The organism is Succinimonas amylolytica DSM 2873, assembly GCF_000378405.1.
Taxonomy (GTDB): Bacteria; Pseudomonadota; Gammaproteobacteria; order Enterobacterales; family Succinivibrionaceae; genus Succinimonas; species Succinimonas amylolytica.
The window spans coordinates 447,261-490,564 of sequence record NZ_KB899637.1 but is presented as its reverse complement, the minus strand read 5'-3'; the positions used below and the strand labels follow the sequence as shown (position 1 = coordinate 490,564).

Annotated in this window: 28 protein-coding genes; 9 read left to right on the top strand and 19 right to left on the bottom strand. The window is 52.1% G+C overall.

Annotated features, from left to right (window positions below; genetic code table 11):
- The first annotated feature begins 173 nt into the window (after nucleotides 1-173).
- Entirely contained in the window at nucleotides 174-3,860 is a 3,687-nt protein-coding gene (locus tag F557_RS0111700; RefSeq protein WP_342664075.1) for a PKD domain-containing protein, read from the top strand.
- 52 nt (nucleotides 3,861-3,912) lie between these two features.
- Here F557_RS0111700 and istB read toward each other — a convergent pair whose 3' ends face one another.
- The 4 genes from istB to glgX all read right to left on the bottom strand — a co-directional run bounded on the left by istB (nucleotide 3,913) and on the right by glgX (nucleotide 9,073).
- Nucleotides 3,913-4,683, bottom strand: coding sequence for an IS21-like element helper ATPase IstB (gene istB, locus F557_RS0111695; RefSeq protein WP_019002407.1), 771 nt, complete (start codon nucleotides 4,681-4,683; stop codon nucleotides 3,913-3,915).
- Nucleotides 4,683-5,984 carry an IS21 family transposase gene (gene istA / locus F557_RS0111690; RefSeq protein WP_245539382.1) on the bottom strand — a complete coding sequence of 434 codons (1,302 nt, stop codon included), beginning with the start codon at nucleotides 5,982-5,984 and terminating at the stop codon, nucleotides 4,683-4,685. Before istA ends, istB begins: the two co-directional genes overlap by 1 nt.
- A 466-nt stretch (nucleotides 5,985-6,450) precedes the next feature.
- The gene (locus F557_RS0111685; RefSeq protein WP_019002406.1) at nucleotides 6,451-6,774 is read right to left on the bottom strand and encodes a coiled-coil domain-containing protein; all 324 of its coding nucleotides are present in this window, start codon (nucleotides 6,772-6,774) and stop codon (nucleotides 6,451-6,453) included.
- Between the two features lie 208 nt (nucleotides 6,775-6,982).
- Nucleotides 6,983-9,073, bottom strand: a complete 2,091-nt coding sequence (gene glgX, locus F557_RS0111680; RefSeq protein WP_019002405.1) for a glycogen debranching protein GlgX — start codon at nucleotides 9,071-9,073, stop codon at nucleotides 6,983-6,985.
- 505 nt (nucleotides 9,074-9,578) lie between these two features.
- Here glgX and F557_RS0111665 point away from each other — a divergent pair.
- Nucleotides 9,579-10,583 (top strand): HD-GYP domain-containing protein, encoded by a 1,005-nt coding sequence (locus tag F557_RS0111665; RefSeq protein WP_019002402.1) that lies wholly within the window; start codon nucleotides 9,579-9,581, stop codon nucleotides 10,581-10,583.
- Between the two features lie 234 nt (nucleotides 10,584-10,817).
- On the opposite strand, the gene F557_RS21345 is transcribed toward F557_RS0111665, so the two are convergent.
- The 7 genes from F557_RS21345 to F557_RS0111600 form a co-directional block, all read right to left on the bottom strand.
- Nucleotides 10,818-11,894, bottom strand: coding sequence for a porin (locus F557_RS21345; RefSeq protein ID WP_019002400.1), 1,077 nt, complete (start codon nucleotides 11,892-11,894; stop codon nucleotides 10,818-10,820).
- Nucleotides 11,895-12,290: 396 nt separating this feature from the next.
- On the bottom strand, nucleotides 12,291-14,519 hold the full coding sequence (locus tag F557_RS0111650; protein ID WP_019002399.1) for a S8 family serine peptidase: 2,229 nt from the start codon (nucleotides 14,517-14,519) through the stop codon (nucleotides 12,291-12,293).
- A 54-nt stretch (nucleotides 14,520-14,573) separates the two neighbouring features.
- Nucleotides 14,574-15,056, bottom strand: coding sequence for a hypothetical protein (locus tag F557_RS0111645; protein ID WP_157617863.1), 483 nt, complete (start codon nucleotides 15,054-15,056; stop codon nucleotides 14,574-14,576).
- A 2,360-nt stretch (nucleotides 15,057-17,416) separates the two neighbouring features.
- A complete protein-coding gene (locus F557_RS0111620; RefSeq protein WP_019002393.1) occupies nucleotides 17,417-18,343 on the bottom strand; it encodes a hypothetical protein in 927 nt (308 codons plus the stop codon).
- Nucleotides 18,343-20,403 carry an NAD(+) synthase gene (gene nadE, locus F557_RS0111615; RefSeq protein ID WP_019002392.1) on the bottom strand — a complete coding sequence of 687 codons (2,061 nt, stop codon included), beginning with the start codon at nucleotides 20,401-20,403 and terminating at the stop codon, nucleotides 18,343-18,345. Before nadE ends, F557_RS0111620 begins: the two co-directional genes overlap by 1 nt.
- A 138-nt stretch (nucleotides 20,404-20,541) precedes the next feature.
- Nucleotides 20,542-21,837: a glucose-1-phosphate adenylyltransferase gene (gene glgC / locus F557_RS0111610; protein WP_019002391.1), complete on the bottom strand. Its 1,296-nt coding sequence runs from the start codon at nucleotides 21,835-21,837 to the stop codon at nucleotides 20,542-20,544.
- A gap of 267 nt (nucleotides 21,838-22,104) precedes the next feature.
- A complete protein-coding gene (locus F557_RS0111600) occupies nucleotides 22,105-22,491 on the bottom strand; it encodes a hypothetical protein (RefSeq protein ID WP_019002389.1) in 387 nt (128 codons plus the stop codon).
- 404 nt (nucleotides 22,492-22,895) lie between these two features.
- Here F557_RS0111600 and F557_RS19785 point away from each other — a divergent pair, with 404 nt between their 5' ends.
- The 4 genes from F557_RS19785 (at nucleotide 22,896) to F557_RS0111565 (ending at nucleotide 29,207) form a co-directional block, all read left to right on the top strand.
- On the top strand, nucleotides 22,896-23,660 hold the full coding sequence (locus tag F557_RS19785) for an RluA family pseudouridine synthase (RefSeq protein ID WP_019002386.1): 765 nt from the start codon (nucleotides 22,896-22,898) through the stop codon (nucleotides 23,658-23,660).
- Nucleotides 23,661-23,899: 239 nt separating this feature from the next.
- Nucleotides 23,900-24,505 (top strand): hypothetical protein, encoded by a 606-nt coding sequence (locus F557_RS0111580; RefSeq protein WP_157617862.1) that lies wholly within the window; start codon nucleotides 23,900-23,902, stop codon nucleotides 24,503-24,505.
- Between the two features lie 67 nt (nucleotides 24,506-24,572).
- On the top strand, nucleotides 24,573-26,279 hold the full coding sequence (locus F557_RS19780) for an FAD-dependent oxidoreductase (RefSeq protein ID WP_019002384.1): 1,707 nt from the start codon (nucleotides 24,573-24,575) through the stop codon (nucleotides 26,277-26,279).
- A gap of 213 nt (nucleotides 26,280-26,492) precedes the next feature.
- A complete protein-coding gene (locus F557_RS0111565) occupies nucleotides 26,493-29,207 on the top strand; it encodes a calcium-translocating P-type ATPase, PMCA-type (protein WP_019002382.1) in 2,715 nt (904 codons plus the stop codon).
- A 69-nt stretch (nucleotides 29,208-29,276) separates the two neighbouring features.
- Here the strand turns inward: F557_RS0111565 and F557_RS0111560 are convergent, their stop codons facing one another.
- The 4 genes from F557_RS0111560 to F557_RS19770 form a co-directional block, all read right to left on the bottom strand.
- Nucleotides 29,277-29,825 (bottom strand): nitroreductase family protein, encoded by a 549-nt coding sequence (locus F557_RS0111560; RefSeq protein WP_019002381.1) that lies wholly within the window; start codon nucleotides 29,823-29,825, stop codon nucleotides 29,277-29,279.
- Nucleotides 29,826-30,074: 249 nt separating this feature from the next.
- Nucleotides 30,075-30,386 carry an ArsR/SmtB family transcription factor gene (locus F557_RS19775; protein WP_019002379.1) on the bottom strand — a complete coding sequence of 104 codons (312 nt, stop codon included), beginning with the start codon at nucleotides 30,384-30,386 and terminating at the stop codon, nucleotides 30,075-30,077.
- 207 nt (nucleotides 30,387-30,593) lie between these two features.
- Entirely contained in the window at nucleotides 30,594-31,349 is a 756-nt protein-coding gene (locus F557_RS0111545) for an SIMPL domain-containing protein (RefSeq protein ID WP_019002378.1), read from the bottom strand.
- 177 nt (nucleotides 31,350-31,526) lie between these two features.
- Nucleotides 31,527-32,924: a conjugal transfer protein TraH gene (locus F557_RS19770; protein WP_019002376.1), complete on the bottom strand. Its 1,398-nt coding sequence runs from the start codon at nucleotides 32,922-32,924 to the stop codon at nucleotides 31,527-31,529.
- Nucleotides 32,925-33,439: 515 nt separating this feature from the next.
- Between F557_RS19770 and F557_RS23295 the strand changes: the two genes are divergently transcribed.
- A complete protein-coding gene (locus F557_RS23295) occupies nucleotides 33,440-34,177 on the top strand; it encodes a tetratricopeptide repeat protein (RefSeq protein ID WP_019002374.1) in 738 nt (245 codons plus the stop codon).
- A 413-nt stretch (nucleotides 34,178-34,590) separates the two neighbouring features.
- Here F557_RS23295 and F557_RS0111515 read toward each other — a convergent pair whose 3' ends face one another.
- The 3 genes from F557_RS0111515 to F557_RS0111505 all read right to left on the bottom strand — a co-directional run bounded on the left by F557_RS0111515 (nucleotide 34,591) and on the right by F557_RS0111505 (nucleotide 37,519).
- Nucleotides 34,591-35,283 (bottom strand): hypothetical protein, encoded by a 693-nt coding sequence (locus tag F557_RS0111515; RefSeq protein WP_019002372.1) that lies wholly within the window; start codon nucleotides 35,281-35,283, stop codon nucleotides 34,591-34,593.
- Nucleotides 35,284-35,701: 418 nt separating this feature from the next.
- Nucleotides 35,702-36,127 carry an EamA family transporter gene (locus tag F557_RS0111510; RefSeq protein WP_019002371.1) on the bottom strand — a complete coding sequence of 142 codons (426 nt, stop codon included), beginning with the start codon at nucleotides 36,125-36,127 and terminating at the stop codon, nucleotides 35,702-35,704.
- 288 nt (nucleotides 36,128-36,415) lie between these two features.
- Entirely contained in the window at nucleotides 36,416-37,519 is a 1,104-nt protein-coding gene (locus F557_RS0111505) for a cation diffusion facilitator family transporter (RefSeq protein ID WP_211209536.1), read from the bottom strand.
- Nucleotides 37,520-38,461: 942 nt separating this feature from the next.
- Between F557_RS0111505 and F557_RS0111495 the strand changes: the two genes are divergently transcribed.
- Nucleotides 38,462-38,902, top strand: a complete 441-nt coding sequence (locus tag F557_RS0111495) for a hypothetical protein (RefSeq protein WP_019002367.1) — start codon at nucleotides 38,462-38,464, stop codon at nucleotides 38,900-38,902.
- A gap of 316 nt (nucleotides 38,903-39,218) precedes the next feature.
- Nucleotides 39,219-42,434: a DNA topoisomerase 3 gene (locus F557_RS21340; RefSeq protein WP_019002365.1), complete on the top strand. Its 3,216-nt coding sequence runs from the start codon at nucleotides 39,219-39,221 to the stop codon at nucleotides 42,432-42,434.
- Between the two features lie 151 nt (nucleotides 42,435-42,585).
- On the opposite strand, the gene F557_RS0111475 is transcribed toward F557_RS21340, so the two are convergent.
- The coding region (locus tag F557_RS0111475) for a PD-(D/E)XK nuclease domain-containing protein (RefSeq protein WP_019002363.1) at nucleotides 42,586-43,304 on the bottom strand (719 nt) is incomplete at its 5' end.

Sequence of the window (43,304 nt, the reverse complement as noted above, 5' to 3'; positions counted from 1 at the left end):
TCTCAAATGCATGGGCAGGCTCTAAGGCCTTATAGGTTTCAAGAGCGAAAACTTATGTACCGGACCATGAACTTACAACGGTCTAGTACTTTCTTTCATGGGGTATGTCAGGGATAAAACGGCCATACCCTGGGTGATTTGTTCATACTTTTCCTTCCCATGGAGAATACTCAATATCATTAATAGTCAAAGATAAGAATGGCAGAATATCTAATAAATTTACCAAGAATGTAGTAATTTCTGAAAATGCTAATATTAACCATAAACCTAAAGCTTCCTTCACGATTTCTAAGAATTTCCTTAAAGTAACTGCTACCAATACCAGCACGGATCAGGACGGACCTGCAGACATTGTGTCCTATGCATGGACATCCAGCGACGGCGGTTCTGCAACTACAAAGGATTATGCTCATACCTTCGCGTCCCCCGGCACCTATACCATAAGTCTGGTGGTGACGGATTCCAAGGGAGCAACCTCCGCAACTGCAACAAAGACCGTTACTGTCGAAGCTGCCAACAACGTGCCGGTTGCTTCCTTCACCGTAGCTAGCAATTATCTGGACATCGCAGCCACCAATACCAGTATTGACCAGGACGGACCGGCAGACATTGTGTCCTATGCGTGGACGTCCAGCGACGGCGGTTCGGCTACAACAAAGGATTATGTCCATACCTTTGCAGCTCCCGGCACCTATACCATAAGTCTGGTGGTAACAGATTCCAAGGGAGCAAGCTCCGCGGCAGCTACAAAAATTATTACTGTTGAAGCGAACAACAACGTCCCGGTTGCATCCTTCACCGTAGCTAGCAATTATCTGGACATCGTAGCCACCAATACCAGTATTGACCAGGACGGACCGGCAGACATTGTGTCCTATGCATGGACTTCCAGCGACGGCGGTTCAGCTGCAACAAAGGATTATGTCCATACCTTTACAACTCCCGGTACCTACACTGTCAGCTTAGTCGTAACAGATTCCAAGGGTGCAAGATCTGAGGTAGCTACAAAGACGGTTACTGTTGAAGCGTCAAACAATGTCCCGGTTGCCTCCTTTACCGTGACCAGCAATTATCTGAATGTTACAGCCACCAATACCAGCACTGATCAGGACGGCCCCGAGGACATAGTATCCTATGCATGGACTTCCAGCGACGGCGGTTCGGCCGCGACAAAGGATTATGTTCATACCTTTGCAGCTCCGGGTACCTACACTATCAGCCTAGTAGTAACAGATTCCAAGGGAGCAAGCTCAGTAGTGGCAACAAATATTGTTACGGTTGAAGCAGCCAACAATGTTCCGGTTGCATCATTCACTGTAGCCAGCAATTATCTGGATATCACAGCAACCAGTACCAGCACGGATCAGGACGGTCCCGCTGACATAGTATCCTATGCCTGGACTTCCAGCGACGGCGGTTCGGCCACGACAAAGGATTATGTTCATACCTTTGTAGCTCCCGGTACCTACACTATCAGCCTAGTAGTAACAGATTCCAAGGGAGCAAGCTCTGTGGCAGCTATAAAGACGGTTACTGTTGAAGCGTCCAACAACGTTCCGGTTGCATCATTCACTATAGCCAGCAATTACCTGGATATCACAGCTACCAATACCAGCTCGGATCAGGACGGCCCCTCTGACATAGTATCCTATGCGTGGACTTCAAGCGACGGCGATTCGGCAACAACAAAGAATTATGCTCATACTTTCGCGGCGCCCGGCACCTATACCATCAGCCTGGTGGTGACTGATTCCAAGGGAGCGGTATCCGTAGCGGCGACTAAGACCGTTACCGTCGAAAAAGCCAACAATGTTCCGGTTGCATCATTCACTGTAGCTAGCAATTACCTGGATATCACAGCTACCAGTACCAGCTCTGATCAGGACGGCCCCTCTGACATAGTATCCTATTCATGGACTTCCAGTGACGGCGGTTCGGCAACAACAAGGAATTATGCTCATACTTTCGCGGCGCCCGGAACCTATACCATTAGCCTGGTGGTAACGGATTCCAAGGGGGCGAGTTCGGCAGTAGCATCACAAAATGTTACAGTTGAATCAGAACCAATAATTCCTACGGCATTATTTAGTTGTGGCTCACAAACTCTGGACTTGATCGAAATTGATGATAATAATTCCTATTATGCGGAAAGTATTATTTGTTCAATTGATGGAGAGTTGCAATCATCTTTGAATTATTCTTGGAATGTTGTTGGAGATGGGGTAACCTGCGAGTCGCCAAATAGTGATATCAGTACTTATATATGCACGTTTAGTAAAAATACAGAGGTAAGTATTGGGTTAACTGTTTCCGATTCTCTCGGTAATTCAAATAACAGCAACATTAGTTATACATCATCAGATGTATTCAAAGCAGATTTTTATGACCGTAATCAATCTATTGACGAACAATTATCACCAAAAGATGGATTCGTATCTAATCCATCGTTAAATGCTGAATTTGTTTCAAATTCAGTTGTAAAAACAGGAGGTAATTATACATTTACTTGGAATTTTGGTGACGGTTCAAACAAATCAATAAATACTAATACCAATATTTCTAATACATTACATTCATATATATCACCTACCGTTTATGAACCTGTGCTAACAATTAAAGATAACACAAATGGTATTGAAACAAAAGTTTCAAATAAATATTATTACTTTAATAGTAAATATTGTTCAGGTTCTGTATTTGGTCCCTATCACAAAATGAGCTACATGTATTTTAATAATGACAATAACCAAAAGGAATACGTGTTTATTAGTAATGCAAAAGAAAGATGTGCCGATACTAATGCTGATCAGTGTCCTTCGTCATTGAGTTTTTACTATGACAATATCTTAAGTACTGATGTATCTGAAATAGTTTATGGGGGGCATTCTTATACTGTTGGTAAAGGCGTATACGGAACTTTAAAATCTTACACTTCGTCAGATTTGTTTGGATATAATGGTAATCATCAATTAAAAGTTACAGCTGTGAATAATTTATCTGATTCTGAAGATTGTTCTTTTGATATACGCATTGGTAAGTCAGCTGACTCTTCAACATATTCATCTATCAATGTTGGTGATTTAGTTCAGTTTGGAACATTATCTTCATTGGAAGGCTCTGTATACAGAGTAAAAGATCGTCCTATAATCTGGGAAGTTATTAGAAAATCCAGTGGAAAAATTATGCTTTTGCAGGTTTTTGAAGAAGAATTGTATAATAAATCTACAATGACATTCTCTTCTGCATCAAGTGCAACAATTTGGCCCAATAGTAATGTTCGCTCTATATTAAATAGCAATTTTTTGAATAAACAATATATATCATTACCTAAATATAATTCTAATACTCAAACTAGGCTGAGTTTTTCAGATTTCGAAAAAAGCAAAATTGTGCCTATAAGTAATTACTCCGATTTGTGGAATTATGCAGCACATGGGGGTAATGTTAATGCTGATTGTATACAAAATCCATCATGCCTTTGGGAAGGTGTGCGAGTAGATGCATATACAGTTCCAAACAATTATTATTACAAGCATAATACTACAAGTACATCATCAACTGATTATTTGTTTTTATTAAATGTTTATGATGTAAAAAACAATTATGCAAAGAATCATTGGCCTAGTACAAAAATGTTCCAATTACGAGATTTATTTGCCATAGGTGGTTCTGGAGGAAGATGTACTGCTAATGAAAATGGTTTTAATTGTTCATTAGGGGATGCTGATAATGCAACAAAAATAACGTACGGTGCTGCAGTTGGCGGTATTTCATATGAGTTTGCAAGGAAAAGCGGATTCAAGATTACACTACCTTTAACTGACAATTATTTTAGATTGGCAACATGGATAGAATTGTAGAACGATCGAAAAAGTTGACCACTAAAACGATCGGAAGTTGACCACTCCGATTTTAACTTAAACTTTCATTTTTTGCCAATAAATTTGCCTTCTTGGCAGCGAGCAATCTGTAACTGTCGCCATTGATTGTAAGCACACTACAATGATGAAGCAGTCTGTCTAAAATAGCAGTGGCGGCAGTTGTATCACCAAGTATCAGTCCCCAATCACTGACAGGTCTGTTGCTGGTTATAACAGTACTTTTGGATTCATATCTTCTGCTTATCAGCTGAAACAAAAGATGTGAGCCATTTGCACTGAAGGGACAGTATCCTAATTCATCAATGATGAGGACTTTAACCTTAGCAAGTTTCTGCATTTTTTGTTCAAGCTTTCCCATTTCATGGGCTTCGGAGAGTTCTTTGATAAGAGCTTCTGCCGTTTTAAAAAGTACTGAGTATCCTTGTTTTACGGCTAGCAGACCGAATCCTATGGCCAGGTGTGTTTTGCCTACTCCTGGAGGTCCAAGAAAGAGAATATTAGAGCCACTGCCAGCCCAGGACAGCGTTTTAAGTTCTCTGATGACAGCCGTATCGATACAAGGCTGCACCGAGAAGTCAAACTCCTCAAGAGTGCATTTGCGAGGGAAGTGGGCTGCCATAATCCCAATCCTTATTCTGTTTTCCTCTCGACGACTAATTTCACGACTAAAGACAAACTGCAATATTTCTCTGGGATTCATTCTGCTGTTTGTAGTTTCACTGATAATTTCCTCAATGTGATCTCTGCAGAAAGTCAGATTCAGCCTGTCAGCCATAGCAACAAGATTGTTATCAGATGCCATTACCATGCGCCTCCAGTAACTTTTGCATACTCATCGAGTGAACGTGACAGGCTGTTCTGCCCCCACGTTTCATAATCGGGACTAACGTCATTAAAAATTTTAATGGTTGATTTTTCCTGCAATTTTGCAGTATAAAAGGAAGTGGCCTTATCTATTCTGATAACTTTATTATCATCATCGTGGAAGATGATTTCTGTGTCTGTTATCTGAATAAATACGCTTTGATTGGAGTACTGCTCCGGTAGTTTATACAATCTGTTCTCGACGCGGATAAGGCCACACTTGTCTGCCTTTCTGGTTTCCTCACGTATGTTTGTAAAAAATACTCTGTCAACAGTCCTGAGTTCAGATCGTTCCTTTTGTGTAAATCTTTCTGCCGGGGTTTCAGCTTGTATGCCGGAGGTATGAACCAGTGAAAGTTTCCTTACGTCTGAGTATTTCACCAACCATAAATCTATCCACTTCTGTAAGTCCTCAAGAGAATCAAAGTTTCTGCCTGGTAGTGCATTTTCCTTGAAATACCTTACCATACGTTCACATTTACCTTTAGAGCGTGGTTTATATGGCGTACATGCGACAGGCTTAACATTCCAATAATGGCAGAATGCCGTATACCTTTCATTAAATTTGAGCTCACTGCCGTTATGTACTGTAACCAGACATTTTGTATTATCTGAGACTATTGCCAGAGGAACTCCTCCAAAATGTCTAAAAGCATTCTCAATACCATTAAGCCATGCTTCAGTATTTTCTGCCGTAAACGCCTTTACGTAAATTCTTCTCGAATAACCGAGAACACTAACAAAAAAGTGAATCCTGACATTACTCCCGCCTATCATCACATCCTGTTCTCCAAAATCTATCTGCAGGTGATCACCAGGTTGGGTTTCATAGCGACAGGGGATTGATTCGCCACGATTCTTCAGTTCCTTTCTGAACTGCTTGCAGAAAATCTGTAACCCTCGTAAATTCGCACTGCCATCATACGATTCCTTAAGTTTTCTCAGCAGAGGTACACAGTGTCCATTCATCTCGAGAAACAGCTCTTTAATTGTTTCTCTGTTGATCTTCAGATAGTTATTAAAACTGTCCTGCACACGTACCTTTGGTTTTTGAATACCATTCATGTATTTACGAACAGATTGCCTTGAAATTCCCAATTTTCTGGCTATATCCCTGATAGACTTTCCTTGTTTAGAAAGTTCATGGATCTGATTTTGAAATATTGAATCAAACATTCTGGAATACCCATTTTCTTTTATACGATATTCCGATATTTTATGTTTTTTAGATCTTTTCATGACCACTCCATTATCTATTTGTTTCATAATTTATAGGTGGTCAACTTTTATTCGTTTAGGTGGTCAACTTTTGCGATCGTTTAACAAGAATTATCAAACTAATGATTTTCTTATGTTTCTGAGTTATATCTAATAACATACATAATGTGCAAAATCATTCAAAGTAATGTGTTAATTTTGAGATAATAGGCGTATGAGTTCAGTTAAAGATCGGATATTGCATATCCGATCTTTATTTTGTGAAGTCAGTATAAACACAACCTTCAAGATAGCTATAGCCCCCCACACACTTTTGCAGGTACTGTTTTTCTTGCAGTCCGGAAATTGCCTCTGACATCTGAAAATAACGGCCGGAAAAAGTCTCCCCGCCTTTTTCTGACGGGTTTTCTGAAGGTGGGAATGTGGGAATGCGTGAATTACAGAAAGCAACCGGCCCCCTCCGGAGGAAGGAAACGGCTGCCGGAAATCAGGAAATATTGCTGCTGCTTTTCAGAAGCTTCAGCAGCCCTTTCATAAACTGCTCGTGCTTGTCGATCTGATCGTTCAGACTGTCCAGCTCCATGATCAGGCTCTTTCTTTCGTCCTCGCTGTTCTCCAGTCTGCGGGTCACTTCATTGAGCTTCACAATGGTCTCAGCCAGCTCGGCACCGGTATCTGCCAGTTCCCGATCCATGTCATGATTGAACTTCTGCAGCTTTTCAATCTCTTCGCGGGCCCCGTTAAGCTCACGGGTAAGCATTTTAATTCTGTCTTCCAGCAGCAATGGAGAATTATCACCTAAACCAAGCATTTTATCTGTTCCTCTGACAGAAAATAATATCGCGCAGAACCAAAGTTACTTCACAATTCTAAACCAAAGCGGGGAAACAGAGCACATAATCCTGTATTTTTATCTCAAAACTTCCGGCAGATTAACATTACCGCCGCCCTCCTGTCCCCGGACCGGATTCCCGCCCGGAAATCCGGCAGTTTTCCGCTGCCGCCGGCAGGGAACAGGTCTAGTTCGGACGTCCCGGAGCCACCAGAACCAGAATGGAACGGCTGCCCAGGTAGTAGTTGTGTCCGATAGGAAAGTACTCATCCTGCTCGGCATAGATATCATCGGGCGGGGCCAGATAGGTATCAATGACCCGGAACCATTTCTGCTTCTCCCCGTGCGGCACGGAGGGAATTTTTATGTGAAGACCTTCCCAGTAGGCGTTAATGAACACGTAGTACCAGAGTCCCCGGGTATCGGAATAAACCGTAAGGCCAATGCTGTGCGAGGTATGGCTCCAGTCCGGCCGGAACGGCTCCACACCGTGCCAGGTGATGGAATTATTGGCAATGGCTTCCTGCAGGGATTCAAAATCCCGCCCCCGGAAACGTCTGCTGCCGCGCCGGGAACGGTATGACAGAAGAATTCTGGTAAACCGGAGCATCTCCTCGGATTCCTTCCGGGGCTCCCAGTTCAGGTAGCTCATCTCCGTATCCTGGCAGTAGGCATTGTTATTGCCATGCTGCGTCCGCAGCACCTCGTCGCCCATCAGCACCATGGGAGTGCCCATGGACATCAGATTCAGCAGCATAAAATTCTTGGCCTGTCTCAGGCGCACTGCCCGGATCCGGGGATCCCGGGTTTCTCCTTCCTCTCCGTAGTTGAAGCTGAAGTTATAGTCGTTGCCGTCCCGGTTATCCTCGCCGTTGGCCTCGTTGTGCTTTCTGCTGTAGGACACCAGATCCCACAGCGTGAAGCCATCGTGGCAGGTGATAAAATTCACGCTCTTCTGCGGATCCACATTCTTGCCCCTGTAAATGTCGGGACTTCCCAGAATGCGGTTCACAAAGCGCGAAATCATGCCGTCATCCCCTCTCAGAAAAGCCCGCATGTCATCACGGAACTGCCCGTTCCACTCGCGCCAGCGGCTGCCGGCCATGGCCCCCACCTGATAAAGTCCGCCGGCATCCCAGGGCTCGGCAATAAGCTTCACATCAGAAAGCTGGTTATCGCAGTCAATGGCCAGGGTGGTGGGAGGGTCGTTCAGAGGCTGCCCCGAGGAGTCCCGGGAAAGCACACAGGCCAGATCGAACCGGAAGCCGTCCACATGCATTTCCTCAGTCCAGAAATGGAGACTGTCCTTAATGAGCTGTTTTACCATGGGATTACTGGCGTTAATGGTATTGCCGCACCCCGTGTAGTTCCGGTAGGCCCCGTCCTTTTCAGGATCGAGAATGTAGTAGGAGGGATTGTCCAGTCCCTTGTAGGCATAAATGGGCCCCGAGGCATCGCCCTCCGAGGTATGGTTGTAGACCACATCCAGGAACACCTCAATCCCGGCCTTGTGGAGAGCCTTTACCATATCCCGGAACTCATCCAGAGGACCGTAGATGTCGTTCCGGGAGGAGTACTCCCCGTGAACCGCAAAAAAGCTCATGGGGGAATAGCCCCAGTAGTTGCTTTTGCCGGGCTGGGCATCCAGACGGTCAAACTGGAACACCGGAAGAAGCTCCACCGCGGTAATTCCCAGGTCCTTCAGGTAGTCAATCTTTTCGATAATGCCGGCATAGGTGCCCCGGATTTCAGGAGGCAGGCCGGAATTGGGATTCTTGGTAAAGCCGGCCACATGCATTTCATAGATGATGCTGGAGCTCATGGCATGGAGCGGCCGCTTCTCCTCGCGGCCCCAGTGATAGAGGCTCATGTCAATAACCACGCTTTTGGCGCAGAAATGCAGGTTGGAGCCCACGTAGCGGCTGAAGGTACGGTTGTAGTTTTCCGGAAAGACAATGCGCCGGGCGTAGGGATCCAAAAGCACCTTGTGAGGATCAAAAATCGTTCCGGGCCTCCGGGCCCCGAGCTTCTTCACCCGCCATCCGTAAAGCTGGCGATCCCGGATGCCGTGCACCAGCACATGCCAGTAGTAATGGCTCCTGTACTCCGCGGATCTGAGAATAATCGATTCCGGACTGGTATCATCGATATCGCTGAAAAGAAGCAGCTCCATTTCGGTGGCATCGGGACACCAGATGGCAAAGTTGACTCCGTCCTTTTCCACGGTAGAGCCGAGAATCCTGCTGTGTCCTCGGGAAATTTTATATTTGCCGGCCATAAAGACCCCTGATATTAAAAATAAACGACCTTATCTTCCGGAATTTTTCCCGAAAGAAAAACCGCGCTGTAAAGCGTCATCAGTGTCACCCGGAAGATCCTTTAGATAGGACTTTAAGCCTGTCAGCGTCAGGTCAGCGGAATGACCCGTTATTGTAGTAATAGAAAATGCCCGGCTCTGGCCATCTTATCATACCGCCCTTCCCCGCTGTTACCGGGTTCCCGCAATTTGACAACATCCGTCACATGGAAATTAAAAACTTCCCGGTAAGCATTAGCCGTTACATGAATTCCGGGATTGTTTCATAAAAATCCGGACCGGCCCGGTCTTTTTACAGCCCGGGCGCAACTCTTTGATCTGCCCATAAAAATCCCTCCGGGGGCTCTGCTAGAATTTAATAAGTACAGATCTCCTGCCGTTTCTCATCTCCGGAGCAGCCCTGCCTGACTCCGGCAGCCCTTCACTGTTACTGTAGCGGCATATCATTCCTGAAAGGAGGTATCTCATGGACTGGATCGTGGTAGTCGACGACGACGTGATGAATCTTAAGATGGCCGGAAAAATTCTCAGCCGGAACGGCATGCGGGTTACGGCCCTGAAATCCGGCACTGCCCTTCTGGAATATCTCAGAGGGAACCGGCCGGATCTCATCCTTCTGGACATCAAAATGCCCGGGCTGGACGGCTTTGCCACCCTGGAACGCCTGAAGGAGCAGACCGGCTCCGCAGATCCGCTTCCGGTAATCTTCCTGACCGCTGATGACAGCCGGGATTCCGAGTCCCGGGGACTTGCCATGGGAGCCATGGACTTTATCAGAAAGCCGCTGGTTCCCGAGGTGCTGACGCTCCGGGTCCGGCACACCATCGATCTGGTACGGCTCAGACGCAATCTGGCAGCAGAGGTAGAACGGCAGTCCCGGGAAATCCAGAGTCTCTCCATGCACGTGGTACAGACTCTGGCCGCCGCCATTGATGCCAAGGACACCTACACCAACGGTCATTCCGGAAGAGTAGCTGAGTATTCCCGGGAAATTGCGCGGCGCTACGGCTACTCCCGGGAAGCTCAGGATGAGATTTACATGATGGGTCTTCTGCATGACGTGGGCAAAATCGGCGTGCCGGACGCGGTAATCAACAAGCCCGGCAGACTTACCGAAGAGGAATTTGCACTCATCCGGAAGCATCCGGTTCAGGGCCACCGGATCCTCAGCCAGATTACAGAAATGCCCCGGCTGTCAGCGGGCGCCCGCTGGCATCATGAACGCTTTGACGGCCGCGGCTATCCGGACGGTCTCGCAGGACACGATATCATGGAGGAGGCCCGGATCATCGCCGTGGCGGACGTCTATGACGCCATGACCAGTAACCGCAGCTATCGCGGAATACTGCCCCAGAGCAGGGTGCGCGAGGAAATCGTCAGGGGCCGGAGCACCCAGTTCGATCCCGCATTTGCAGACATCATGCTGGAAATCATTGATGAGGACCGGGAGTACAGGCTGCATGAACACTGATCCCCTGCCGGCCCCTTCCGAAAATCCTCCAAAAGCGCGAATTCCCCGGAAAAACCGCAGCCGGGACCTGCTGATACCGGCGCTGACGAAATTCTGGAGTTTCTGCCGGAAACGGAAAGCTGAACTCTGTAATTTCCGTGCCGGCAGCTCCTTACCCAGGCTCCGGAAATAAAAAGGCTGCGGATCCCGGAGAATCCGCAGCCGCCATGTCAGTTTTTCTGGAACCGGCAGTTATTAGAAGTTGTACTGCAGGCCTACAGAGAAGGCATCGTGATCACGGCCTCTGGAATACTGAATGCCATGGGTCTTGTCCAGGTAGCCGTTGTCAATATGGCCGACACCGAACTTGGCACTGGCAATAGCCTTGAACTGCTCGTTAATGTCATAGGTGCTCTCCAGAACAACCTGAGACACTGTGAAAAGCTTGGACTTAAAGGTATTGGACTGATAGCCGGCCATGAAACCAAGTCCGTTGTCAAAGCCGTAGCCCAGAGCTGCCTCATACGAATTCAGGTGGGAGGAGGTACGATCAATATCGGTCATCTGGTAGCCGAAAGCACCGTAGAAGCCATCACCGGCATTGCCCAGGGAAAGACCGAGACCGAAGCTCTGGTAATCAGGATCCGCACCGGTCACATTGTAGTAGTCATAGCCCAGGCGCACAGACAGCGGAAGAGTCTCGCCGTAGGTGTAGCCGGCAGAAACGGCAACACCGCCCTCAACGCCCTTCAGGCCAGCAGTCTGGTAGGACAGGTTGAACATCACGCCGTTGGTGTCCAGGTTATAGACAATCTGGCCTTCCTGACGCTCGCTGTCAGCCTCGCCGGCACCCAGATTGTAGGCTGAAAAGCCGTACTCCTCAAAAACGTCGGTTACGCTGAGAGCGTTGTACATTGCAGATTCCAGCTGACCGAATACCAGAGCGCCGTAGTTGTCAGAATCAAAGCCCACATAGGCGTAGCGGGTATCAAACTTTCCGTTGCTGGAGGTTTCAGCAGACACCTGCCATTCACCGAAGGCTTTGGCATAGAATCCGGCACCGATAGGAGTGCGGGCATTCACATTGAGGCGGGCTACACCGCTGAGGCCGGCCTTGCATTCGGCATAATAATCCTCGCCGTCGGCATCGGTGGCATGTCTGTGGCAGCGGTTGCCGTAGGAATCATCCTCGGCATCCGAAAATACGGAATTGAAGTTAGCCTGCAAACGGCCGCCTACAGCCAGGGAAGTGCCATCCTTGTTATAAACGGTGGCGGCACTGGCGGAACCGCAGGCCAGCATTACGGCAACAGCAAGAACTTTCTTAAACATTTTCATCATCCTTCAATAATAATTCTTCATAATAATCAAAGTTGCGAATCAGCAGTGTCCCCTCTGCCGGAGGATCGTGATAATTGTTAGTCTCTGCTAAACCGAACGCTGTCATTCTATCAAAAGTCAGACAGAGATCAAGTTTTTTCGCAAAAAATAATAATTAATTTCAATTATTGTTGAACGTTTATAAAACAAAGTTCCGCGACGGTGCAAAATTTCCCCGGCTCTGCTCCGCTTTTATCCGAAAAATGATCATCCTAGTGCAAAAAACTCAAAAAACGTTTTCATAAAAAATATTTTTTATTCATTAAAGCCTCCCGCATCTGACGGATGATCATCAGGACGCTGTCAATAGCTGTTCCCCCGCTGAAAGAGGATAGGACAGGTGCGTCATCACTGCTCTTTGCGGCCGTAGACCATAAGCTGCATGCTGCTGTTCAGCGCATCCAGATCCAGCCTGCAGGGACTCTTCAGGCTCAGCGTCCAGTGCTTTTCGGGATCCTCCTTCAGAATTTCCCGGTAGAAGGCGGAGGTGGCAAGCCTGAGCGGAGACAGCGGGGATCCGGGATTGCTATAGTCACTCCCCGGGATTCTGAAGCCGGATTTGAAATCCCAGTTGGCATAGAGGGGCTTTATCAGAGATTTTGTTCCTGCCGGGGATTCCGCCAGGATCTGGAGCAGGAGATTGGCCTCGAATACGGCCTGCTTCCTTTGCCTGTTATGCTCCGTTTCATCTTCATCCTCCGGAGAGGCTGCGAGCTTGCAGAAATCCCTAATACCCTCAGAAAGATAGGTTATCCCGGAAACCTCATAGGTTATGGCATCCACCACGAGAGATGCGCTGCCGAGCACAGACTCCGGATCTTCCGGATCCCGGAAATCAGAGAAGGTGCAGGTAATGTTTCTTTCAGTGTCATCGGTGAACACGCAGGGATGGGAATTTCCGGATACGTATACCTCGGGAAGCTCCTTAAGCCCGGCGCAGACCGGATCGCTGCCGCAGGCAAGTGCTCCCTTCACCAGAGCGGCGGCATCCGCCACTCCGAAGCCGTAATGGCTGGAGAATCTGAAGCCGGCGGCATTGTCCTGCCAGCCGTAGTCGTAAACCACGGGTTCGCCATAGCTGCGGTCGGATGCCGTCTCCTGCACGGTCAGCGCCAGGGAGGGCATAACGCTGTCGTTGCGGGAGGTAGTGGCCAGAAGATAGCGGAGCTGGGATACCGTCATATCCGGCATGGCCTGATAAGCCAGTGCGACCGCGCCGGAAACCGTGGGAGCCGCTGAAGACGTACCGTTCATGACATTGGTGTAATACCAGTTGTCAGGGCTTCTCCAGGGGGTCTGGGCATCCGGATCATTCCAGTCCCGGGGATCATACTGACCGCTGGTGGTAACAATGGCCGCACTGGTTTCAGCGTCAGAATCCTTTTTACCGCCCTTCTCGCCGCCAAAGCCGGTCACCCAGAGATTCGCTCCGGTGGATCCGTATGATGACTTAACACCCAGCGAATTCAGGGCCCCCACATTGATAACAAACGGATCCCGGGATATCTGAGTAGTCTGCTTGAACTCGCAGTCAAGCTGCAGCTCCGTGCAGATACTGCTGGAATAGGGCTTTCTATTTTCGTCATACCCGGCAAGAAACTCATTGCCCTGGGCATGAATAACGGCAATGTTCCTTTCATAAAGAGCCTCGTAAAGGTCTTCCTGTTCCGGCTGGCTAAAGGTCTCCAGATCTCTCCCCCAGCTGGCGTTCACAATGCTAAGACCGGGCATGCGAAGCATATATCCCAGAGAACGGGCTTCAGCCGCGAGATCCAGCTTAATGGAGACCATACTGGCCCTGAAGGCTATGCCGCGCCCTCCCCGGCCGTTCATGCCGGAAGCGGCGATGATTCCGGCCACCCCGGAACCATGGATGGCCGCCGGGAACTCCTTAAGATCCTCCAGTGAGAGTCCGGTGTTAATAAGATCCCCGCTTCCGGGAATTCCAGGATCGAAAATCCGCTCCCGGAGATCCTCATGATTAATATCTGCCGGGATATCATGAACCGCCACTAAAACGCCGCTGCCGTCAAGCTGCTCCTTCCGCCCCTCCAGAATGGTACGCCAGGCGGGAATCACGTTAAGATCAATCCCCCTGACCGGAGCCTGAGTTACGCCGTAGGGATTCTGGCCAATATTGCAGAGATGCCACTGATCCGCTGTCAGGGGATCGGTGATGGCAAGCTCCGTTTCTGCTTCTGCAGCCGTGCCGTCAGTCAGGGTAACCCGGCAGCTCTCGGTGTAGGCCTTTTCTCGGTCATAGTCCAGATCGTAGGAAGAAAAGTACTCCTCCGGGAGGACATAGAACCACTCGTTTTCTCCGGCAGCCTCCGCTGTTACGGGATGCACCTTTGAGATAACACCGTATTCGCAGCTGATATCCCTGAGGCTTCTGTCTGCAGTTACCCGGTAGGGTTTTCCGGTAATATAATCGCCGTCCCTGAATTCCAGCACGACATTAGCACCGGAGGAACTCCCGGACCGGGAGCCGCCGCAGCCCGTCAGCAGGGCTCCTGCCAGGATGACGGCAGTGACCGCGGCGGTATTTCTGGTTAGGCTGAATCTCTTCATGTTCATAATCTGTACCCCTGTTCTCTATGAAGCCCGGGTGGGTTTAATCAGGCCCCTGCCCTACTTCAGATCCGGCTTAAAGCCGTAGTCATAGACTGCTGAAACCCTAATAACGCCGGGAAGCCTCCTAAGCTCCGCAGGCACGGTTTTCCAGGCTTCATAGTCGGCTACCGGCACCTCGTAAAGCCGGGAGGACAGCTTCACGGCGCGGTACTCCTCCGGGATCTCGCAGGAAGCTCTGCGGGCGCATTTGACATAGACACGATCCAGAATAAGGTAGCCCTGTCCATTATTCTTTCTGACATAGGCCAGGTGATGGGGATTCTTCGTTCCGGAAACCACGGCATAATCCCCGAGCATTCCGAGATTCTCCTCCGGGGACTGCACTGCCATAGCGGCAGTCTTTTCGGTAACCGCAAAGTTTCCGGTATAGACGGTGGCGTTCTTCTCATGAATCACCGCAGCAGCGGCCAGCCCGGGGGTAAGCGCCAGAAACAAAGATAAAGATAGAGACAAACCGATCCCTTTAACACCGTATAGCATGGGTATTACCTCCTGAGTCTGGTAACAGCAAGATTTCTGACCACTTTAAAGAATTGCGAATACTTTTGAAAATGCTTTCGTAATGGGGGGACCGGGTTTTGCGATCCTGTCCAAATTCCACCGGCACGGGCCAGGATGTCTCAGATCTGAACGCGGGTTTTCCGCACCTGACAGGAGATGTGAGCTCCGGATATAAGGGATTGGAGATAAAAAAACTGACCGTCCGAAATCAAAAAAATAAATCGAAAAATACGGGCTGTCATAGCCAGAACCAGGGAAACGGCCAAAGGTCCCCGGATAATCAGGAAAAAAAGCATAAACTCCGGCACCGAACCAGCCCGCAAAAGACACTGGCAATACGGAGCTCCGTCATTGGTACAGGTCAGACGGATGCTACTCCCCATTATTCCAGGAGCTACTGCCAGAAAAGTATTTCTGGAGCAGGAAACAGCCCCAATCAGAACTCCCCTCAGCCGAAAAGAGCCTCAGTCAGAAACAGGCTTTACGGGAGATAAACCTCAGCTGTACAGAAACAGAAACGGCACCGGCAGTAAATCAGCACCCAAATCCGGGGCTTATCACCGCCTGCTGTTCTGAGGCTCCAGGCCCCCCGAAAGCAGAATACGCTGTCCGGGAATTCTGGTGACCTCCTCCAAAGTTTCAGGCGAAGGACAGCAATTATTCTCCCGGCCCGGAAGGTCATTCTTTACAATAGAGGTACGGACAGCAGTTTTTCATGCACTCATGATATGTAAGTTTCCGGTCCGGCAGTAACGTTATCCGGAAGCCACCTGGCGGAAAGGCTCCTCAAAACAGCATTTTAAAGCTGCAAAAATTTAGGTTTCTGGAGAATTCCCCTATAACAGTGCCGGAGGCCGGCGGAAGAAGGCACCGGGTAACATTGCAGCCTGAACTCAGGATTACTTTCTTACAGACTATAAGCAGATAAAAGTCTTAATAATGCGGATATGTAACCTGTTACACAGACTAATGATATAAGCAACCTGCAGGATATAAAATTAACAGTCGGATCCAGGTCTTGTAATTGGCCGCAAATATGCGTTAGCTAAAAGAATAAAAACTATTACTTAAAAAATGAGTCTAAGGATCTTAAATGATGTACCGCATTTCAGTTTTTTGTGATGGAGATCGGGCACCCAGGTAATATTCTCCTTTTTAGGGGATCGGTTTTTTGAAAAAGTGGTAGAATTTTATGTAACAAAGATCTAACTGGAACACTGTCAGGATGTGATGTATTTTTGACACCGGTTGGGCCTTTGTGACATAATGGCCCCCGAACGGAGGAGCCGCAAAGGGGCCAACCCTTTCGCGGTATTGAAACGAATAAGCGGCGAAAACGTACACCTCGAAGATGTCAGCCGCAAAGGGGCCAACCCTTTCGCGGTATTGAAACCAGAAACGAGAAGTAAAAATCCAAAATCGTCCGAGGAGCCGCAAAGGGGTCAACCCTTTCGCGGTATTGAAACTCAAAGGTCTTTTCCATGCCCGGCCAGTTCCAGACCGCCGCAAAGGGGCCTGCCCTTTCGCGGTATTGAAACTACTCCCGGCAGCTCCGGATCGTCCTCAAAAGGTCATCGCCGCAAAGGGACCAACCCTTTCGCGGCATTAAACCTTAGTGAAGCGTTCAAACACACTCCCGCGAACCTTTCCGTAACTGTAAAGGTATTAACCTTTTGCGGTGCGTGCAGTATTGATTTCTTTCATGTCAAAAACTGAGTTTCCCGCTTTTAGTAATTACCTGCGCTTACGGAATTTTCTTTTGAGAACTCATGCCCGGCATTTTCATTTTCCCCGTCCTTATCCCCTTCCAAACATCCGGGATATTTCTCTGAAGGCCATGGCCATCCCCTCCCGCAGGATTCCTGACGGAAGGAACAGGATTACTGCCAGGAACCGGAGACATAAACACAAAAACGCAAGCTTCTGTCCGCAAAGAACAGGAGAAATATAAGGAGAAATATCAGTAGAGGCAGACTCAGGAAGTGTAATTGACAGAGGGTATCCCCCAGCTTTGTAGTTTCACTCGCTATGAAAAATGATTTGGGGCTGTCTTCCAAAAGCTCGGCAGAAGCACTCACGGGATGGTATTCTGAAGAAATCCCCCGCAGCCGGGGGGATCGAAGGTGACAGCAGAAGAGTGGCACCATTGTTTTGTTACAGTCTGGAGACAGCCGCTCTGGAGCCTTTGTGTACTGTGTTACTGTGTGCGAAGTGCTGTGTCTGAATACAGCTTTTAAGAAATGGAAGGTCTAATCAGGCCGGCACAGAAGCCGATTTAACCACCTGGAACTTCCGGTTACCAAAGAGTTCGGTCCCGGAATTCCGCTGCCGGATCCATGCTAAAGCTCCCGGACAAGCTCCCGAGCCCTTGCCGCATCCCGGACCTGGGGGAGTTCGCCCCGGGAAATCCGTTCTGTAATCTCCCGGGCAGCCTCTTCGGCGGCACTGAGCCCCCGCTCCCGCTGTTCCCGAAAAAGCTCGCGGGCCCCTCTGACCGTTACCAGAACAGGCATTCCGGAATCTCCCGCAACCGAAAACTCTTTCGGAAAATACAGCCCCTGATCAAACGACGTCCATTCCAGCACCCGGTACCTGAACGTTCCGGAATGCCCGGCGGCCCGGAAGCCGCACTCCGCAGTCAGGCGGAAATCCTGCTCCTCCCGGAAGGATACCGGAGCACATTCGTCCGCTCTGAGTCCGGCCAGGTAGTCCAGAAGATTAAGCCAGGGAAGACCGAGGTTCCCGCCCAGGCTCCCGAAGACCGTCCCGGGATCCGCTGCAGAAAATCCCCGTTCTGCCACCTTTTGCCCCCCGGAATCCATAGTCCGCCCCTGAAAGGTATAGATCCCCTGTGCAGGATAAATGAAGATGCGGATTACTGAACCATATTCCGGAAGGGAGCCCTGTTTCCGATGCGGCGGCAGGTTTTCAGAAAAGCGGTCCAGATTAAGTCCGGTGCGGATTTCCAGCAGCGAAAACTCCGGAGTATGCACCGCATTGATGTCGTACAGAGGAAGACAGTGCCCGCTTCCGAATTCAGAAATCCGTCCGCAGGGGCGCACACTGGCCGCACTTTCCCCGGAACGCGCCTCCATAAAGACCTGATAGCCCAGTGCCTGAGCCCGGAGCTCGCGCTTTTCGCTGATCGGGGTATCCCGGGAAATTATGGCCATCGCTGCCAGACCGCAGCCCGACAGCTGTATCCCGCCCGCCAGAATGGCCGCAAAAAACAGCGCTTTACGGCCCCGGAATTTTCTTCCTGCCATTATGAAAGCCCCATGCCGGCGGCATATTTGCCAAGCTCCTCCAGCTCCTCCGCCAGAGCCGATGACAGCACCGGGAACCGCCGGTAGGTCCGGGAATCGGCACTGTCCCCCTCCACATGGAAGCCGGTGGCCAGCCGTTCCCGCTTCCACTGGTTGCGGGTGTAAAGCCGGCAGTAGCGCCGTACCGCATCCAGAAGCTGCTGCGGGGACATGGTCTCTGCAAAAGCTGATCTGAGAAGCTCCGTAAATACCTCCACGGGTGAGAAATGCGTAACCTGGAACAGTCTCCGGATCTCATCCAGAAGCGGATAAGGCATGAGATCCTTCTCATCGGTCTGTTCCACCGGACGGAGCTCCGCAGTGGGGGCCTGCGCCACAATGGCTGCCATGGCCGCTATCCGGAGTCTGTCGGGGTCGCCGGTGCCGCTGTCCTGAATCAGAAGCCCCTCCTCCAGAAGATAGCGGTTGATTTTCAGGATCCGGGACTTCCCGATGCCCCCGATAGGAGAAATCACCCCGGAGGTGTCACCGTCCATGGTGCAGTAGCCCACCGAAGCCTCCGAAAGATTGGAGGTGGCGATAAGGAGCCGGTTGTAGCGGTTGGCCAGAAGCCAGATCCCCGGGGAGCGTACCCGGGCCTGAATGTTCTGGAGCGCCAGATCGTCCTTCTCCCAGGAGAGCGGATTGTCCGGAGTAAGAGCATCGCAGAGCCGGATATACTCCTTTACCAGCGCAGAAATAGACCAGCTGTGATGCCAGGCTCCGATTTCGGAGGCCAGTCCCCGGGCAGCGTTAAAGGTAACGTCTCCGGAATAGTCCGAGCCCTGATACAGAGTCAGGAGCACCTTGGGCATAATCTCCGTTCTGACATAATCAGCAGACTGCTGCCCCTCAGTGCGGGGATTGGCCCGGATCCCGCAGGAAGCCAGAACCTTCAGGTATGCCGCATCTCCCAGCGTGGCCAGAGCCTGAATCTGTGCAAAGTACACCATCGCGGCACAGAGAGCGGAGTCCGCTCCGCCCGACAGGCTGAGTGCAAAGCCGCCGGTACGGGTTTTGCGCATCCAGTCCCAGAGCCCCAGAGCCACCACCCGGGCTGAGGTTTCCAGATCATTTTCGGGAACCAGGGGCACCTCGGGGGAAAGCGGCCGGGAGGGATCCTCCGGACGGAATCTCAGACCGGTGAACAGGACCCCGTCCCCGCAGGAATCCTGAACACTGAGAAGCATGCTGGACTGCTCTCTTATCTGCCGGTTCACCCGGAGATCGCAGTTGGCTGCAAGAATTTTCCAGGGGGCGAAGCTCAGCCGATCACTCAGGCCCAAAAGCCGTCCGCCCGAAGCAATGATAAGATCGCCGTCATACACCGCCCGTCCGGACTCGCAGCCCAGGAGGTTGGCATAGACATAAACTGCCCCGAAGGCCCGGGAGCCGTCGGTAACAAAGGTAACCCGCTCCTGCCGCTTCCCGATAGCAAAATGAGAGGCCGAAGGATTGAGAATCACATCGCAGAGCCGTCTGGAAAGGGATCTTCCCGGACGGTTGGCCACCCAGGAATCCTCGCAGATCTCAAAGCCGATGCGCACTCCGTCAATTACAAATACCAGGTCCCCCACACTGACCCGCTCCCCCGCAAAGTCCATGCTGACAACTGCGCCGTGCTGCCAGGGAGAAAACCAGCGGGGCTCGTAGTGAATGCCGGTACGGGCCAGATGCTGCTTGAGAACAATGCCCAGCACCCGGTCATGGGTAAGAAGCGCCACCGCATTGTAGAGCTGGCCTCCTTGGATCAGAAACGGAAAGCCCACCGCAAGATAGGTATCCGGAAGCACCTCCCGGGACAGGGCCTTTACCGTCTCGGGGATTTTTTCCATAGACGAGGAAACGTAGAACATATCCTCAAGACCGTAGCCCGTAATGCCCAGCTCCGGTGTCAGCACCAGATCCGCCCCCCGGGCTGCTGCTTCCCGGTAGGCCTCAAGAATAAGCGCCGTATTGTCCTTAACTGCCAGAGGAACCGTGTTGATGCTGGCCGCAGCCACTGTGAGAGTTTTCCGCATTGTCGTATCCTGATAGTCCGAAATTGTTTTAACAGCACTCATTATAGACCTTTATCGGGACGATAAACGACAGCTCCTCTGGATTCGTGCCGGAACCAGTGCCGGTTTCCGTGAAAATGCGCCCTGGCCTCCCGGCCGCTAAAACAGATCCGGACGGTCCTCTCTCAGCGCAGCCAGCATGGCCCGGGTTACCAGCACCACGCCTCCGGGAGAAACATAAAAATACCGGCGGTCCTGCTCCGGATCGAACCCGATCCTGAAATTTGCAGGAATCTCGCATTTCCTTTCGATAATGGCCTTTCTGATATGGCAGCCCCGGTTCACGGTCACCATGGGAAACAGCACCACCTTCTCGAGACAGCATTCCGGCTCCACTGTCACATGGCTGAACAGCACCGAGTCCGCCACCTCCGATCCGAAAATCACGCTGCCGGCCGCAATCACGGAGTTTTCGGTAATGGTGCGGGTGCCCCGGGAATCCCGGATAAACTTGGCCGGCGGCAGCTGCTTGGTGCTGGTCCAGATCGGCCAGGAGGGATCATAGATATCCAGATCCGGATATTCCCGGGTCAGATCCATGTTGGCCACCCAGAAGCTGTCCACGGTCCCCACATCCCGCCAGTAGCAGTGCTGCTTTTTGGTACGGTTCCGGACACAGCTCACCTCATAGTTATGGGCATGAACCAGCCCCTTCTTCACGATTTTGGGAATAATGTCCTTTCCGAAATCATGAGAGGAGCCGGCTTCTGCATGATCCTCCTCCAGAAGCCGGTACAGAAATTCCTTCTCAAAGACGTAGATTCCCATGGATATCAGAGTCTTATCGGGTTTCCCCGGTACTGCCGGAGGATTCTCCGGCTTCTCAATAAAATCCGTGACAAGCCCGTCCTCGTCCACCTGCATGCACCCGAAAGCGGAGGCATTCTCCCGGGGAACCTCAATACAGGCTATGGAACAGGGGCTTATGCTCTTAATGTGATCCATCAGCATCAGGGAATAATCCATCTTGTACACATGATCCCCGGACAGGATCAGAATATACTCGTCATCGTAGGAACGCAGGATATCCAGATTCTGATAAACGGCATCGGCAGTTCCCAGATACCAGTGCACCTCGTCTATTCTCTGCTGCGCCGGAAGTACCCGCACAAACTCCCCCAGATGATTGTTGTTCAGAAATGACCAGCCGTCCTGAACATGTGTCAAAAGAGAATCGGATTTGTACTGGGTCATGATCCCCATCTTTCTTATGCCGGAGTTAAGACAGTTCGACAGGGCAAAGTCAATAATCCGGAACTTGCCGCCAAAATGCACCGCGGGTTTCGCCCTGACATCGGTAAGCTCTCTCAGCCGGGAACCGCGCCCCCCGGCCAGAATCAGGGCCGTAGTTTTTTTAATGGCAAATAACTGGTTAAGATTGCTGTGCACTGTCATAACACCCTTCTCCTTCCGGGAAAATCATCCGGTTCCGGATTTTACACCATGGTTTCCTGCGGCTCAGGGGGAAGTCCTGTAAAATTGAGGCAATTCTCAAACATGAGGCCTCCCCTGCGGGAAATCCGCCCTCCTTCTCAGATTGTCCGGCGGCCGGACTCCGGCCAGCGCTTCCCCCGGTAATCAGCGGCAAAAAAAAGAGTGCCCTCAGACACCCTTCTTCTTTCTGCCAGGAACGCCTTTCGGACATTCCTGCAAACAGGCCCATTACTGCTTCTTGGTGAGCATGGTAATGAGGCTGTCGATGGCAGCGCACTGCTCTTCGGAGTCGCACTTGCCCATAATCAGGCTGATGTCTTCCTTGTCATCAATGAGGATAGCCTGAACATTGTCCGGGCAAACGAAATGATATCCAGGATAGCCGCCTACAGTGGTCTGGGTAGGAGCCTGACAGCCCTTTTCGCTGGCAATGCCGGCAGCAGCCTGGCCAATGTCGGTACCGTCGCTGGGAGCAACCTTGAAGGTGGCCATGCGTACACCGAGATTGCTTTCCTCAAATACGTAACCGTCATCAGACTGCTCAACAACAGCCCAGTCAGCCATAGCGGTAGCAGACATTAAAAATGCTGCAGCGGCGATCATCAACTTCTTCATATAAATCCCTTATTGTGTCAAAAAAAATCAAACGTGCCGCACCCGAAAACCCGCGGTGCCTGTAAGCACATTCAAATCAGAAGCTGCCGGATCATCAGATTCCGGTACCGTAAACAGCAGTCCCGGAAATAAATTCACAGGATGCCGTTTCAGGTGATCTCGCTCTGACTGGCTGATATTACCATACCTTGCACACAATAAGATACAGATTTTATTTGACCAGGATCACATTATCTCTGATTGTATTTTCAGAAAATTTCGGAATGGCCCGCAGTCCGGACCGCCGGCCCCTGTCTGCAGGAGGCCCCGCTGTTACCGGAAGCAGCAGTCAGTCCCGGGGGAGAGACCTTTCTGAATTGGGAAAAACCTTCCGAAGCTGATACAATCTCCGGAAGGAGCACACCATGACCGAATCCCCCCTGAAATACCAGCCCCCCGCAGGACGTCCCGCCATACTTTTCCGGAAAGGCGCCATCATTGCCGCCATAAAGCCCGCGGGGCTTCTTACCGTTCCGGGGCAGCGGGAGCGGGATTCCCTGACCACCAGAATGAAGGAGATCCTCCCCGATGCCAATCCGGTCCACCGGCTGGATCTCGCCACCTCCGGCATCGTGCTGTTCTCCGGCGACCGGAAAACCGCCGCTGCACTGACAGCAGGCTTCCGGGAACGGCATCCCATCAAAATATACGCGGCCTGGGTTTCGGGAATCGTGCAGCACGACTTCATGGCCATGGACTTTCCCCTGGCAAAGGATCTGGAACGCTCCGCCCTGCTGTCCGCTCCGGTACAGAAGGTGGATTACGTCTCCGGGAAACCCGCCCTGACCTTCTGCCGGGTTCTGAAAAGAGAACCGCCGGAAAATGCCGCTTCCGCCCCCGGTCCCCGGGGGCGGACTCTGGTTCTCCTGTATCCGGAAACCGGGAGAACCCATCAGCTCCGGACGCATCTCAGGGAAACCGGGCATCCGATTCTCGGAGACCGGATCTACGGAAACCCCGAAGGCGAAACGGAGCAGGAGAACTCCCGGGGGCTCCCGCACCGGCTGCTCCTCCACGCTGCCTTTCTCAGCTTCCGGGATCCTGATGACGGCTCCGTCATAAGCTGTCTCAGTCTTCCGGACTTTCCGACAGTGCCGGATCTGCAGCGGCAGATCCTCGCCGGACTCTAATCCGGCCCCGTACAGTCTCAAAACTGCCGGCCCCTGTCTCACGGCTGTGATCGTTTTGCCTGTTTTTCCGCAAAAATGCCCGCGGCTCAGCAAAATCACAATCAAAAACACGGTTTAACTCTGAAATAAGCCCGAATTCTGTTATCGTGCTAACAGGAATTCTCAGGAACCGCACGATGCGGCTTCAGGAACGGAGGCGGCACTTTCAGGAAGAAAATGCTTTAGCCCGGCTTCACAGTATGAAAAGATCAGACATTCCCGACAGACTGATAACCCTGACCAGAATGATATGGCCGGACGGCTATGAAATTCACCGCGAAATCTTCCGGCTTTACGAGGAAAGCTATGTCCGCACCCTGAAGACCGGCGTCCTCCAGGAACACCGGCTCTCCGACTTTCAGAATCTGGCGGATCATATCCAGAGCTACCGGGAACAGATGCTTCAGGTCAGCATAAATGAGGTGATTGTTTCCCTGGTCTGTCTCTCTGTAAAGGCCGAAACCAACGAAATTGAATATCAGGACAGCGACGCCGGAGATCTGGAGCGCTTTATTCATGACGAGCTCCGCCGCACCTTCGGCTTTCAGAAGTCCTTCGGAGACGGACCGGTTTTTTATCTGGTAGAAATCGTGAAAAGCTTTCAGGAAAACGGCTTCCCCCTCATCTCCGAAAAAGACGGCACTCCCGTGTTCACCAGAATCCCCCAAAGAGCCCAGGATTCCCTGGAAAAGCTCCGGGACTGGGGAAACCAAATGATTATCAGTGTCGGAACGGATGTCAGCAGCTATCAGGCTGAGTCCGTATACTACGGAATAATGACCCTCACCTTTGCGGAGAACTTCTAGACTCCTGGCGAGGAATCCATACAGCGGCGCCCGTGGCGCGTTTGGAACAACATCAGAGGTACTGGTTATGGCACACAAAACAGTGATTATCGGCGGTTCCGCAGCCGGTGCTGCGGCAGCTGCCAGGCTGCGGCGGCTTTCCGAGCAGGAGGAAATTGTCATTCTCGAAAAGGGCAAGGACATCTCCTACGCCTCCTGCGGTCTGGCCTACTATCTGGGCGGCGAGGTCCCGCTCCGGCAGAATCTGGTGATTATTCCTCCGCGGGTGTTCTCTGAACGGTACCGGGCCCAGGTTAAAACCGAATGTGAGGCCATCAGTGTTTCTCCCGACAAAAAGGTGGTGGCCGTCCTGAATCATCAGACCGGAGAAACCCTGGAGGAAAAATATGACAGCCTGATTATTGCCTCCGGAGCGGCCGCTGTCAGACCCGAGCAGATCTCCGGCATCAGTCTCCCCCACATCTACAATCTGCGCACCCTGCCGGACGTGGACAGCATTCATGAGGAGATCCCCTCCATCACCAGCGACGATCATTTTTATGACGTTCTTATTGTCGGCGGCGGCTTCATCGGCATTGAGGCGGCCGAAAACCTCAGCCACAAGGGTTTCCGGGTAACTCTTGTGGAGCTCCGCGGACAGCTCCTGCAGAATCTGGACGGAGAGTTTTCGGGACTTCTGGAAAGAAATCTCCGGAGACACGCCATTAATGTCCGTGTCGGTGTCGGTGTCAGGAGCTTCACTCTCACCCCGGATGACTTCATTGAAACCGAGTTTACCGACGATTCCAGAAAGCAGAAGTTCCGCTTTGTGGTACTGGCTCTCGGCGTAAAGCCCGCCACCGGATTCCTGGAAGGCTCCGGCATTGAGAAGGCTCCCAACGGCGCCGTGATCACCAACTGCCGCATGGAAACCAATATTCCGGGAGTTTATGCCGCCGGCGACAATGCCGTGATCCTGAAAAACTACTCCGACGAGCTCACCTGGAGCCCCCTGGCCGGACCGGCAGCCCGCGGCGGCCGCAGAGCAGCGGACAGCATCGCCCGGAGCCTCGGGATTCTGCCCCGCAATTCCGCCGAATTCACCGGAACCTCCGGCTCTGCCATTATCAGGGTCTTTGACGAGACCTATGCGTTCTCAGGAGCTTCCGAAAACGAACTCCGGCAGAAGGGACTGGTTGCCGGAAAGGACTACTTCACCTCCTTTGTGATTCAGAGCTCCCATGTGAACTGGTATCCCGGCTCCCGGCTGATATTTATCCGGGGCATCTTCGACAAGAAGCGGGGCACCCTCATCGGCGCTGAGGCCTGCGGCCGGGCCGGGGTTTCCGATGCCATTAACACTCTGGCCACAGTGATCGCCCTCCGGGGCACCTTCAGCGATCTGGCCAATATCGATCTGGCCTATTCGCCGCAGTACGGCAGTGCCAAGAGCAATATCAACATGCTGGGCTTTACCGCTGAAAACCAGGTGCTGGGACTGGGCGAATACATTTCCCTCACCGCCTACCTGACGCTGGACAAGAAGGACTACTTTGTTCTGGACGTCCGGAACCGGGAGGAGCTCTTCAAGTACCGTATTCCCGAGGCGGTCAACATTCCTCTGGCCCAGCTCCGCGACCGGATGAACGAAATCCCGAAGGACAAGCCGGTAATCGTTATCTGCGGCATGGGGGTCCGGGCCTGGAACGCCGCGGGAATTCTGAGATGCAACGGCTACCACAGCATCGTGCTGGAGGGCGGCGCCACCCTGCATGCCCTTCTGAAAGGAAAATAACCGCCGGAACGGGGCGGTGCCTCTGCAGGAACCCCGGAGCACGGCTCCGGGGTTTTTCATATCAGAGCCGCGGTTCCCATGCCGCAGCCTGCCGGCCCGGGATCCGGAGATCTTCGTTCCGTCCCGGCCGTTTTTGTGATATAACCCGCTGCTATAAAATTTTTCCGGAATTTCCGGGAATTCTTACCGCCCGCACTGCTTTCAGGAGGCATTATGCAATTCAGGGGACTTACGGAACAGGAGGTTCGGGAATCCCGGGCCCGTTACGGCAGAAACACCTTTGCCGATAACGGGCACATTTCGTTTTTTGAGATGCTCCGTGAGAACTTTGCGGATCCCATCATCAGAATTCTCCTGGTGGCGCTGACAGTTAATCTGGTTTTCTGCCTTTTTGGCCAGTCAGAATGGTATGAATCTCTGGGAATCGCCATCGCCGTGCTGCTGGCAGCCCTGATCTCCGCTTTTTCGGAGTACAAAAACGATACCGCCTTCCAGAAGCTTCAGGAGGAGGCCTCCAGAATCCAGAGCCGGGTCTATCGCGACGGGCGGGTGACGGAAATACCTGTCGATGAACTGGTATACGGGGACGAAGTGCTGCTTCAGACCGGAGATCGCATTCCGGCGGACGGCTATCTCCTGTACGGCGAAGCGGATGCGGATCAGTCCCAGCTGAACGGAGAATCAGAGGAGGTCCGGAAAACCGCGCTCCCTGCCCATGACGGAGCCCCGGAGGAACCTGCCACGGGCAGGGATCTCTTCAGTCCGCACCTGGTATTCCGGGGATCCGTCATCACCTCCGGCGAGGCGGTTATGAAAATCACCGCCGTAGGCGACCGCACCGTTTATGGCACCATTGCCGCCGGTCTCCGCTCCGGCATCGAACGGGACACGCCCCTTAAGGTAAAGCTCCGCCGGCTGGCCGGATACATCAGCATCTTCGGATATGCCGGCGGCATTCTGGTAATGCTGGCCTACCTTCTCCATGCGGGCCTGAACGCCGGAATCCCCATGGAAGAATATTTTGAGCTCCCGTGGTCGGATTTTGTGCGAGAGCATACCGGCATCGCCAACTTCTGGAGCGATGCCCTGCACGGTCTCATGTTTGCCGTGGTCATTATTGTGATGGCGGTTCCCGAGGGACTCCCCCTGATGATCGCCATCGTCACAGCGCTTAATATGGGAAAAATGCTGAAAAGGCAGGTACTCACCCGCAAGGTAAGCGGCATCGAAACCGCCGGTTCCCTGAACATCCTCTTCTCGGACAAGACCGGCACCATTACCTGCGGAAAACCGGAGGTTATCGGCTTCTGGAACGGACAGTGCCAGAGCTTCCGGAAGCTCTCCGACATGACCGCGGGCTATCAGAAGGCCGTAAGAGAGGGACTGGAGCTCAACAATCAGGCGGTTCTCACCGGAAACACCGCCTCCGGATTCCGGGCCGCGGGCAGCAACGCCACCGACCGGACACTGCTGGAGGCCGCTGCCGCACTCCGGGAGCCCCCGCTTTCCGGAAGCACAAAAACCAGAATCCCCTTCTCCAGCTCTGTAAAATACTCCGGAGCCGTGCTGACAGACGGCCGCTGTCTTCTCAAGGGGGCTCCGGAGATTCTCCTGCCCCGCTGCCGCCTGGCCCTGGATAATGCCGGGAACCGGATTCCCTGTGCCCCCGGGCCAATACAGAAGCTCCTTAATGATCTTGCAGCAAAGGCCGTGCGGGTGCTTCTTCTGGCAGAAACCCTGGCGGCCTCCCCCGACGGCAGAACTGCGCCGGAAGGAGATCTGATCCTGATTGCGGTTGTCGGCATCCGGGACGAAGTGCGCCCCGAGGCCCGGACAGCCATTTCCGAAGTGCGGGAGGCGGGGATTTCCGTAGTCATGATTACCGGAGACCGCCGGGAAACCGCCATGGCCATTGCCGGGGAGGCGGGACTCCTGCAGCAGGGGGAGGATCTCGTACTTAGCTCCGACGAGCTGGCCAGCCTTTCAGATGACGCCATCCGGGAATGTCTGCCCCGGCTCCGGGTCATCTCCCGGGCTCTTCCGGAGGATAAGTCCCGGCTGGTGGAAATAGCCAAGAGCCTGGACCTGGTTACCGGCATGACCGGCGACGGGGTCAACGATTCCCCGGCACTTAAAAAGGCGGATGTGGGGTTTGCCATGGGCTCCGGAACCGAGGTGGCCAAGGAGGCTTCGGAAATCGTTATTCTGGATGACAACTTCGCCTCTATCAGGGAAGCTGTGCTGTACGGCAGGACCATTTTCAGCAGCATCAGAAAATTCATCGTGTTTCAGCTTACGGTGAATGCCGCCGCCGTGTTTATTTCGGTAGTCATGCCGCTTATGGGCCGCGCTGTCCCCCTGAACATCGTGCAGATCCTCTGGATCAACCTGATCATGGACACCCTGGCAGCCCTGGCGCTGGGCGGCGAGCCGGCCCTGCCCCGCTATCTTAAAGCCGCGCCCCGGAAACGCCAGGGACAGCTGATAAACCGCTACATGCTGGCCTCGGTAGGTACCAGTGCCGTCTGGATCTGTCTTATCGGACTTCTGCTCCTGAACTCGGCGGGCTTTCAGGCCCTTCTGGGGTTCGATCCCGAAAACTCCGCTCTTACAGGCACGGCATTCTTCACCTTTTTCATCTTCAGCACGGTCTTCAACGCCCTGAATGCCCGTACCGACAGCATGAATCTTCTGGATCACATCACGGAAAACCGGCTGTTCTTCGCGGTTATGAGCGTCATCGCGGCAACCCAGATTCTGATGACCGAAAGCGGCACCTACAGCGAAATGCTGGGACGGATTATGAACTGCCAGGGACTGACACTGCAGGAATGGACGGTGACGCTTCTTCTGGCCGCCACTGTCATTCCGGCAGATCTGGCCAAGAAATACCTCCTGAAAAGATGCGGTGTGAATAGCGAGGAGTAGGCCTGATACTGCTGCCTTTTGCACGCTCCGGACCGCCCGAAACAGAACCGGCCGGAGACAGGATCCTCACTATTCCCGCACCGTCAGAAGCTCCGGCACGCTCTTCCGGCCCGGAGCCCGGGGCCGGGAATCGCTGTAGCCCATGGCAATGAGAGCCGAGATGCTGTATCTCTTCAGGTCAGTATTCAGAATTCCGGCCACTGCTGCCTCATCATAGATTCCCAGAATCACCGACCCCACATTCAGGGCGTGCGCTGCCATACACAGCGCCTCAGCGGCAATGCCGGCATCGAACGACTGCCAGTGGGATCCCTTGGTGGTGGTGGCAGAACCGTCAGCGTTATATCCCGAAATCCCGTTCTCGGTAAGCACTGCCATCAGGGTATTGCACTCCAGCACCCGGTGCTGATTGGGGACAAAGGACATCATGCCTTCCCGGGCAATTCTTTCCTTGATTTCCGGATTCTTGACAGCAATATAGGAAACGGTCTGGGAGTTTTTCCAGGACGGGGCATAGGATGCCGTTTCCACTATTTCCTCCAGAGTTTCCCTCGTAATGTCGCGGCCGGTATAGTCCCGGATGCTGCGGCGCCCTTTAATGCATTCTACTGCTTCCATGATTTTTCAAACTCCTTATGCCGAGATTTCAAAAGTTGAATGACAAAATTTATAACCGGTTTTCCGGACGCTCCCGGGAGTCCCCGGACCACTGCGGTTCCGCCGGGAAAAATTCTGCCAGAGACTCTCCCCCGGGAGCTCCCCGCCGTCCCCGCAAAAGATCCGATACTGTTAAACATATTTAAATATATCAATATAAAGGCCGTTTTTTACAGGAAGTCCCGGACCTCCTGTAAAATGCACTCCGGCTCAGCTGTTTTCCTTTCCCCCGGCACCAGCGGCTTCAGTTTCTGCTTTCGTATAGGAGGCAATCATGCTCCGGAAGGAAGCCGTTTCTAAAGCAGAAATGGAATAAAGCACCCACTTCCCGTCCTTTCTGGCTGACACCAGACCGCTGTCGCAAAGAATTCTCATATGGTGCGACAAAGTCGGCTGTGAAATGCCGAGTTCCGTCATAAGCGTGCAGGCACACTTTTCACCATGCCGGAGCGCCAGCATAACAGCCAGACGGCTTTCATCAGAAAGAGCCTTAATCCTTCTCGCGTCTTCCCGGACTCCCATCACTGCTCCCCTGTTACTGTCACCAGTGTGATACACATATCCATAAATATCAATATGTGAATATGTAAATATGTGGCTACGCAAACATTTGCTCATCACCGGAATTCCCGGGCAGCACCCTCCGGGGAAACCACTGGAGGACGTTCCCGGACGGGCAGCGCCTGAGCCCCATCAGAGAGTTATGGGGCCCGCTCCGGTTCCCCTGGGCTATTCCAGCTCCCAGGTGATATCCACCCGGTCGGTAAAGGTAATCTCCTCCGCCTGGTACTGATCCCCATCGTCGTAGCTGCCGGCGGCCCGGGCAGCCCCCATCTCCATACGGACGGCCTTGTTCGCGCGGAAGCTTTCAGCATTGTCATAATCCACAGTGCCGTAATTTACCGTCTTCACCCTTCCCAGCTTGGTATTAAGCTGTCCGGTAATGTTCTGAGCCTTGGCCACGGCATCCTGCACCGCCATCTCCCGGACCTTCTGCTTTACTGCCCGGGAATCCTTCACCCGGTAGTGAATGCCGGAAATGTTGTTAAAGCCGCTCTTCATCACGAGATCCATGGTTTCGGAAATCCGGGCCAGATCGTTAACGGTAATGGTAACCGCCCGGGTGGCACGAAATCCCTTGGAAACCCGGCGATCCTTCTCCCAGGCATATTCCTCAAAAACCTGCACACTGCCGGCCTGGATATCCTTGCTGGCAAGGCCGACTGCGGAAAGATCCTTAAAGAAGGCATTCACCACGGCGTCAGCTCTGTCCCGGGCCTTTTTGGCCTCCTTGTCGAGAACCATTATCTGAGCTGATACCAGGGCCTGATCCGGCATCATTTTAAGAGCTGCCGCCCCGGTCAGCGCCAGAGTGCGATCCGCAACGCACTGCTCCCCGGCCCAGACCGGAGAGACCGCCAGAAGCGTCCCTACCCCGGCGGCCAGGACCATATTCCAAAACTGCATTCTGCCATGACTTTTCATATCCCGCGCTCCTTATGCAAAACAAAACGCTGCCGGAGAAAGCAGCACTCTCCGGCTTCCGAAAACGTATTCATAAGCTAAGTATACAATGTTTGACGGAACTTTAAACACCGGAAACAGCATTCAGATCCCGTTCCGCAGCAATAACGGTTCCGGAAACGGCATGGAGGAGCCGTATCACGGCTTTTCCCGGCCGTATACAAACTGTCCCGGCATATACTGTCCGGTACCGGTATCCTGAAGATAATAGCCGTAAAGAGCCCGGATTTCCCGATCCGTACCGTATTTTCTGAGCAGCGTCAGTCTTTCGGAGGAGGTCTTCTGCTGCACTCCGGAAAGCTGCTCTCTCAGAATGCCGCTGAACGCTCCCGGGTTCTCCCGGATAAGTCCCCCGGCACTGTCCAGCCAGGAATTTACATACCGGCCGGCCAGATCCAGAGCGGCGGCATAGGCTATCCCCCGGCTGAATTCCGCGGCCGCCCCCTGATTCCTGGCGGAGAGTGTCCGGATCATGGCCGGAATTCCCGGATTCAGTGAATTCAGAATACCGACTTCCCGGGCGGTGAGCCTTCCTTTATTCCGGGCAAACTTCTCCACGATGCCGCCCTGCCCGTTATCTCCGACAAGCTGCTCCGCCACCAGATACCCCAGCCCCCGGATCCGGACCTGCTGTCTGGTAACCGTGGCACAGCCGTCCCGCTTCCGGCTGTCACACCGGTAAACCGCTACCTCCCCGCCCTCGATAAGGTCCTGAAGTCCGATGATGCCCCCCGGGGCCACCGAGATCTTCCTGCCGTCCCGTGACACAATCACGGTTCCGGTCATGCTCATTACCGCCTCGGCGATTTCGGGATTTGCCGCAAAGAAGCCGTTATCCATCAATGACTGCCACATGATATTTCCGGTAAGGCGCGCCGCTTCACCAGAACCGGAATCCCGGGCTTTCCGGTACACCTCGCCGGCATCCCGGACGGAACTCAGTTCATAAAGATCCCCCATCCCCTCGAACTGTCCGATCAGGGACGCGTCCGTAAGTCCCTTTCTGCCAAAAGCGGCCAGAGAATCGTTCACCACCCCCTGAGCCAGCTGACAGCTGTTTCCGAAATACTGATTGAGCTCCTGCACCTTCCGCTGCAGCACCTCCATCTCCTGGGCACATTTTTCACAGATGGCGGAAAGCGCAATTTCAAAGGCATAGCCCTGGGCATTGGCCGCTACGGTTCTCATAAAGCTGATGAACTCCTCCCGGTTGATATAGGAAAAGCTCCCGCCGTAAAGATCAATGCCGGAACACCCCGCCCCCGCATGCGGCAGGGTTACGGTTACCGGATCCAGAGACTTTACCGGCGCACGCACTGTAAGATCCCCGCCGGAAATCACCCCCCGCCGCTCTGTTTCATATGCTCCGGGCCGGGTAGTATTGCTGAGAGCCCCGTAAAGCTCGCTGATCTCGGAATTGAGATCCGCCGCCGCCGGACGTGCCAGCAGTACCCCCACAGCCAGAACCAGAACCGGAATCCCCCGAAGCTGACAGAATCCCGCGGCTTTTCCGGATTCTATGAACGTTTCAGACATAATAACCTCCTTTCTGGGCCGACTCAGGGGATAAGTCTGCCATAACTTTTTTCGGAGGCTGTAAAAAAAGCCTTATTGCCCCGGAGGCAGGCCTTATGAAAGCACTGTCCGGGCGGGTGGCTGACAGCTTACGGAACAGAGCGGAATTAAAGGAACAGCTACGGGATTAAAGGGTTAAGCCAAGCCCTTTCCCACGGATCCTTTTTTTCGAAAATTAAAATGAGCGACAGCACCATCAGGCTTTCCGGCAGCATGTCTGCGTTGCGGGAAATATGCCTGGCGGAATGACCGGGAAGGTCAGGCGGGGGACGCGGCAGCTCCCGGCCACTTTTGCGTGCAATAATGCTGATTAGCGATTAAAATCACAGCAGCGAGCGGTGCAAAAAGCCGGTTCTGAACAAAAATCAGAAGAACTAATCCTTTATTCCACCCTTTCGTTTTCCCGGAGAATGCCCTATTTTGACTTTGTGCACCGAAGCTATACAGATTCCGATAAAAATTGGTTACGAAGACGTATGAAATTCAAATATTTAATGCTTATTCCAGGCTTGCTGTCAGGCAGTACAGTTTTTGCCGCTGCAGATAACGAATGCTACAGCTATATGGATAATAAGGAATATTCTAAGGCCAAAACTCAGTGTTTGGAGGCCTGCAACAGGAATGACGGCCTTGGATGCTTTGCCCTGGGCATTTTATACAGGGAAGGCCTGGGCGTTAAACAGGATCACATCCAGGCTAAATCATATTTTGAAAAAGCCTGCAGCATGAACGATGGCGGCGGGTGCGTAAACTTGGGGAATTCATATTTCGACGGCACTGGCGTAAAACAGGATTACATCCAGGCCAACACCTATTACGAGAAAGCCTGCAGCATGAAACATGGCGGCGGGTGCTTTAACTTAGGGAAGTCATACCACTATGGTACCGGTGTAAAACAGGATTACAGCCAGGCTAAAACCTATTACGAAAAAGCCTGCAACCTGAACTATGGCAGTGGCTGTCATCGTTTAGGTGTTTTATATGGCTTGGGGTACGGTGTAAAACAAGATTATAACCAGGCTAGCTCCTATTTTGAAAAATCCTGCAGCCTTAAATTTGCTCCCGGGTGCGGAAGCCTGGGGGCTTTATATGAAGATGGCCTTGGCGTAGAACCCAATAATGCCGTGGCAAAGGAATATTACAAAAAAGCCTGTAATCTAGGTGAGCAAAATGGCTGTGATGCGTATCAGGAACTAAACGGCAAAGGGAACTAAAACACCTTTCAGCATTCACACCTTCGCCACAAAAGGATCTCGCGGTGAGATCCCTTTGTGGTGATCACAGGAAAGATCGGTAATTTTTGGTTATTTTTTATCCAAAAGTATCGCTGCTGATATGTTCCCATAAACATGAATGGTGTATCCGGATACAGACATCAGGTCCTGCAAACATCCAGCCTCTCGCAAAGCCCTATAAATCAGGGGGATACAGGGGGATCTTCGCAAGACATGAGCCCCCCGTTTCGAGGGTACGTGGAAAATATGCTTCCTCCGGGATGGCACCCTGACGGAACCGCCTCAGTAATCCCATTCCAGAGAATAGCCGGTTCCCCGGCCGCCCTGAAAGTAAAGCTTTACGCCGTCCAGATCCGCGGTTTCGGCGTCCTTCTTCTCCGGTTCCGCCGCGGTTATGATTCCCTCTTTCTGAAATCGGGTTCCAGGATCTTCGCGGATTCGGGACGGTGGCATCCCAGTCTCTGGAAGTAGAAGGCTCCCGGCTCCATGAATACCAGAAAATCCCCCCAGAAAGACATTTCTCTGCTGCCGACCCGGTTCGGGTTTATATCGTCCCAGAAGCGCCCCTTCATCACCTCCCGGAAATCCCCGTTGTAGATAACGGGATTCCGCCACACGCCGTAGCACGAGAGATGACTGCCGTTCTGGGACATCTCCTTCAGCAAAAGCGGGATCAGGCCGTTGTCGTCCTCGAACACATGAACGGAGAGCTGCTGCCGTTCCAGGGGCTCAAACGACCTCACATACGTCCGGAAAAACCGGAAGCGTCCGTTGCTGCTGATCTTCAGGAAGCCGGGGAACTCCTGGATCACTCCGGTAACGGCCCTGGGGTAGTCGATCTCCCCGGTGTAAGGGCCAATGCTGGTGTTATTGATCCCGTAGGTGCTGAAAAGGTACTGGCCGTTAACAAGGGGAGCCCTCTCGGGGAGGCAGGATTCCATGTACTGAGACCGGAGGAATCTGCGGTAGAGAAGCCCGCTGGTGGTGACCTTTTCTGGTTCGCTGAGATAGTTCACGAGTTCGTCCCGGCGGTGCTTCAGGAGCGGCGAAAGATCCTCGTAATCGAAAACGGCGGTTGCGTTCATGGCTGTTTCCCCTGTTATTCCTGTTCATTGCTGCTATTATCCCGCAGACTGGCGGTAAATTCCAGTTCCGGAGCGTCCGGATTCTGCGCTGAATAATCCAGAAAAAAATTCCCGGTGCTGACAACCCCGGAGATTTTCAGCAGGACTTTGCTTTTCCGGAGATCGGCCAGTTCCAGCCGGCCGCCGGTAATCAGCTTTTCGTCATTGCCCCTGAATGAGCAAGTACAATGCTAACTGGATCGGACAATTTAAAATACCAGTTGCTATAAACAGCCTTCAGAGTGATTTATATGACATGGAGGTAACCATGTGAAGACAATCAATCAGAAAAATGGAAAAAGTTCAGTTTACATGTGCTGCTATTACGGTTTGTTTGCCACGGTTAGATAAATAATCACACAAACGGGATTTTTTTCCTTTAGCCTTTAACCAAAAAAAGTCCAATTCCGCATACAATAATACCTGCTACCTGTTTGATAGATATGGATTCCTCATAAAGAAGAAAACCTATCACCACCAGAGCGATTGCAAGACATATATTGGCTGTTAGTGCGCCATTACTTACTTTCCATCCAGCACGATACAGGAATACATATCCTGCCTCCAGCCCAACAATTGCAACTCCAAGAACAAAAGAAGTCCAATTTATCCTGGTTATCTCGTTTAATACCTCAGCTGGTTTTACGCTCACAACAAACAATACCGCCGAAAGCACCGCACCGACCAGATAGGTGACTGTAAGTGCACCAAATGTGTTTGTCCTCTCCGGCATAGATTTAGTGCAAATATTGTAAAAACAGTTAGATCCCACGATCAGCAATAATGGCCAAATCATATTCCACATAATATTATTCCTCCAGTATATGTATTTTGGCCTGTTATAACGGTAGGGTCCCAGCCGTATAGGTAGGTCTCGATTGTCAGTCCAGAAGCGCCTGCATTGTTTTCAAGAATGAGGCTAAACGCCGGATCGAGTCTCCAAACGAAAAATATGGATATGTATTAAGTATCGCAGTTAGGAACTGCGGCACAGCTGTTTTATCAGCTGGCTGTATCTTTCACACATCTGTGATTTACGGAAGGCAAAATGCATAAAACTATCTGTAAACTGGAATGTGTCTATTGATCAGTCTTATTCTTCCGTAAAATCAGTATCCATCGCAACCTGAAGCTCATATTCAGGAAACGATTTTTTCACATCAGCAACCACTTCATTGTACACTGCTCTGCGATCCTTGGCATCAAAGATAATCACAATGTCAAAACGCATTGATTTCTGCTCCTTGAGCAGATAGAAGCCATGCATCTGTCTGACGAATTCATGGGAAAAGACGATCTCCTCAGCACGTCGCTTTGCCTGAATGACTTCATCATCCTTTGTATTTACCGAGTATACCCCTATCGCAGTGAGGATGACATGATGCGCACTGATAACTTTCATCGTGATCTCACGGATCAGCTGATCCAGATTATCTGCTGAATAAGTATCCGGAACTTCAATATGAATAGAACCATTCCATGTATCAGGCCCGTAGTTGTTCAGTACAAGATCATATGCTCCCTGTACATCCGGGAAGCTCATAACAGTATCACGGATCGCTTTAGCAAGCTCCCGATCATTACGCTCACCAAGAATCTTGGAGATCGTATCACGCAGCATTTCTATGCCTGATTTTATGATTACTGCGGAGATGATTGCACCAAGCCACGCTTCTAAAGATATATGGAAGATAAGGAAGATCCCTGCTGCAACCAGCGTCGATGCAGAAATGATCGCGTCCAGTTTTGCATCCTCTCCTGAATTGCTCAGGGAATCCGAATTCACCTTTACCCCTACCCCTTTGACATAGATGCCTAACAGAATTTTGACCACTACGGCAACAGCCACAATGATTAATGAGACTGCGTTATAGTCAGGTGTCTCCGGATGAATGATCTGTTTGCCAGATTCCACAAAAAACGTAATGCCTGCATACAGCACGATCACGGAAATAATCATGGCACTCAGGTATTCAATGCGGCCATAACCAAAAGGATGCTTCTTGTCAGGTTCTCTGCCCGCCAGCTTTGTCCCGATAATAGTAATCAAAGAACTGCCAGCATCAGAGATGTTATTGACAGCGTCCAGCACAATGGCAATGGAATTGGTCATGAGGCCTATGACCGCCTTGAATCCGGAAAGAAATACATTGGCAATCATCCCGATAATGCTGGTCTTTACAATGTTTTTTTTCACGCAGCACTGTCACTTTATCCATATGCATCCCCTAAAACTTTTTAAACTTAATCGAGTTCATCACGCCAAAAATTTTTTTGCAGTTTTCATGATACCATCAAGATTTTGGAAGAATATGCTTACTGAGCCTTTAAATAAGGCAGACACCGCTATTTATGATAATAAAACGATAGACTCAACCCTACCGCAATAATAAACCATAGCCACCACATCTGTATCTCCAGGCATAAGTGTGTTTTCAGAAACACCAAAAAATACCGTTTTCCCCTCAATCGCTCAAAACTATAAATCTCGCTAAGCCCTTGATTTTACGGGGTTTTCAGCCGTTCTATTTTGCCCGTAAAAGTAAAACCATAGTCTCAACGCGAGCGGAGAACACAGTGTCAAATTTTCCAGGAAACAGTGAATCAGATATTTGACAGTCATACAGCGTTCAGCCTCTTAGGTGCGTTTCCTGACGCAAAATATAATTCCTGAGCACCATTCCTGTTTTTTTCAGCTATAATCAGCAGCGCCAGTGATGTAGATGCAGATCATTATTTTTATGAAAACGTTTTACATCAGGCAACAGCCGCCGAAATCCCTGAATCTTCCGCCTTTCCGGAAAATTCGCCCGCGGCAAACCAGGATTTGTAAAGACTGTCAGACAGACTGCCTGAGAAATTCAGATAACAAAAAGAAAAAGCTGAAAGGGAGGCGACCAAACCATACACCTTTCAGCAAATAAGACATGCTCCGAACAGACGGAAGCATACTTGAATACAGCCGGATTGTACTTCCTAATACCGGATTTCTGGCATATCGCTGCTCAAAAAAGTGCGCTACTTCAAACTTTTGGAGCGTATGCGGCTGTTTTATCCACTATGACTGACTTTTACGCGAGGGATTTCGACATTTTTTTCTGCATTCCTGGATGCTATAGCAGACGCGAGTACAGCCACGATGATTGATACTGATAATATCAAACCCGGAAATGTTAAGGAAATCAAGAGGAGGCTTGGCTTCGATCCTGACCGGGATTCCTCCTATGCCTGTTTTTGGGATTTTAAGATCAACGTTTTGCGGGATGTTTACGGAGATAGCTGCGTAAAAGGGCTTCTCAACAACGGCACCGCTGACGGAAAAAAGGAACTTCCGCCCCGTTTTACGGACGATCCGGACAGCTTCTGGCATGATGATAGCCTCCGGAAGGCTCTTCCGGAACCGCTGTTTTCCAGAATCATTGCCGAGGAAGGCTTCGAAGACCCTGATGTGGATTACAGCGAACCCGATGACGAAAGCTTTTCCATTCTGGATATGTGCAAACACTTCAGTACCGGATTCATCAACGATCTCCGGAGAAAGTCCCTGGAGAAGGAAAGAGATAATCATGACGGAACGTAACAGGGCCCCCTAAGGAACCGGGGCCCAGAATCACCTCATAAAACGGGAAATGCCGGAGATGTCGGGAATCAGGAGACCGCCATACGGTCTCTGATGCTCGACGCCAGCCTGAATGCCGGAATAGCGGAAAACGGCACCGGCGGCACATGGGCCCTCCTATACTTGCCTCCAGGAATTCCGGAAAGTTTTCTGCGGCCTCCCGGGAACACCGTCGCGGGAATTTTCTTCCTAAATTTCCCGCAGCATCTCATAATTATGACGGCTCTTCTCCGGGATTGCGGTACAATCACTCACATGAAAATACCCAGGAGCAGTCATGAGCTATCGCCTATTTATCTGTGAAAAGCCCTCCCAGGCCGGAGATCTGGCCAGAAACCTCGGAATCCGGAAAAGGCTTCAGGGCTACTGGCAGGACCCGAACGGCGGAACGCTGGTAACCTGGTGTCTCGGACATCTTCTGACGGAATTCATGCCGGATGACTATGATCCGGCCTATAAAAAGTGGAATCTTGCAGATCTTCCCATCATTCCGGAAAAGTGGCGGTTTCAGGTGGCAAGCAAATCCAGGGATCAGTACCGGGTGGTTTCCGGACTGGTAAGGGAGGCCTCCGAGGTGGTTATTGCCACCGACTTCGACCGCGAGGGAGAGGCCATTGCCCGCAACATTCTGAACCGCACAGGATTCCGGGGTTCCCTGAAACGTCTCTGTCTCACCGCCCTGGATGATGCCTCCATTCAGAAGGCTCTCCGGACGATTGTTCCCGGATCGGAAACCGAACCTCTTTACATGGCCGCCCTGGGCCGTTCCCGGGCCGACTGGCTGGTAGGTCTAAATCTTACCCGCTTCTATACCCTGAAAATGCAGAAGGCGGGCTCCGCTCTCGGGGTGGTGTCTGTAGGACGGGTAATCTCCCCCACGGTAAAGCTGGTTGTGGACCGGGATCTCGCTATTGAAAACTTTCAGCCGGTAACCTTCTATGAAATTCTGGCAGACCTGGCGGCCGGCCCCGTATCATACAAGGCTCGCTGGCTTCCTCCGGAAAGCGTCCAGGATCCCGACGGCCATGTACTGGACCGGAAATATCCCGAAGAGGTGATCAGAAAATGCCGGGGGCAGCAGGCCCGGGTGCTGTCCTTTGAACGCCGGGACAAAAAGGAATATCCCCCCCTGCCCTTTGATCTCACATCACTCCAGCAGCACTGCAGCAAGCGCTGGGGCTATTCCGCCCAGAAAACCCTGTCTCTGGCCCAGAGCCTTTATGAAAAACACAAGGCCACCACCTATCCCCGTACCGATTCAAGATATCTGCCGGACGAGCAGTTCCAGGAGGTCCCGGACATTTTCCGGGCCCTGGCCGCTCAGGATCCCGGAATCGCGGAAAGCCTCCGGGGAGCTGTCATCTCCCGAAAGCCGGCCTGCTATAAAACGGCAAAGGTTACTGCCCATAATGCCATCGTGCCCACCGGAAACCCCGCTGTAAATCTGGCTGCCATGACCACAGAGGAAAGAAATGTCTTCTCCGCCGTCCGCCGGGCCTTTATCGCCCAGTTTTATCCCCCCGCCGTCTATGATTCCGCCGTCATGGTTCTGGAATGTCTTTCCGAAAAATTCAAGGCCGTCGCCAGAATTCTGAAATCCCCCGGCTGGAAGATTCTCTACGAAGGCGAGTCCCGGGAACGGCATGAGGGAGCAGGAACTCCGGCGGCGAATCAGGAAAATCGCCTCTCCTCCGAAAAACGCAGTACGGACAGTGACGACGCCAGTTCCCTGGGACTTCCCCCGCAAAAGCTTCCGGATGCCCGGCCTGGCGACCTTCACGATATCCGGGATCTCACCCTGGAGGAAAAGGAGACCACTCCTCCCCGACACTTCACGGAGGCAACCCTGCTGGCTGCCATGGAAAACATCTCCCGCTTTGTTACTGATCCCGTCTGGAAGAAAATGCTGAAGGACACCGACGGTCTGGGTACTCCGGCCACCCGGGCCGGCATCATCGATTCTGCTCTGAAATGGGAATATCTGGAAAGAGAAGGACGGAATACCCTGCTTTCCACTCCGAAAAGCCGTTACCTCATGACCGGTGTTCTGGCAGAGGATCTGACATCTCCGGGACTCACCGCCAGCTGGGAACAGCGTCTGGAAAAGATTGCGGAGGGCTATTCCGGAGAAAGCGAGGAACGTTTTGAAAAGGACATCGCCGCCTTCGTCACTGAAATTATCGAAAAGGAAATGAACCGCGTCTTTCCGGAGGCTCCGGCCATGACTGCCGCCTCCCGCCGGAGCGGCACCGCCTCCGAAAATACCGGAGGAGCCCGAAGTCGCTCCGGAACAGCCCGGTCCGGATCCCGAAAGCCGCGAACCGGGAGAACTGCAGGCACTGCAGCTCGGAAGGCAGCCGCAAAGGATACCGGTACAGGAAACGCAGTCCCGGAATCACGCTCCCGAAGCCGCACCGCCGGAAGAAAAAAGAATCCTGAAACCGGAGCTTCGGCTGCAGTTATTCCGGGAACCGGATCTCCTGCGGAGGTTCGGTATTCCCGCTCCCGGTTCTCCGGAAAAGCTCCGGAAGCACCTGCTCCGGAGCCTCTGATGAACTACCAGCTCTCCGGCGGATATTCTCCGGATTTCCCGCCGTTCCGGCAGGAAGCTCCGGACATGCCTCCGAGAGCGTCCGGAGACGGGACCGGATACCATCAGAAGCCGGAAAGCGGCAGTCAGAATTTACCGCACAGTGGAGATTTTATGTACGACCCCGAACAGAATCCGTTTTCTCATACCTACAAGGCCATGAAGGGCCGTATTTCCGGAACCGGCAGACAGTCCGGAGCCGGGAAAGGAACCGGAAGCAGCAGCGCCCCCATAGCCTCCGGAGATTTCCCGGGAGGATTCCCGCCGTTTCCGGACCCCGGGGCCGGTTTATCGGGCCAGCTGCCTCCGGAATTTTACCAGACGCCGGAGGACATGAATTCCATATTCAACGATATGAGCTTCGGACCGCAGTTCGGAGATCCGCTGCCGCCCCCCCAGGAAGTCAGGGGAACTCCGTCAGAAGTTCCTGCTCCGCGAGACGTACCTCCGGCAGGAACGGCACAGCCTCGCCGCTCCTCCTCCTCACCTGCCGCACCGGGCGCGGCCTACAGCGGAAAGTACCAGAAACCGGCTCCGGTTCCCGCTGACGGAGATCCCCCCTCCTGCCCGAAATGCGGTACCATGATGGTGCTCAGAAACGGTATCCGGGGAAGCTTCTGGAGCTGCTCCCGCTATCCGGAATGCCGAAGCACCATCGATGCTTCCGGAGAAGTCCCCGGAAGAAAGGCGACTGCCCCGGATACCCGCTCCTCCGGAATCCCGGGAAGCAATGGAAAGTCTGCGCCCTCGGGTCTCCTCCGAAAAACCGCTCCGGCAGAAACCGGCGAGGATATACCGGTATGCCCGTCCTGCGGCGATCCCATGAAAAAACGCCAGGGCCCCCGGGGGCCGTTCTGGGGCTGCAGCAACTTCCCGAAATGCCGGGGCACCCGGAATATCTGATGTTTTTTAAAAATGGAGAAAGGTGTACCGGTCGGGTGTGTTTGCAGGAAAACTGGAATTCCCCGTTACCCTCAGACCGGACCGAAAATCATGGGAATTTGCAGAAACTGCGCCGCACTAACCGCGTCCTGCTCCCTGTTATTCCGGAATGCTAGGCTCCGATAATCCGGCAGGTTTTGTTATAAAAGGCGATGCCGTACTTGTGAATAACCCGGTAGGCTTTTTTAAGCTCCCGGTCATAGGCCTGCTCTTCAATCTGCCTGAGAGCCCTGCTGCAGATACTGTCCATAGCGTCCGGCTCGTCACTCCCGCTCTTCTTGAATTCCAGAACCGCGGCAATCCGGGCTGCCTTGTTCTTTATGATCACGTCAGAAAAACCGTCTCCGCTCTCCCGGTTTGACAGAATGCTGATGTCGCTGTTTCCCGTCATGCCGAGAACCCCGGCCAGAAATCCGTGGTAAAAGCTTTCGTATGCACTGTCCCGGACACTGACAAAGAGCTCAAGCATTTTTTTTGCAGTAGTCTCGGCCTTTGCGGCGTCCCCCTCCAGCAGAGAATCCCGGAGATCCAGGCCCTGGCTGTACCATTCTTCATTGTCCTGATTGAAGATCTCTCCGGCCTTTTCAATAAAGCACTGCTGAATCTCTCTGTTGGGAATTTTTATAACCGCCCTGTTCGCAGCTTTCGGAACCTCTCCCTTAACCACGGTAAAGTATCCGGTATGGAGCATTAGGGTTCCGAAAAGATCAAAGCTGGATTTTGCGGTAATCTGAGGATACGAGGTAAATTCCCGAAGCGTGATTTCCTCGGATTTTCCGTCCAGCAGATTCTGAATTCTCATGGAATCACTGGCTCTGGGATGTCTCATGC

What these genes read in the sequence shown, in the direction of transcription:
- F557_RS0111495 (WP_019002367.1), top strand. Translation starts at nt 38,462, where the DNA reads ATGATTGATACTGATAATATCAAACCCGGAAATGTTAAGGAAATCAAG.
- F557_RS21340 (WP_019002365.1), top strand. Translation starts at nt 39,219, where the DNA reads ATGAGCTATCGCCTATTTATCTGTGAAAAGCCCTCCCAGGCCGGAGAT.
- F557_RS19775 (WP_019002379.1), bottom strand. Translation starts at nt 30,386, where the DNA reads ATGGGAGTCCGGGAAGACGCGAGAAGGATTAAGGCTCTTTCTGATGAA.
- F557_RS0111515 (WP_019002372.1), bottom strand. Translation starts at nt 35,283, where the DNA reads ATGAACGCAACCGCCGTTTTCGATTACGAGGATCTTTCGCCGCTCCTG.
- F557_RS0111580 (WP_157617862.1), top strand. Translation starts at nt 23,900, where the DNA reads ATGAAAAGATCAGACATTCCCGACAGACTGATAACCCTGACCAGAATG.
- F557_RS21345 (WP_019002400.1), bottom strand. Translation starts at nt 11,894, where the DNA reads ATGTTTAAGAAAGTTCTTGCTGTTGCCGTAATGCTGGCCTGCGGTTCC.
- F557_RS0111545 (WP_019002378.1), bottom strand. Translation starts at nt 31,349, where the DNA reads ATGAAAAGTCATGGCAGAATGCAGTTTTGGAATATGGTCCTGGCCGCC.
- F557_RS0111685 (WP_019002406.1), bottom strand. Translation starts at nt 6,774, where the DNA reads ATGCTTGGTTTAGGTGATAATTCTCCATTGCTGCTGGAAGACAGAATT.
- F557_RS0111645 (WP_157617863.1), bottom strand. Translation starts at nt 15,056, where the DNA reads ATGCTATACGGTGTTAAAGGGATCGGTTTGTCTCTATCTTTATCTTTG.
- F557_RS0111560 (WP_019002381.1), bottom strand. Translation starts at nt 29,825, where the DNA reads ATGGAAGCAGTAGAATGCATTAAAGGGCGCCGCAGCATCCGGGACTAT.
- F557_RS0111650 (WP_019002399.1), bottom strand. Translation starts at nt 14,519, where the DNA reads ATGAACATGAAGAGATTCAGCCTAACCAGAAATACCGCCGCGGTCACT.
- F557_RS23295 (WP_019002374.1), top strand. Translation starts at nt 33,440, where the DNA reads ATGAAATTCAAATATTTAATGCTTATTCCAGGCTTGCTGTCAGGCAGT.
- F557_RS19770 (WP_019002376.1), bottom strand. Translation starts at nt 32,924, where the DNA reads ATGTCTGAAACGTTCATAGAATCCGGAAAAGCCGCGGGATTCTGTCAG.
- F557_RS0111665 (WP_019002402.1), top strand. Translation starts at nt 9,579, where the DNA reads ATGGACTGGATCGTGGTAGTCGACGACGACGTGATGAATCTTAAGATG.
- F557_RS19780 (WP_019002384.1), top strand. Translation starts at nt 24,573, where the DNA reads ATGGCACACAAAACAGTGATTATCGGCGGTTCCGCAGCCGGTGCTGCG.
- nadE (WP_019002392.1), bottom strand. Translation starts at nt 20,403, where the DNA reads ATGCGGAAAACTCTCACAGTGGCTGCGGCCAGCATCAACACGGTTCCT.
- istB (WP_019002407.1), bottom strand. Translation starts at nt 4,683, where the DNA reads ATGGCATCTGATAACAATCTTGTTGCTATGGCTGACAGGCTGAATCTG.
- glgX (WP_019002405.1), bottom strand. Translation starts at nt 9,073, where the DNA reads ATGGCCGGCAAATATAAAATTTCCCGAGGACACAGCAGGATTCTCGGC.
- istA (WP_245539382.1), bottom strand. Translation starts at nt 5,984, where the DNA reads ATGAAAAGATCTAAAAAACATAAAATATCGGAATATCGTATAAAAGAA.
- F557_RS0111600 (WP_019002389.1), bottom strand. Translation starts at nt 22,491, where the DNA reads ATGAAGAAGTTGATGATCGCCGCTGCAGCATTTTTAATGTCTGCTACC.
- F557_RS0111510 (WP_019002371.1), bottom strand. Translation starts at nt 36,127, where the DNA reads ATGTGGAATATGATTTGGCCATTATTGCTGATCGTGGGATCTAACTGT.
- glgC (WP_019002391.1), bottom strand. Translation starts at nt 21,837, where the DNA reads ATGACAGTGCACAGCAATCTTAACCAGTTATTTGCCATTAAAAAAACT.
- F557_RS0111620 (WP_019002393.1), bottom strand. Translation starts at nt 18,343, where the DNA reads ATGGCAGGAAGAAAATTCCGGGGCCGTAAAGCGCTGTTTTTTGCGGCC.
- F557_RS19785 (WP_019002386.1), top strand. Translation starts at nt 22,896, where the DNA reads ATGACCGAATCCCCCCTGAAATACCAGCCCCCCGCAGGACGTCCCGCC.
- F557_RS0111565 (WP_019002382.1), top strand. Translation starts at nt 26,493, where the DNA reads ATGCAATTCAGGGGACTTACGGAACAGGAGGTTCGGGAATCCCGGGCC.